Here is a 57671-nt window from a genome sequence, read left to right on the forward strand (position 1 = left end):
TCATTACCTCTTTTCCCTGACTGTTAAATTGTTCATCGTAAGAATTGCCCTGCCGGTTATCCTGCACATAATCCCTATCCGTTACGCTTCCCCTGGTGATATTATGATATCCGGCACCAAGCTCAATGCCCCATTTTTTATTCAACGCATATCGTACACCGGCATTCCAAACCGGCCCCTGTAACTCCTGCCATACCAATTCCGATAAGATGTTCGGATTCGTTCCATCGGTATTGCCCGCAATGGACCAATGCAAATCGGACCTGCCATAGCCGGCTGAAACATGGATCTCATTTTCCTGCGCCCTGAGGCAAAACGCATAACCGCATTGCAACATCAAAATGATAATAAAAACCCGGATGGAAAACATATAAAATAAATATACGGTTTTTGCTGTATCTATATAAAAATGAGCCGCCAAGAAATCCGTTTTATCATCACATTACGCAAAATAAAAAAGCTGTCTCCAACGTGTTGAAGACAGCCCTGTACCGGAAGACACTTCTATGTTTATGATCCCGTACCTGCGAGCATTAACTCAATAACGGGAACCTCGTATGGAGGTTTCTGAACCGGCAGTTTCAATTCCAGATCTTTATCCCCTGCAGGTTTATACTGTATTTCAGAAGCGTCATGAAGGAATTCGGCATACGTTATTTTGCCCTTAAAGCCGGGTAACACCAGCTTTCCGTTGGCCGGGTAGTCAAACAGGTGCAGGTACAGCCGTTTGGTTTGGGGGTTGCAGGTCACCCGCATATTTGAGGACGCCGGCAACGCATACGCATCGGTAGGATAAGTACAGTTGTAGATGGAACGCTGGTTGGCATCCATCCAGTATCCCAGGCTGTCCAATGCCCGGTTGGCCCGGTAATCGAACTGGCCTCTTGCTGTGGGGCCTACATTCAGGATCAGGTTACCGCCATTCGCCACCGAAGTAATCAGCAGGTCCAGCAACTGCCGTTGATTCTTCCAGGTATGTTCGTCCCGGTGGTATCCCCAGGAGCCGGAAAAGGTTTGACAGGTTTCCCAAAACTTACCCTTGTATTTAACCAGTTCTTCCGGCCCTACCTGTTCCGGGGTTTCAAAATCATATCCATCCGTGTAATCATTCAGGTCCATACGATTGTCCAGGATGATCTGCGGCTGTAATTTCCGGATGGTTTTGATCAGGTCCATGGAAGCCCAGTCGTTACGGCCCTTCCCAAAGGTTCCGGGATAGGAAAAATCCAGCCAGAGGATATCGATTTTCCCGTATTTCGTCAACAGTTCCGTGATCTGGTTTTTGAGGTATAACTGGTATTTTTTCATATCCTTGCCCTTGTTCACCGCAGCATAATCTGCTTCTGTTCCTTTATCAATACGTTGCGGATGCACTCCATCGATGGTAAAATCCGGGTGGTGCCAATCGATCAGCGAGTAGTAAAAACCGATCCGGATACCTTCTGCCCGGAAGGCATCTACAAACTCTTTTACCAGGTCGCGCCTGGCTGCTGTATTGGTGGACTTATAATCGGTATATTTTGAATCAAACAGACAAAATCCCTCATGATGTTTGGTCGTTAACACGGCATATTTCATACCCGCATTCTTTGCCTCCCGCGCCCATTTTTTGGGATCGAATTTATCCGGATCAAAATTGTCAAAATATTTCTGGTAATCGGCATTCGTGATCTGCTCATAATTCTTCACCCATTCATGTCTGGCCGGAAGCGCATAAAGGCCCCAGTGAATGAACATACCAAAACGGGCATCCTGCCACCATTGCATGCGATTTTTCTTTTGCTGAGCCGTTTCATTAAAGATGGATTTTTGCTGAGCACCTGCGTTCATAGCCAGCAGGCAGCAACAGCCCCATAAAATCAATACTGTTTTTTTCATTTTAAAATTTTAGATCTGTTAAACCCGAAGCAGGTATGAAATACGGACCGTTTCCTAAATCCGCGCTACCATGCTTCAGTGTTATTATTGGCTTTGTTTTTATCATTTATTCCGCAACACCGCAGTTATAGCATGCCGGCAATACTATAACCGGTACCAGAAACCAAGCTGGCTCAGGTTGACAAAATTAGAATTATTGACGGTTGCTTTAAACCGTATGCGAATGAACCGGACGGGGGGCGGATTATCGATAAATGAAAATTTCATAGCATTCACCCCATCATCAGTACGAACGGCATCTGTAAGAAGCGTCCATCCTCTGGCGCTCATTTGAGCCGCCCACTGCGGATCATTACCGGGCAATGCAGGAAAAGCACCCGTGGTATCGGCAATGCCCCATACTTCAAATTTAGCGGGATTGTTACAGCAATTTCTGCCGGTTTCTTCAATGGCAGAAAGATCACTATAACGTTTCCCCATGTCAAAACTGATGGTACCGGGCAAGGGTGGTGTGCCCGAATTATGATAAATATTCGGATAGTCCTGGGGACCAACGCTTCCGTTCCATAACCGCGAAACGCCGGTCTGGTCTTCATAATTTGCCATATCATAGGCATTTTTTACTACCGCAAACAGGTCTTTGGAAACCGGCATCTGAATGGTAACCGACAAAGTATCCGGTTGAGGAACCTGGAAGGTGTCGATGGCATTTGAGGAGGGTACAAAAAAGGACCGGATCCAAAGTTTCGTTCCGGGTTTGAACAATGGTATCGTTGTTACATCTCCTTTTAAAACGGTACTATCCAGTTTACCGCTTTGCTGGTTGTAGTACCACAGTCTTGAAAAGATATTCGTTGAATCTGTTTTGGTAAAAAATAACCGGATGGAATCTGTGCCTACCAATTCCAGCGGATTGGAGGCGTTCAGTTGCCGGTTGTACAATGAAGATTCATAGATGGGTCCGTATAATTTTACAACCGGTGTTTTTTGCCCGATAGACCGGTTACCGCGGTCATCATAGGTATACAGGATAAAGTTCTGAACATTGGATTCCTGCAGGTTAGCGCTGATAAGGGCGCGGATCGTGTCGGATGTATTACTGCTGGTAGCAGGCACTATCAAGGAGTCGTTGCCATTGTTCCAGTAAACCACATACTTCGAAATTGAAGGGTCGGGACTGGGGTTCCATTCCAGCCGTACACGCAGATTCCCCGGTTTGGCCCGGAAATTTGTAACCGTTCCTGTATACGTAATTTCCTTATTGTTCAGGTACTTTTTATAATCATCGGCCTGCCGGCTGCATCCCGTGTATACACTGCTGATCAATATACCGCAGAGCGTAAAAATTAAAATTGTTTTTATAGTATTCATAGCCCGTTCATACAATTAAAGTGATAAAAATTAGCTTATCTGGGATCGCCGTAAAAAGTAAGTTCCATAATATGCGCAAACGTATTATCCCCGCCCCAGTTCTCCGGAACCACTACCCGCATAAACCGGATCTTGGGAGCCGCAAAGGACACGTTAAACTCCGTTCCCTGGTTGGCCCATGCCCGGTCTGCATCAGTAGCTGCTGATGGCGGGTTTCCGGAAGGAGGATCCGGATAGCGGTAGTTGCCGATATTGACCCAATCCCCTATCCTGGTGCCTTCTGCGGCTGTCATAGGTGGTTTGAAATCGCCGGGCTGAACTTCATTAGAGCCCCAAAGGGTAAATGTTTTGGGATTTCCATGCCCCCACAGATAACCATCCCTGGGCCATAGTTTAAACCGGCTGAGTTTGGCAGACACTCCCAGTCCGAAGCTCGTAGTAGGTGGTAATACATAGGGTACCCGCTGGTTGGTATGCCATCCGGAGCCGGTGTTATTGTCCCACATATATTGCGTTAACCAGCCATACTGATCTGTTGGACTATCGCTGCCCAGGTGATACTCAAAGAACCTGCTTTTATCCAGCATGATCTCATAAAGGGGACTGATGGTTTTATAAATTGTATCGGAGTTATTGCCCCACTGGTCCGTAGTATATACCGCTACCGGTTTGGGCAGGGTATCAAACCCTCTTGCCGCAAAACTAATATCCCTGAAATTGGAGAATATCTGTTGCCGGATCGTATACTTTTTAAAATACGGATCATTGTACAAAAAGACAACTCCCACGTTTTGCTGCAACCGGTTTATTCCCGCCACCCGCACACCTGCAAAATCAGGCGTCATTGCCAGGGTTTGCGCTACCACCCGGTACACCGGTGTATCCGGATTTACTTTTACGGTTATGGGATCCGATGCTACATTGGCGCGGCTCACCACTCTTAAGGTAACATCGTATTGTTTTTTTTCTGCAAACCCGTTTACCGTAAGGGTGTCAGAATAATAACTGGACTTTGTTTCAAGCGTTGCACCGGTTTTGTCGTTGATGGTGTAATTGGCTTTTACATACAGGATGTTCTCCGAATGCGGAAGATCGTAGGTTATATAGGCGCCGCCGTTAAAATTGGTTACTTTAACATTGGTGATCGTTCCGGGTTTTGCGGTATCATTCGATAACGGGCCATTATAATCGGCCCGCTTCTGACAAGCCCCGATAAAGAGTAATAGAGTGGCTAAAGAGCAGGATAGAAATAGATAATGAAAGCGATGATTGCTCATATAAAAAAGTTTAAAGATTCTGCAATTATTTCCAGTAGGGACTTTGTACCAGGTTCTCATTATATTGGAGAGCCCCGTCAGATACCGGCCAGAAATAGTCCTTGACCGTAAGACTGGGTATGAACTGGGTTACCGGGATGTAAAAATCGGAAGGATCGTGCTGAAAAACCGACCAGCCCTGCACCGGCTGCGCCATTACTGTTGTCCATTCCTTCCAGCGCCGCAGGTCCCAGCCGGCCCTTGCTTCAAAACAAAGTTCCACCCGGCGCTCCCGGTGAATGATCTCCCTTAATCCATTTTTTGTAAGTGGTTTCCCGGGGTTATAGGAATAATTCGCCCATGATTCTACTACACCTTTCAGCCCGGCCCTGCCTCTTACACTGTCAACATATGCATATGCTTCGGCAGTAGGCCCGTTGCTTTCATTTAAACATTCTGCATAAAGCAGGTACAGGTCTGCCATCCGCATCCTGGGAATACGGAACGAGGTTTGAGAAAACCCGTTCTTATCAAAAACACTCAGGTAATGCGCCAGTTTTTTGGGCCAGATGCCGGTAACATTAAGCCTTGAATTATCTTTAGGAGCAGCCGGACCCGTTCTTGCCTGCACGTATATGGCGGCATCCGGATCCAGCACGCCATTGCCATACCATACACCCCCGTCAAATCCGATATTGGCATAATAACGCGGCTCGCGGTCAAAATTATTTTTAATGGTCTGATAGTCCTGCCCGATCAGGTATTTATTCGCTGCATCACCTGTTCTGAGCGAAAACCGGTTGGTATAATCCCAGGTTTTGTCTTCGTTGATCGGCACCCCGTTTTTAGTATAAAAGAGGTCGGTGGTTCCAATTGGCACAGCCAGGGTACCGGGAGCTGCACCCAGGTTAAAGTCGGGCACCAGGCGGGGAATGGAATTGGCCTGCTCATAGTAGTTCGTATTCAAATTCCAAACCACTTCGTTGTTGAGATCCCATTTTTCAGTAACCGCATTCTGAAGGGTTAGTACCTGGCGCAGCACGGCAGGAAGATTGGCCGGGAGATTGGCGGGCCGTATAAACTGGTACAGGCCCAGGTTCTGCTGCTGCGCTGCATCGATCGCTGCTTTGCAGGCCGCAGCCGCCGTGGTCCATTTGGCAGCGTCGAAAGTGGTAGAAAACAGCTGCTGCCCGTCTTTATTTTTGTAACCGGCATAGTCCGGATTACCGTTAAACAAGGGGCTCGCCTGGGTAGTACGGATCTCTGCTTTTACCGCCAGGGCAATCACTTTTGTGATCCGGCCCAGCTCCCGGTTAATGTCGGTAATTACTACCGGAAGGTTGGGTATGGCTTCATCGATCAATTGTACCGCATAATTAAATACCGAATCAACCGGCTGCCGCTTTACCCGCAGCTGCTCGATGGGTGTGGTAATATCCTGGTTTACTTTATAGATGGGTACCGGCCCATACATCTTTGCCAGGAAGTAATGATAATAGGCTTTCAGGAATTTTAATTCGGCGATCCATCTGCCTTTTTCAAAAGGAGTCAGGTCGATGGGTTTATTGATATTTTCCAGCATGATATTGCAGCGGCGGATGGCCTGGAAAACCGCAGATCCTCCATAGCTTCCATCCCAATAATTCAGCACAGGGTTCGATATATTCTGCGTACCGCGCATCAGCTGAAAGCCGGCATCAAAAACCTTTGGCCCCTCTCCAATGGTAGCAGGATACATGATCTCACCGGAAGTGGTAAAAGAAGGATCCGATGTTGCATTGCCAAAGGACTGCAGGGTACCATAACAGGCAAACAGGTAGTTTTCCGCTTCATTCCGGTTACGGAATGCATAGTCGATTGTACCCACATTCTCAGGCGTTACATCCAGGTATTTTTTACAGGAGGATGTGGTGCCCAATATCAACAGGAGCAGTAAAAACCAGGTGGTATATCTTGAATTGTTCATGAGTTTTTGCATTTGTTTTGTTACAGGGTGATGTTAAATCCAAGGTTAAACGCCTTTTGTAAAGGATATAAAAAGCCATTGCCCGTTCCATCGCTATTCTTTTGTTCCACATCCCACAATTTAAACCCGGAGAACAGGAACAGGTTGGATCCATTTACATAAATGCGGCAGCTTTTTAATCCCAGTCTCCTGGAGAGGTTATTGGGCATCGAGTAGCCCAGCTCTACCAGTTTCAGCCGGAGAAAATCGCCCTTACGCATCCACCAGGTGCTGGTTTGCAAATTGTTTACTACTGAGTTATAGTTCACTCCTAACCGCGGATAAAAGGCATACAGGTTCTGATTCGATTCCGACCAGTAGTCGTCGGCGATCGACTGCAATACCTGTGCATTCCCTGCTACAAAAGGACTGATATCGTAGGGGCGGATGAAAAGGGAAGTACGGGCGTTCCCCTGGAAGCGGAATCCCATGTCAAATGCCGCATACCGGATCGATGCGCCAAAACCATAAGAGATCTGCGGCGTTGATGGAAACCCGATGGGTACCATATCGGCCACCGTGATCTGACCATCGCCGTTAATATCGCGGTATTTGATATCGCCGCCGCGGGGCGCCAGTGTACCAAAATTCTGTGTGGGTGAAGAAGCGGCTTCCTTATCGTCTACAAAAAGCCGTTCGGCAATATAACCAAAGGGCTGACCTACAATGGAACCGGTGCGGCGGCGCCAGGGCTCTGTAAGATAGGCCGGCTCTTCATAATTGGTGTGGATGGCTTGCGAATAGGTCAGGTTCGACATAAACGAAATGGAAAGTTTATTAGAAAACACCTGGTTATAATTCGCCGTAAGATCCCACCCGTTGGCATCTACCACACCCACGTTCGCATACACGGCTGCCTCCAGCCCTGTAGAAGAGGGTATATTCCGCTGCATTAAGATATCCGATCGCCGCTCTTTCCAATACTCTGCAATCAGATCAATCTTTTTGAACAGGGTAATTTCTGCAGCTCCGTTAAATTTCAATCCCCGCTCCCAGGTTACGGCTTTGTTTTCATAATTATTGATCCTTACCCCCGGGCGGAAATATCCATTATCGATTCCGAAGGCCGCACCATTATTGGCAGCCAGGTTTACGTCCGACAGGTAAAAGAACCGCTGGCTTCCCACCTGGTCGTTACCCGTATAACCAAAGCTCGATCTTAGTCTAAACGTAGAGATTACATTGGCAAGCGCCTCGCTCCAGAACTTTTCTTTTGATACAACCCATGAGGCACCAATGGTTGGAAAAAATCCATACCGGTGACTTTCGTCGAACCGCTCAGAACCATTGTACCCAAAATTGAACCGCAGGAAATACCGGGACTTAAAGGCATAACTGGCTTCTCCTGCAAAATTGATATTCCGGTAGGGAAGCGCGTAGGGCAATGACGGCTGCCGGGTATTGGGGTCAATTCCATTGGCATTGAGTTGCTGCAAGCGAATGACGTTTACAGTAGCTCCCACTTCATGATCTCCCAGCCGTTTTGTATAATCCAGTCTTCCCTGGAAATGTACATATGCCGATGCATCTTTACCACCGGGATAATACACCAGGTATTCTGTAGCAGCGCCCGGGGTATTGTTGATCCACTGCAGCTTATACTGATTGGTACCAATATCATATCCACCATCCGGTATGGTATAATAAAAAGGATTATAAGCCATGGTATTATCGAAATAACCATACCGCTTAATGGTTACAAAGCCGTCGAAAACCAATCCCGGGGTAATAAAGTTGAGTTTTTGATTCAGCTTCATGGTCGCCGTCATGTTTGAGGTAGAAAACCGTTTGTAGCCCCGGAGCATTTGTGCATAAGGGTTACCATAGCCTACGCTGTTCATATTGGCCCCAAAGGCATTTCCAAAAAGGATATGCTGCGTAAGCAGGTTAGCGGAGTCCGGAGCATAGAAAGGCGGAAACAGCACCGGACTGGTATGCGTGGCCACATTATAAAGATCTACCGAATAGCTGGCATCATTGGTGAGCGGCCCGATATAGTCATTAAAGATCCCCCACAACTGTGTAGTAAGTACGGTTGTTTTGGAAAGATTAAAATCAATATTCGTACGCAATTGATAGGTGGTAAACCGCAGCCGGTTTTTAAAACTATTCGCTGCGTCCGATTTTAAACTCCCGTTATCATTGCTGTAAGAGCCGGAAATAAAGTAGTGTGCAAAATCGGTTCCCCCACTTACATTCAGATTGGCCCGTTGTGTATAGCTGGCTTTTTTAAACAGTAGATCCAGCCAGTTTACCGCAGGGTATACGTATTGATTGCTGCCCGGGGTATGGTCCATTGTCAGCTGGGTATTATGAATTTTGTCGGCGCTAAACGGCGGTGCCAGGGTAGGATCACGGGTAACCGTAGCTTCGTTATACATTTTCATATAGGTAACGGGATCCGCCAGTTTTATAGTACTGGTTGCGGTGGAAAGCGTGTTCTCCAGAACGAGATTGATTTGTGCTTTTCCGGTTTTACCGGATTTGGTTGTTACCAGTATTACCCCGTTTGCCCCCCTGGCTCCATACAGCGAAGTAGCGCTGGCATCTTTTAAAATGGTAAAACTTTCCAGGTCGTTTACCTGCAAACGCGCCAGGTCGTCCTTGCCCACCTCTATATTATCGATAAGAATCAGCGGGTCTGCCCGGTAACCAAATGTGGTAACCCCCCTGATAAAAAAGTTGGAGTTATCCAGTCCTGGCTGTCCGCTGCTTTGGAATCCAATGATCCCTGCAGCTTGTCCCACAAGGGCATTGGTAAGGTTACTGGCCGGGATCCGCAGGTTCTCTGGTTTTATAGTAACCACAGACCCTACTACCGATTCCCGTACCTGTTTACGTCCCAATGCGGTAACCACCACTTCATCCATTCCGGAGGTGATCTGTTGCATTGTAATCGAAACCGTGGCATTGCCGGGTGTAATCAATGCCTGTTCCGGCTGGTAGCCTACCAGGGTAAAATGAATGACCGTTCCGGAATCTACTTCCAGGATGAATTTCCCGTTCACATCGGTAGAGGTCATCTTTTTGTTATTGGCCGTGGAAACGGTTACTCCCGTTAAGATGCTCCCCGTTGAATCAACCACTGTACCCGTGGCATTGATTTTACCGGTTTGCGAATGAGAAAGCATGGGCAGGGCTATTAGTAAACCCAATATTGCCCAAAAAGACAATCGTTTGGCAGCAAGCATAGCATTTAAAGATTCGTTAAAAATTGTCTTACAAAATAAGTGGGGTTCCAACTGCAAGGCAATAGGCTTTTGGCCAAAAAAGATGGATTATTCGATATATTGTTTAAACATATCAATAAATAAACGTTTTAAAAAAGACTGTACATCACCCCCTTGTTTTTTGCTGAATCAGGTTACTTTTACCTAACTTTAACAGGTATTAAACCAAAAATGAGATGGATTATTCACCATATTTAATGGATAATTAAATACTTCTTGCCTATGTCTACCTTTAAACGAAGAGATGGGTTTGTGGGCGAAAAAATGCTCGAAATCCCCCATCAGCTCCTGCAAAAAACGCTGCAGCAAAACCCGTTTTTAAAACAACTCTACATTACCCAGATCGGCTATTTTCCAAAGGCTTTTTATCATTACCGCGAACGGAGGAACGGATGCCATGATAATATCCTCTTCTATTGTTTGAAAGGAAAGGGCTGGTATACGATTGATAAACATCATTTCGAGATACGTGCCAATGAATACGCCATCCTTCCGGCCACAGCAAAGTACATGCGCTACGGCGCAGACGAGGATGAGCCCTGGACCATTTACTGGGTACATTATACCGGCAATGAAATTGAAGATATGAACCGGTCGCTGGGTATTACGGCAGACCGCGGGCCGCGCCCTATTGCCTTTAACGACAGGGGCATTACCACCTGGGAGATGATGTATAATTGCCTGGAACGGGGTGTGAACAACGAAACTCTTTTCAACGCAAATTTCTGTTTATATAAATTTGTTGCGTCTTTTTTATTTGCCGAACAGTGGGAGCAGAAACCTGTTTCTCAAACCAGCCTGTTCCTGGATGCGGTAAAAGCACATATGCAGCAGCATATCAACAGCCGGCTAACCATTCCTGAAATGGCGGCTGCCCAGGGCATATCGGTTTCTTATTTTTCCCAGCAATTCCGGAAAGCAACGGGTATACCGCCACTGGATTATTTTATCCAGCTGAAGATCCGGCATTCCTGCCTGCTGTTGCTGAACAATTCCATCAAAATAAAAGACGTGGCCCAGCATGTGGGTATGGATGATCCCTATTATTTTTCCCGTATGTTTAAAAAATATATGGCCATGTCGCCCCAGCAATACCGCCTCCAGAAATGGAACGACGCCGATAATCCTAAACTTGGATGATTTAAAAGATGGTTGCCAATAATAGAAGGTCTTATTCATTGACCGTCAACGCTGTGACATTATTTTTGTGACAGAAAAAAATGGTCACAGATTTTTTGTCACAAAGATCCGGCAGGTTTTGCACGCCTGTTTCGACTGCAAGGTATTTGGTAAAAGCCGCTCAAAAACCTGTTTTTGAAGCATTTCCTAAAAGTTTTTTACTTTTACGTCTTATAAACTTCATTTCGGATTATGAAAGCAACAAATAAGTTCTGGGTTGTTACGTTAATGATATTGATTGCCGCCCTGAGCCGCATTCTTCCCCATCCTTATAATTTTACACCACTGGTGGCCATGGCGCTGTTTAGCGGTGCTACTTTTGATAAAAAATGGATGGCCTATATTATGCCGCTGCTGGCCTACCTGCTTTCGGATCTGGTGATCAGTCTTACCGGCGCCCGTGGTTTTTACGGTATCAGCCAGTTCTTTGTGTATGGGGCCATGCTGCTGGTAACGGCGCTGGGCACTACGCTCCGTCAGCCCAAAGCTGTAAAGGTGCTCGGCTATTCGCTCACCGGCTCCGCCATCTTCTGGATCATTTCCAACTTTGGAGTATGGGTGGCCAGTGGTATTTCCGGAAGCATCGAATACGAACCAGGACTTACATTAGGGATGACCTACCTGAGGGCCCTGCCTTTTTACAACCAGTTCAGCAACCAGTTGTTCCTGGGTGCCTTTGGAGGCGACCTGTTTTATAGTGCTGTATTGTTTGGCGTATATGCCCTGGCACAAAAAAGCCTTCCTTCACTCCGGTATTCAAAAGCCTGATATATAAAATTTAAAGCATGAAAGCATGAATTCTTCATTCATGCTTTTTTTATGCGCAATCGGTTGCAACAATTGCCAATAGCAGCAATAATTTCCCTATTTTTAGAGCCATTAATTCATTTTAAACGATTTGTAATGGCAGGAACCAATTCCAATTCCCAAAACATTTTGCTTCCATTGGCTACGATCTGCGGACTTTTTTTCATTTTCGGATTTGTAACATGGGCAAACGGAACGCTTATTCCCTTTTTTAAATTGTCTTTTGGCCTTTCGGATATACAGGCTTTTTTGGTTACTTTCTCTTCGTATATGGCCTACTTTGTACTGGCCCTTCCTTCCTCCTGGATCCTGAAAAAGACCGGCTTTAAAACGGGATTAGTACTGGGATTAATCGTACTGGCGCTGGGTTCTTTAATTTTTATTCCTGCCGCTAAATCCAGATCGTTTGAATTATTCCTTACCGGAATTTTTGTGCAGGGTGCTGCACTGGCATTGTTACAAACCGCCTCTAACCCCTACCTGTCAATTATCGGCCCCATTGAAAGCGCAGCCAAAAGGATTAGTATGGCGGGAATCTGTAACAAGTTTGCAGGTATGATTGTACCTTTTATTATGGGCGCAGTGTTCTTAAAAAACGCGGCCGAAACCGAGGCAAAAATTGCCGCAGCTACCGGTGTTGAAAAAGAGCAGCTGCTGAATGATGTATTGGGCCGGGTAAATACGCCTTATATTGTACTGGCCATCGTATTCATCCTCTTTGCGATACTGATTAAATTCTTACACCTTCCGGAGGTAAATCCAGAGGAGGACGTAGTGGACGAAACCAGCGGAGAAGTGGTGCATCATAAAAGCATCTTCCAGTTTCCCCACCTTTTCCTGGGCGCGCTTTGTATTTTCGTATATGTAGGTGCCGAAGTAATGGCGGGTGATATTATTGGTGTATATGGAAAGGAACTGGGTATTCATGCCGACCAGGCCAAATACTTCACATCCTTAACCTTGGGCGGTATGCTGGTGGGTTATGTGGTGGGGATTTTCACCATCCCCAAAATTCTTTCACAACAGGCGGCATTGCGGATTTGCGCCATACTGGGAATTGTATTCTCTGTTATTGCCTATTTCAGTTCCGGTTATGCATCGGTGATCTTTATTGCGCTGTTGGGACTGGCAAACTCATTAATGTGGCCAGCGATTTTCCCGTTAGGCATCAGTCACCTCGGTAAGTTTACCAAGATCGGTTCTGCCATCATGATCATGGGTATTGCCGGAGGAGCCATCTTACCGATTCTCTATGGATTTTTAAAGGATCGGCTCCACATCAATTTCCAGCTGTCTTACTTTCTTTTAGTAATGCCCTGCTATCTCTATATCCTGTATTTTGCTATCAGCGGCCACAAAGTAGGTCTTAGCAGATTGAAAAAATAATTATAGCGCATTGCGCAGGCCCTGTAAGGTTTTTCAAAAAACTTTACAGGGCTTTTTATTTAAAGTATGCTGAATAACTTAACGTGCGACAGTATAAAAAACGGAAGATTTCCATATCGTTTCGTATCGATCAGCAAAACGCCTGCCGCTACTTTGTAGTATCAATATATTCTATTGCAAAACGGGAGACCGCAAAAAGAAAAAATATTCGTGTATTCGTGGCAGTTAGACACCACCGGTCCTTATTTAGACGCAAATAAAAGTTCGCAGGGTTTTAAACCGGTAAGCCGTTTAAACGCCGTGCTGAAATGAGAAATGGAGGAATAGCCCAGCATCATCGATACATCGGTTACGCTCAGTCCTTTTTCATAAAGCAGGTATTTGGCATGTTCCATCCGCTGGTTCTGATAGAAATCAAAAATAGTGGTGCCATACATTTCCTTGAACCCTTTTTTCAGGTAACACTCATTCATTGCCACTTTCCGGCTCAGCTCCTTGATGGTGATGGGCTCCCCGATATGTTTGATCAGGATCTCCCGGGCTTTTTCCACCTTATCCTTGTCCGCTTCATTGGATAAGAACTTACAGCTGATCACTTCCAGCTGCTTGTCATCGGCCATGGAATCCATCGTTAGCAATAACAACATCTGCAGCTGGGCATTTACATAAATGTTTTCCAGTGTACCATCATAACTGTGCTCCAGCAGGCCTTCGATAACCGTTTTGGTTTTACAGCATAAAGGCAGCGTACGGGTAAAAGAAACTTTGTGTTTAAATTTGAGCAACGAGTCACTAAAACTGTTGCTGGTGCGATTTTTTATAAACCCCGATAAATGCGCCGGTGTAAACTGAACGCTTACCACATCCAGGCTTTCCTTGCTATCTTCACATTCACGGGCCTTTCCGACGGTACATTTTCCGCAATTCTCCCGGCTGCAATACATATTACCGGCAATGCAAAATTTCAGTTTCAGGTTATTTTCTTTGAGTTTCTGGCTGCTGTATTCATACGCCAGCATTCCCATATCTTCTGTTAAAATATTTGCCGGGCGGCTATACCGTTTGATCTCATACTGCACCGCACCGGGAATCTGATGGATCCGGTGTGCCATCAGATCCAGCGAAGAAGGCTGATCCAAGTCCTTGAAACTTAACCGTATAATTTCTTCAGTTTCACTCATAACCGGCAGCAAAGGTATCTTTAAACCGTTACAAAGCCAACAAACAATTGTCAATTAACGGTAATAATACCTGATTTGCAATCTATTATTAAAAAAATATGTACAATTAATTGGTGAATGTCTAAATTTGCGCCATTATTTATTATTGGTTTGACCCTGTAAGTACATGATCCATTTTAATTCATACATACATCCGGATGCCAAGGTAGCAAGGAATGTAAAAATAGACCCGTTTACTGTAATCCATCAGGATGTTGAAATTGGAGAAGGTACATGGATCGGTTCAAACGTAACCATACTGGAGGGCACCCGTATCGGAAAGAACTGTAAGATCTTCCCCGGAACCGTGATCGGTTCAGAGCCCCAGGATAAAAAATTCGATGGCGAAAAAACGAATGTAGAGATCGGAGACGACTGCGTGATCCGCGAATTTGTAACCATACACCGGGGTACCCGCGACCGCTGGAAGACCGTAGTGGGCAAAGGATGCTGGATCCTGGCCTATAGCCACATCGGCCACGACTGTGTTATTGGCGATTATTGTACCCTCAGCAACAGTACCCAGATTGCCGGGCATGTAGTGCTGGGAAGCCATGTAGGCTTTGGAGGCGTTTGCGCTGTACACCAGTTTGTAAAAATAGGATCCTATGCCTTTATCAGCGGCGGATCGCTGGTAAGCAAGGATGTGCCTCCATATATTAAGGCTGCCAGACAACCATTGAGCTATGCAGGCATCAATTCTGTTGGGCTGAAACGAAACGGTTATTCCGTAGAAAAGATCAACCACATCCTGGATATATACCGCACTATTTATAACCGCGGACTGAATGTTACCCAGGCCATGCAGCTCTTGGAAGAGGAATTTGCCGTTACGGATGAGCGCGATGAGATCCTCACCTTCATCCAGGAAAGCACAAGGGGTATTATTAAACGATATACCAAAGGGAATGGCGATGACGATAGCCTTGAATAAGGCTGGTAAACGGTTTAACCGCGACTGGATTTTCAGAAACCTCACCTTTCAGTTCGAATCCGGCAATAGCTATGCCATCATCGGATCTAACGGATCCGGAAAAAGTACCTTTTTACAAGTAATCAGCGGTGCGCTTCATTTAAATGAGGGTCAATGCACGTGGACAGACGGTGCAGTCCTGCCTCCTGAAAAAGTGTATCGCCGTATTGCCTATTGCGCCCCCTACCTGGAGCTGGTTGAAGAAATGACCCTCCTGGAATTTCTCGAATTTCATCAGCATTTTAAACCTTTCGTAGCCGGGATAACTCCCAGGAAGATTGTTGAAGAAATCGGGATGCAGGCCGCGGCACATAAACGGATCCAGCAGTTTTCAAGCGGGATGAAACAACGGGCCAAGCTGGCGCAATGTATTTATTCAGACGTGCCGGTGCTGTTGCTGGATGAGCCCTGTACCAATCTCGACCGGCAGGGGATCGATCTGTACTATGCACTCATTGACCAGTATGCCCAAAACCGGCTGGTGCTGGTGGGCAGCAATGATGAAGTGGAATACAAATTCTGCAGGCAGCGCCTCAGCATCATGGACTACAAGGTATTTTAATGCTATATGCTATGCGAAGCTTTAAGCTTCGCATAGCATATAGCATATTTTACACATACATTTGTAATATGAACAGACCTTTACGTGTTTTGATTGCCAAAATAGGCCTTGATGGCCATGACCGTGGCGCCAAAGTGATCGCTACCGCCCTGCGGGACGCCGGTATGGAAGTGATCTATACCGGTCTGCGACAAACACCGGAAATGGTCATTCAGGCAGCCATCCAGGAAGATGTCGATGTGATCGGCATCAGCATCCTGAGCGGTGCACATATGACCGTTTTTCCAAAAGTGCTGGAATTGATGAAAGCGCAGCAAATGCAGGATGTGCTGCTCATTGGCGGTGGTATTGTGCCGGATGACGATGCGGCGCAACTAACGGGCATGGGTGTGGGACGGATCTTTGCGCCCGGGAGCACCACCCAATCCATCGCCACCTATATTCAGGAAGAAGTAGCGAAAAGAAGAAATTTTTAAATGTTGTTTCAGTTTCACAGTTCCAGGTTTAAACGTGAAACCTGGAACCTGAAACTTGAAACAATTAATAAGCTCTTGCAAACAGCACCCGCTCTTTAGACGGTTTTCCGGACAGGATACAGGTTCCGTCTTCCTGCGGATTGTTAAGCGGAATACAGCGGATCGTGGCTTTTGTTTTCTCTTTAATAGCGGCTTCCGTTTCCGGCGTGCCATCCCAATGGGCGGCTACAAAACCACCTTTTTCATCCAGTGTTTTTACAAAATCGTCCCAGGTATCTACCCAGGTGGTCTTTTCTTCAGTAAACTTCCGCGCCCGCTGAAGCATTTCAAACTGTATTTTTACCAGCAGCCCATTCACATATTGTGAAATGCCATCCAGATTGATGGTTTCCTTCTCCTTCGTATCACGACGGGCCACTTCAATTTTATTGTTTTCAAGATCCCGCGCTCCCAGTACCAGCCGCACCGGCACTCCTTTCATTTCATACTCTGCAAATTTCCACCCCGGGCGGTTGTTATCATTATCATCATACTTTACCCGGATGCCCTTTCCTTTGAGGTCTTCCAGGATCTCCGTGGCCTTGGCATCAATCAGGGCTTTTTGCTCCTGCCCCTTGTAAATAGGGATGATCACCACCTGCAGCGGAGCAATCCGGGGCGGTAACACCAGTCCCTGGTCATCGCTATGCGCCATAATCAGCGCCCCTACCAACCGGGTGCTTACCCCCCAGCTGGTTGCCCAAACGTATTCCTGTTGGTTTTCCTTATTCAGGAATTTTACATCAAAGGCCTTCGCAAAGTTTTGTCCCAGGAAATGAGAGGTACCTGCCTGGAGTGCCTTTCCGTCCTGCATCAGCGCCTCAATACAGTAGGTATCTTCTGCACCGGCAAACCGTTCGCTGGCGGTTTTCACACCTTTGATCACCGGCATAGCCATAAATTCTTCTGCAAATGTGGCATATACATCCAGCATTTTGCGCGTTTCTTCCACCGCTTCGTCCTTTGTAGCATGTGCGGTATGCCCCTCCTGCCACAAAAATTCTGCAGTACGCAAAAACAGGCGGGTACGCATTTCCCAGCGAACCACGTTGGCCCACTGGTTTATGAGCAGGGGAAGATCGCGGTAAGATTGAATCCAATCTTTATACGTGCTCCAGATAATCGTTTCACTGGTAGGGCGTACGATCAGTTCCTCTTCCAGTTTCGCTTCCGGGTCTACCACTACACCTTTTCCATCCGGATCGTTCTTTAACCGGTAATGGGTTACCACCGCACACTCTTTCGCAAATCCTTCCACATGAGCGGCTTCTTTACTCAAAAAGCTTTTAGGGATAAAAAGCGGGAAATAGGCGTTCACATGCCCGGTATCCTTAAACATTTTATCCAGCGCATCGCGCATATATTCCCAAAGGGTAAAACCATAAGGCTTGATAACCATACATCCCCTTACGGCGGAATAGTCGGCCAGGCCTCCTTTTATAACCAGGTCATTATACCATTGCGCATAATCTTCCGCTCTCGAAGTAACTTCCTTGCTCATATAATAGTTAATAATTAATTATTCACAGTTCCTGGTTCATTTGTGCCGGGGAAGGTCAAACCATAAATTTCAACCGCTTCCTTTCCTGTTGCATTCTGAACCTTTTGTACGTTAACTATGTTGTGAATTAACAACATATTATGCATCTTTTTTAACAAAAGAACGTCATTATTAACGTAACTTTATCAGCAATTGCAAATGTATATTTAAAAGGGTAACAATTAGCTGCAATTGGTGATTAATTATAACAATCTGATTCATAAACTATTTAATATCGCCAAAAATGAACATCAGAACATTGATACTACTGCTTGGCTGCGCTTTCTTTATAGGGGGGTGTACCACGGCATACAAAACCGGACAAACACCAGACGATGTTTACAATTCTCCCGCACCACCGCAGGATGAATATGCCAACGTTAAAAAGTCGGGCGAAAAACGGTATCGTGATTACGAATCATATGATGAGGACGAATATGCCGATTACGATGACCGCTATTTGCGCATGAAAGTGCGGAACCGCTATCGCTGGTCAGATCTTGACGACTGGTATTATTATGGGAACCGTTACAATTTCAGCTATTACAATAACTGGTACTACTGGAACGATCCTTTTTACTGGAACAGTCCCTGGAGCCCGGTAAGCTACTGGAATATGTATTACAACCCCTACTATTCCGGCTGGTACGGTGGCATGGGCTGGGGTGGCGGCTGGTATAATCCCTGGTATTCCGGTTATTACGGTGGATGGGGTTTTTATAGCTTTAACGGCTGGTACGATCCCTGGTACACCGGCTGGTATGGTAATCCTTACTATTATGGATATGGACCCGGGGTAATTGTGGGTTCAAGAGTTAACTATACTCAACGACGTACCAATCTGAACACCTATAACCCATCCATCCTTAACGGAAACAGAGCGCTTCCAGACAGAAGCACCGGCATTACACGCGAATATGGCAATGGCACCACCGTAACAAGAAGAAGTTCCAGCGATTATGGAACTTATGGAGTACGGTCAGAAAGAAGCGTAAATACCAATACGTCAAACTCCAGTGCCCAGGGACGTGCCAACTCAATCCGCGAACGGTATTCAGGAAGTAACTACAACAACAGCCGATCTTCGTCTTCTTCTGAACGTTACACACCTTCTTCAAGCCGCACAGAAACTTATAGCCGGCCAAGCGTAGACACCCGTTCGTCTACGCCATCCTATTCACCACCTGCATCTTCTGGTGGCGGCGGGGGCGGCGGCGGAAGCAGCCGTGGCAGTACTGGTGGTGGTAGTGGCAGAAGATTTTAACTTGTTCAACTAAACTTATCCAATGAAGAAAATAGTATTTGCGGCAATCGCCTTAGCATCTGCCGGCAGCCTGTTTGCCCAAACACCCGAAGATGCGTTACGCTACTCTTGGCTTACATCGTCTGGTACTGCACGGGTACAGGCATTGGGAGGCGCAAGCGGATCACTGGGCGGCGAAATTTCCACGCTTTTTACCAACCCCGGTAACCTGGGATTTTACAAAACGGGAGACCTTGTAATTTCAGGCGGCGTTAATATCCTCAATAACAAGGCAGGTTATTTCGGCTCATCTAACAACACGAACAAGAGTACCGGTTTTTTTGGTACCTCAGGTGTTGTTTTTGGAAATCAAAGCCGGGGCAATGGCGCTGTAAAAAGCTCTGCCCTCAGCATTGGCGTATCCAGGATTGCCGATTTTAATAATAACATCCGGTTCGGGGGGCTCAACACAAAAAGTTCCATGGCCGATATGTTTATGGAATTTACAAATGCCGACAATGGTCGCCTGGATCCCTATAGCTCCCAAATGGCATATGATGTGCACTGGATTGCGGATGATGCCAATAAAAAATTATTTTCACCTGCCAGCGCACTAGCCCGTAACGGGGGCGTACTCCAGGAGGGCTCCTTAAGAACCAATGGAGGCATTACGGAATTTTCGGTTGGTGGTGGACTTAATTTAAATAATACAGTATACCTGGGAGGTGCTGTTGGGCTTCCAACCCTGCGTTATGGTGCCACAAGAACCTTTGATGAAGTAGATCCTTCTACAAATCCTAATAATAATTTTGATAACGCTTATTTTGACGACGACCTGGTAACCAAGGGAATGGGCGTAAATGTAAAACTGGGTGCGGTATTTACGCCTTCACAAAATTTAAGGCTTGGCCTGGCAGTACATACGCCTACCTGGTATAGTTTGACAGATCACTATGATGCCGAAGCCTATGCCAATACAGAAAATCTTCCCCAAAATGAAGGTAAAAATGAAGCATGGTCTCGCCCCAACCAGCCGGCAGTTTATGATTATTCACTACAAACGCCTTATAAATTACTGGGAAGCCTTACCTATCTTTTTGGAGATGTAAACAATGTTTCCAGCCAGAAGGGGCTTATTACTGCAGATGTGGAGTATGTAAATCATATGGCATCTAAATTTAAAGCATACGATGAAAACGGTGTAGCCGATCAAAATAGCTACCGAAGACTTAATTCGGCCATAGATGATTCGTACAAAGGCGCCGTAAATGCACGGTTAGGAGCTGAGTTAAAATTCAACACCATTATGGCCCGGTTTGGCGGTGCCTATTATGGCAACCCCTATAAGAACCTGGCGGGCGAAAAGGGAAATATCTACCAGGGTTCTGCCGGCGTAGGTTACCGCAACCATGGTTTCTTTGTAGACCTGGGTTATATTTACACAGCAAAGGATGATGTCTATTATCCTTACCGGTTAGAAAATAAAAGCGCTTTTGATCCGGCAACGATCAAATCCAATGGGTCAAGAGTGGTGCTTACACTGGGTTTCAAGATTTAATACATATCGCTTTCTGATGATTTAGTTATTGGCCTCCGGAGTGATCCGGGGGCTTTTTTTTTCAGGATCGGGGTAATAATAGACCAATAGCTGTTTCATTAAAATGGCTGTTGCGGAGACTCAAACCATGACCTGCGCCCCGGGCAGTGTTTATAATATAACCCGCCAGCAGTAAGCCTTAACAACCAGTTGATTTTTCTTATCGTCCAAACATCTTCTCGATCTGATCCTGTTTAAATTCGAGGTAGGTAGGATTGCCATCAGGGGCTGAATTAAACGACTCGCACTGGAACAGGTCGGTTACCAGTTGCCGCATTTCCCGTTCGGTTAATCGGTTACCGTTCTTTACGGCCCGCTGCCGCGCCAGGGAGCGGATGAGCTTCTCCCGGTTAGAAACACGGATATCACTGCTGAAGTGTTTATACTGCTCCAGTGTAAAATCGATGAGGTGTTTTTCATCCGTATCTTCCAGGTCGGCCGGTGTGCCCTGCACCACAAAACTGTTCTTGCCGAATGGCTCAATTTCATAGCCCAGCATCAACAGATCGGGCAATAATTCACCCAGCAATACCGCATCTGAAGGTGAAAGTTCCAGGGTTACCGGGAACATGCTTTTTTGAATGGTTACCGGGGCCCCGGCTGCCGCCTGTTTCATTTGCGTGTACAATACCCGCTCATGCGCCGCCTGCTGGTTAATCAGCAAAAAACTTTTATCCGCCGGCATAATGATATAGGTATTCAGTACCTGGGTAAGTTCCGTATCTCCATCTATTTCAAACCGGCTTTTTTTATTTTGAATCACCAGGTTTTGTTGCTGTGCGGTTTTTTCGTAATCAAAAAGCGCCTCTTCCCGGGGCAGGGGTTCATAAAATTCCTTCCAGCTTTTCAATTCCTGCCCGGAGGGCTTTTCAATAAAATGCGCCTGGTGCTTTTGAGTAAATCCCTGGTACAAGGTAGAACCCGATGCCTTCTCCTGTTGATCGCTGGTAAAAGGCTGGCTTACGGACGGCAATTGCTGAATGGAAAGGTCCAGATCAAAATCCAGCGTGGGCGTAATACTAAACTGGGCCAGGGCGTGCTTTACAGCCGCTTGCACAAATGCATAGATGATCTTTTCATCTTCAAACTTGATCTCCTGTTTGGTAGGGTGCACATTTACATCCACCTGTGCAGGATCCAGGTCTATAAACAGTACATACATCGGGAAACTGTCACCGGGCAGCAGCTCCTGGTAGGCATTCATAACCGCATGGTTCAGATAGGCGCTTTTAATAAAGCGGTTGTTTACAAAAAAATACTGGTCGCCCCGGGTCTTTTTTGCTGTTTCCGGCTTGCCCGTAAACCCGTGAATGTTCATATAATCCGTTTGCTCCGTTACAGCAACCATTTTAGCATTATAGCTGTTGCCCAGCAACTGCACGATCCGTTGTTTCAGGCTTCCCGGTTCCAGGTGCATCAGCTGCTGACCATTACTGGTAAGGGTAAACAGGATATGCGGAAAAGCCATTGTTACCCGCGTAAACTCCTCTACAATATGCCGCATTTCTGCTGCATTACTCTTTAAAAAGTTCCGTCTTGCAGGCACATTAAAAAACAGGTTTTTCATGGCAATGCTGGTACCATCCGGAACAGCCACCGGTTCCTGGGTTACCACCGTGCTGTTTTCTACTTCGATATAAGTGCCGGTTTCATCCTCCGGCCGTTTGGTCTTTAGCTCTACCTGGGCCACGGCGGCAATAGAAGCCAGCGCCTCTCCCCTGAATCCCATGGTATGAATATGAAAAAGATCGTCAATATTCCGGATCTTGGAAGTAGCATGCCGTTCAAAACACATGCGTGCATCGGTTTCACTCATCCCGCTTCCGTTATCAATGACCTGTAATAAGGTTTTTCCGGCATCCACAACAATTAGCTGAACAGCAGTTGCTCCTGCATCCACAGCGTTTTCCAGCAGTTCTTTTACGGCACTGGCCGGACGTTGAATAACCTCACCGGCGGCGATCTGGTTAGCAATATTATCAGGCAATAAAAGAATCTTATCAGGCACGGTATCTTCTGTTTTGAACGTGTAAAGGTACGTTTTAGCGCCTAAATCCTCCGGAATGACAGCGGGAATTTCAACAGTTTTCGTTTACTCCTTCGGAGTTAATGGTTATTATTAAAGCAGCTGGGATTTAGAAAGAAATTGTTTTACGTAGTAATTTTGATTTTATCCGGCCTTTTTTACTTTCCTGCAAGACAAATTTTTTCCCGTCCAAATAATAGGAAATCACCTCCTTATCGGCAGGATTCACTATAAAATATTCCTTTACGCCAAAGGTTTCATAAAGCTGTTTCTTTAGTTGCAGATCGTGTTTTTTATTGCCGGATAATGCTTCCACTATAAGATCGGGCGGTCCTTTTACTTTTCCGTCCCTGATGATCGAAAGATTCTCTTTTGCAATAAAAACAATATCCGGCTGCACGGCATTGTTGCTACCGAGGTAAACATCTACAGGAGAAAACACACATTCCCCCAGATCGTTTTCCATAACATAGGTATTCATAAAGGTAAGCAGCCGGCTCAACAGGCGCTGGTGTTCAAAGGTTGGTGCGGGTGACATATAGAGTACGTTATTGATAACCTCCGCCAGGGTACCTTCCGGAAGCGTTTCATATACTTCCATAGCGGTTCTTGGCGGACGCTGGTATTTTTCTTTTGCCATTGTAAGTCCCATACAGCAAGTTACAAAATAATACCATCATAAAGATTTCACACGGCCATTTTCACCAAATCTTTATTTTTGTCCCTCGCAATGTCTCACCTTATTGTGATCTGAAGGCGGAGTAAAATTCAAAAAAATCATGAGTAAAGGACCTGTTTCTCAATTTATTGAACATCATTACCGGCATTTCAATGCAGCGGCACTGATTGATGCGGCCAAAGGTTATGAAACCCATATGAACGCGGGTGGTAAGATGATGATTACCCTTGCCGGTGCTATGAGCACGGCCGAACTGGGTATTTCGCTGGCCGAAATGATCCGTCAGGACAAGGTACAGATCATTTCCTGTACGGGTGCCAACCTGGAGGAAGATGTAATGAACCTGGTAGCACATTCGCATTACAAACGAGTGCCCAATTACCGCGACCTTACCCCTCAGGAAGAATGGGACCTGCTGGAAAATCATTACAACCGGGTAACAGATACCTGCATTCCGGAAGAAGAGGCTTTTCGCCGCCTTCAGAAACATCTTGTAAAACAATGGAAAGAGGCGGAAGAAAAAGATGAACGTTATTTCCCGCATGAATTCCTGTATAAAACTGTTTTGAGCGGAGAGCTGGAGCAATACTATGAAATTGATCCTAAAGACAGCTGGATCATTGCCGCAGCGGAAAAGAACATCCCGATCGTAGTTCCGGGATGGGAAGACAGCACCACCGGAAATATTTTTGCCAGCTATGTGATCAAAGGTGAATTAAAAGCCAGCACCGTAAAAAGCGGGATCGAATATATGACCTGGCTGGCCGATTGGTACCGCCATAACAGCGAAGGTAAAGGCGTTGGCTTTTTCCAGATCGGCGGCGGTATTGCCGGAGATTTCCCCATCTGCGTGGTGCCCATGATGTACCAGGACCTGGAGTGGCACGATGTTCCGTTCTGGAGTTATTTTTGCCAGATCAGCGACAGCACCACCTCCTTCGGTTCTTATTCCGGTGCCGTTCCTAATGAAAAGATCACCTGGGGCAAGCTGGATATTGATACGCCTAAATTTATTGTGGAAAGTGATGCTACCATCGTAGCGCCCCTGATATTTGCCTGGATCCTGGGCTGGTAAACGGGTTAAGATAAAGATCAAAATCAAAAAGGGCCTTAGGCCCTTTTTTAATACCTGTAACATTTAAAAGAGGGCTCCCATCCCCTGCTGCCGTTGCTCAAAAAGCGATATTGCGGATGGCCCCATGTTGCTGCTATAACACTAAACGGGCACAGGGAGCACCTCTTTTAATCATACGAAAGAACTACTATTTTGCCGTAAAACTGGCAGAAGCTCCAGCCGAAGCAACTACCAGTACGTTGGATGTAAGTTGATTAACAGCCCAGGTAACCTTACTGGAAGAAGCTCCTTTTACCGTGAGGTTGCCCGAAGCATCCACCTGTAACAAATTACAATAAGCCTGTATAAACGTATTAAAGGCCACCAATCCCCCGGCATAGGCATTTACCACCGCCTGCAAATTGGCAGCAGCAGCACCGTTTACCTTATAACTGATGCTTACATTCGAAATTTCAATATTCGTTCCGTCATAACTCCATGTACCCGTAACCACGGCCCCAACACTGCTATAACTTCCGGCACCTGTTACAGCGCTGTTCAGGATTAAACTAAAATCATGGTTGGCACTAAACGTAGCCGCGGGTTTTTGTTCATTGGAAGCAGCCGCCGTATTGGTTTGCTGCCAGGAGTGAGCTGTAAGTTTTTCCTCGTTGGAGTAACTGGTATCATCGTTTTTTTTACTACAGGCCAAACATAATACGGCCATTAATGTGGATAGAAGAAGGTTTACGCGCATAATAAGGTTTAATTGAATAAATAATAAAACAGGCACAAGATAACAACCGATTATGAAGAAAAGGTGATGTCCTCTCAAAGGGAGGCACCAAAAAAAAGAGCTCCCTGGGAACTCTTTAAAAAAATCAGTTTAATGCGCCTGTTCAGGTAGTTTCAGATCCCGCTTCAGCATTTCATTCCGGTTGGCCATCTCCCAGGCGGTATAAAAGATCATTTGAGCTCTTTTAGCCATCAGCGGAAAGTTGATCTTATCAATTGTATCAGTAGGTTTATGATAATCGGCTTTTAACATTCCATCATAGAAAAAAAGGATGGGAACGCCTTTCCGGGCAAAATTATAATGGTCGCTGCGGTAATAGATCCGCTCCTTGTCATTGGGATCATCAAATTTATAATCCAGCACCAGCCTGGTGTATTTATTATTCATGCCTTCATTGATCACCGGAAGATCTGTACTCAGCTTATCGTGCCCGATCACATATACATAGTTCAGGGTATCGGCGCTCATCCGTTCCGTATCAATACGGCCGATCATATCAATGTTCAGATCGGCAGTCGTTTTATCCATCGGGAATACCGGGTTCTCCGAATAGTATTCAGATCCCCAAAGGCCTTTCTCTTCCCCGCTTACCGTCATAAACACAATGGTTCGGCGCGGGCCCTTGCCGGCTTTTTTTGCCAGGGCAAAAGCTTCAGCCATTTCAAGAACACTCACCGTTCCTGAACCATCATCATCCGCACCATAATAAATATTTCCTTCCGCGTCTTTGCCAACATGATCATAATGCGCGGTAATAAACAGGTACTCGTCTTTTTTGTCCGTTCCCTCGATTACACCCAGTACATTGGAGGCTGTTGCCCGGTCTTTTTGCAGCAGGTAGTTCAGGGCAATAGCGCCTTCGTTAATCCCCGGACTGGTCTGTCCATTGTTAAGGGCTTCTTCTATTTCCTCAAACCCATGACCACTTACTTTTTCTACCACATGCGCGCTGATATAAAAGGTTGGCGTAGCCTTTTCCCCATCCGCTTCCCGTTCCCAGGTGGGTTTGTAACGCACTTTTACTTTTGCCCGGGGCGGAATTTCTTTAGTAGCAATAAGAATAGCGCCAGCACCCTTTGCCAGTGCATTGCTGATCTTACTACCCAGCGTGGTGGAAGCGGCTCTTCCCGGCGAAGATGGCGTAAATCCTTTAGGGCTACCGGCAAAGATCACCACCAGCTTTCCTTTTACATCCAGGCCGGCATAGTCATCCCTGTTCTGATCTACAATCCCGTATCCTGCAAGTGCATATTCCTTATAATTGAGGTCGATCTTGTCATCATCGGTCCATATCGGCGCTATGTCCTTATCTCCTTCAAAATGCATCCCGTTAATGGTCAGCTTCAATACGGCCAGCGAATCTTTTGACAATTGATAGGTTTGCCGGAAGCTTCCGTTATTACCGGGTTTCAGCCCCAGCTTTTCAAAATGCGCAGTAATATAGTCCGCTGCTTTTTCCAAACCCGGTGAGGGTGTGTCCCGGCCCTCCATCTCAGCACTGGCAATTACGCTCAAATGATTTTTCAGATCGGTGGTGGTAATGGATCGTCCAAAAATTTGGGGATCCGCTTTTTTTTGAGCCGCTCCGGTCAGGGCTGCACATACACCTGCCACGGCAAAAAGATGCTTTATCATATTTCTCATTTTCTGTATTAGGGTCTGTTGGCCGAAACCGGATCCGGGTTGCTTAACCGCAGCAGATCTTATTTACCCGGTCTTCATGGCGGCCACCTTCAAATGCGGTGCTGATGAATGCTTCCACCATCACTTCTGCTACATCTTCCGGGATAAACCGGGCCGGTATGCACAATACATTTGCATTATTATGCTTGCGGGCCAGTTCGGCGATCTCTTTATCCCAGCAAAGCGCTGCCCTTACACCCTGGTGCTTATTGGCCGTAATGGCTACACCATTTCCACTACCGCAAAGCAGGATCCCAAATGCATATTCCCCGCTTTCAACCGCAGCAGCAACGGGATGGGCAAAATCCGGATAGTCGACCGATTCCGAAGAATGCGCTCCAAAATCTTTAAACGCCAGTCCCTTTCCTTCCAGGAAAGAAATCACATACTGTTTATACTCAAAGCCGGCATGATCGCTGCCAATGGCAACGGGTTTTTGAGTATCAAATATTGCTTCCATAACAAGTATTTTTAACTCCACTCTTGTGGGTTCTCTAATTTATTCTTCCGCTCAATCTTTGACGCCAGCGCCACGCTGATCTCAAAAAGGATGTACAGTGGAGCAGTAACCACCGCCAGGCTAAACGGATCGGTGGTAGGAGTGATGATGGCCGCAGCAATAAGGATCACTACAAACGCATGCCGGCGGTATTTTTTAAGCACGGTTCCGGTAAGAATTCCGGCCTTTGCCAGCAGCAATACCAGTAAAGGCAACTGGAACAGCACTCCGATCCCCACGGTAGTATAAATCACATTCTCCAGGTAGTCTGAAAAAGTAGGAATGATCTGGATCTGTGCACTCAGCTTATAGTTAAAATAAAAGCTCACCATCAGGGGTGTAAGAATAAAATAACCAAAAGCCACTCCCAGGAAGAACAATATGGATACCCAGAGTATAATTCCGGTGGTGCCCTTCCGCTCTTTATCGGACAAGGCGGGCTTGATAAAACGCCAGATCTCCCAGAAAATATAGGGGAAGGCCAGGATAAATCCACCCACAAAGGCTACGGTAAACGAAGCAATGAACTGCCCGGTCATTGTGGTTTCCTGGAACTTGGGCTCAATCTTAAGACAAAGCCCTTCGATTCCCATTTTCTGTCCCATGCTGCAAAGCCACTGTACTGAGATAAAGTCTGTTCTTGTAGGCCCGAAAATGATATCGTCCACAAAAAAATTAGAAAACATAAACACAATAATGGCACAAATCACCACTGCTATTACGCTGCGTATCAAATGCCATCTTAAAACTTCCAGGTGATCTATAAAGGACATCTCATCCTCGCCACCACTCCTTTTCTTTAAAAAATCCAGTAAAGCCATCGTATTTCAAAAATGGGAACAAAGATGCGTATAAAATGCTCAAAACTCAGGCTTTTACTACATCTATTTTAATTTTTTCATTTTCACCATCTCTATCCGGGTATCATTTACCCCAAGAATATCAAATTCGAAATCCCCGATAATGATCCGCTCTTTCTGGGCAGGAATGGTTTCGTAAAAATTGATAATGTATCCGGATAAGGTTTCGGAGTCTGTTTTGTCTTCAAATTCAAAATCGTATTTTTTTTCCAGGTAGTCCAGCTCCATCCTTCCGGAAAAAATATATTCGTCTTCTGATATCCGTTTTTCCACAAACAGCTGGGTATCATACTCATCCCATATTTCACCAAAGAGTTCTTCCAGCACGTCTTCCATGGTAATGATACCGGCGGTGCCGCCAAATTCGTCGACTACCCAGGCAATACTTTTTGACTCTTTACTGAATTTATTGATCAGGCCTACTGCTGTCATACTTTCCGGCACCGCGATGATCGGGATCAGGATCGATTCAATATCTGCCGGTTTTTTAAAAAGATCCAGTTCATGTGCAAACCCCAGGATATTATCAATATTCGATTCATAAATGATGATCCGGCTCTTCTTTGTTTCCACAAATTTCTGGATCAGGGTTTCAACCGGCGCATTTACTTCCACAGCGATGATCTCCTTGCGGGGAACCATGCTCTGCCGGATTTTGATATTGGCCAGCTCCTGTGCATTTTCCAGGAGATGGGTACTGGTTTCTTCACGGAGGGTCCTTTTACTGTCGCGGAACATGAACTGCAGGTCGTTCCGGGCAAAAGGCGATTTGCCCTTATCTAACCGTACATTAAACACATACTTCAGGATCCAGTTGGCCAACCGGAAAAGCGCCGCAGTAATGGGATACAGCAGCCATAAAAAGAAATTGATGATCACCGCTAACCGGCTGAGCAGGGTATTGCTGTTCGCCCTGAAAACCGCCCTGGGTATGAATTCTACAAATATCAGGATGATCAGTGTATTGAAAGTGATCTCCAGCAGGATCTGCGCGGTACGGGAATTGATGCCGCTTTTTTGCCAGAAGGGAATCAGCACTTCGCTGGTCTGTAACACAAAAATAGTAAGGGCCGTAATATAGCCGATTACGGTTGTTCCCCAGAAGATTGCGGGCATATCCACAAACTTACCCAACAACCGTCCTGTTAAGGTGCCTTGTTTTCTTTTCAGCTCAATGTTCAGCCTGCTGGCGCCAAAGAAAGCCATTTCCACGCCGGCAAAAAAGATCATGAACAGCAAAGAAACGATCCACATTAATAGCTGCCATTCCATAAGATAAAGATAAATAAAATGCTACATGAAACGCTTTTGTTCAGGCGGGTATATTCAGGAATTTTCGCACCAGGTCCTCTGTCTCCGCACAGGCCTCCTCCAGGTCATCGTTTACCACCACTTTATTAAAATGGCTTATAAATGACAGCTCATACTCTGCCTTATTCAAACGGGTTTGCAGGGATTCCTCGCTTTCGCTTCCCCTGGAAATCAGGCGCCTTCTCAGTTCTTTTACCGAAGGCGGCTCAATAAAAATGGACAGGCTTTCTTTTGGATATTGCTGCTGCACATGAATGGCGCCTTTTACATCAATATCCAGCAACGGATACTGGTCCTTTTTCCACAGGCGTTGTAATTCGCTCTTCAGCGTTCCATAGTATTTGCCTTCGTACACCATTTCCCACTCTACAAACTCATTTGCTTTGATCTTTTTTGTAAAATCCGCTTCGCTGATGAAATAATAATCCCTTCCGTTTACTTCCCCGGTCCTGGCTTGCCGTGTAGCTGCAGAAATGGAAAACGACAACTGGGGAATCTTTTTTAATAAATGATGTGTAATGGACGTTTTTCCGGCACCTGACGGCGCAGTAAGAATAATGATTTTATGATTTGCTTTTGAGCCGGTAGCCACCGGGAAATATAAAAACGGACGATTGGTAAATATCATGCCCCCGCAAAATACTAAATATTAACGACCAGACAAATAATATCCCGTTCCCGGGAAACGGGATCAAAACACCGGCTTGCTTCCGGTAAAATTGCCTGGAGAGCACACCCGCTACTGCAAATATGGGTAATTAGAATCCCCTGCTTTCCGTAGTCTGGTATTTCAAAAGACTGGGACATCCGCCAGCGGCATCCTTATCTACCAGGATATAAAATGTGGGGATCTTTTTCTGCAACCATTTGTCCAGCTCTTCATTCTTTTTCTGGTTCAACGCCATGTCTGCAATCTTCGCATAGTCGTCGTTCAGGTTCAAACGATGCGGTTCTGAGCGGGATTTCAGGTAAACCAGCCGCACACCTTTTTTACCTTGCTCATTGGTAAAGCTTACCGGTTTCGACAGGTCACCTACTTTCATATCTTTGATGGTATTCACCATGTCTTTGTCTAACGCATCAATATTTACGTATGTAGAGCCATCCCTGTTTAAAACATAGGGACCGTAATTTTTCACATTTTCATCATCACTGTATTTATAGGCTGCATCTTTAAAGCTGATCTTTTTAGCCTCGATTTCAGCACGAACAGAATCTAATTTTAAACGGGCATCCTTTAGCTCATTATCTGTAACAGGCGGAATGCGAAGGATCATTTTGATCTTGGCATTATCTCCGCGACGGCTTACCTGCTGGATCAGGAAAAAGCCAAAACGGTTAGATTTAACCGGCAACGATATTTCACCCGCTTTTAAGCGAAAAGCGGTCGAAAGAAAGACCGGGTCCCAGGTAGATTTATCGGAGCGGTTCACCTCGTAAAGCCCGCCACGCTCGCGGCTTCCCGGATCTTCCGAAACCCGTTTGGCCAGTGCTTCAAACGTAGTGGCACCCGATTCGATCTGCTTTTTATACCCCAGCATTTCATTATAGATATAGTCTTCCACATCCTTGGATGCCGGAGGCAGGATGGAGATCTGTCCTACTTCGAGCTCAGATTCCAGGAACGGTAAACTATCTGTAGGAACTCTTTCGAAAAATGTTTTTACCTCTGTTGGAGTAATATGAATGCCATTAACCACTTTTTTCTTCATGGCTTCGGCCAGCATCTGTTCTTTAATCATCGGGCGCTGGTCGTCTTTTAGCTGGTACACGGTTTTACCGGCAACTGCTTCCAGTTCTGCCTGGCTGCCAAATTGCTGAATATAATAACGGATTTTCATATCCAGCTGCGCTTCTACTTCCTCATCCGTCAGCGGAATCGAATCCCTTTCTGCCTGCAAGGCCAGGATCTTCGACAGCATGATCTGCTCCATTATGATACAATTGGCATTGGGCGGGAGGGTTTCACCACGGCGCGGTGCATCATTCAGCTCATTCTGAACATCTGAATTCAGGATGATCCGGTCTCCCACAACACCGATAATTTTGTCAACTACCTGCTTACTCGCCTGTCCCTGTGCAGAAACAACCATTGAAAACAATACCCCCAAAACAGCCAGCATGCCTTTTACAGAAAAAAGACCTGTTCTTTTACTCATAATAAACATAAATCAAAATTAGCCTTGCCCGGGGCATCCCGCTCCAAACAGGGCCGTATTTAACAAAAGTTTGTTGCCCGTTCTGCTGCAACGAAAAACACCAGCCGGCTTTCCGGCTGATGTTTACCTGTGTATTTTACGACAGGGGAGGGTTTACAAGGTACGTTTTACTTCTTCCAGTTCGTACGCTTCCACCACATCTCCCACTTTAATATCGTTATAATTCTTAATGGTTAAACCACATTCCATGCCGGTCAGCACCTCTTTGGCATCGTCTTTAAACCGTTTCAGCGAGCCCAGTTCCGCTACTGCATTTTCACCGGTGGGGTAAATTACAATACCATCGCGGATTACCCGAACCTTGTTATCGCGTTTGATGCGGCCATCCAGAACAAAACATCCTGCAACCACCGCCTTATCAAATTTGAATACTTCACGGATTTCTACGTTACCCACAATTTTTTCTTTCATAGTGGGCTCCAGCATACCTTCCATCGCGCTCTTCACCTCATCGATCGCTGTGTAAATGATGGAGTACATCTTGATCTCGATGCCCGCATTTTCAGCGATGCGGGATGCCTGCTGCGACGGACGCACATTAAAGGCGATCACAATCGCATCGGAAGCTTCCGCCAGTACGATATCACTTTCATTGATCTGTCCTACACCTTTATGGATCACATTTACAAGGATCTCTTCTGTAGAAAGTTTTTGTAAAGAGTCACTCAGCGCTTCCACAGAACCGTCCACATCCCCTTTAATGATCACATTGAGTTCCTTAAAGTTACCCAATGCCAGACGACGGCCGATCTCATCCAGCGTAATATGCTTCTTCGTACGCATACCCTGTTCGCGCAGGATCTGGGAGCGACGGTTGGCAATGCTCTTGGCTTCTGATTCTTCTTCGTACACTTTGAATTTCTCACCGGCCTGGGGTGCACCGTTCAGACCCAGCACCACGGCAGGGGCTGATGGTCCTGCGGCGTCTTCGCGTTTGTTCCGTTCGTTAAACATGGCTTTAACACGACCATAGTACTGACCGCTCACGATCAGATCGCCCGGACGCAGTGTTCCGTTTTCTACCAGCAAGGTAGCTACATAACCCCTACCCTTATCCAGGGTTGCTTCAATGATGGTACCCGTTGCTTCCCTGTCGGGGTTGGCTTTCAGATCCAGCAGTTCTGCTTCCAGTAATATTTTTTCCAGCAGCTTATCTACATTCAGGCCTTGTTTGGCACTCAGTTCCTGGCTTTGGAATTTTCCGCCCCATTCTTCCACCAGGATATTCATTTGCGATAACTGCTCATAAATCTTCTGAGGATTGGCGCCGTCTTTATCGATCTTGTTAACGGCAAAGATCATTGGTACACCAGCTGCCTGTGCGTGGCTGATGGCCTCCCTTGTTTGCGGCATCACGGCATCATCGGCCGCCACCACAATCACCGCAATATCGGTAACCTTGGCACCACGGGCACGCATTGCGGTAAACGCTTCGTGACCCGGTGTATCCAGGAAGGTGATCTCTTTTCCTTCAGCTACCTGCACACGGTATGCACCAATATGCTGGGTAATACCTCCGGCCTCACCGGCTACTACATTGGCATTCCGGATATAATCCAGCAACGAGGTTTTACCGTGGTCAACGTGTCCCATGATGGTAACGATCGGACTTCTTGGAACGCGTTCTGCTTCGTCGTCGTCCTCATCTGCTTCCTCTTCCATTTCCATCTGCTGTTCCATATCGATGAAGGAAACGTCGTACCCGAACTCACTGGCCACCAGTTCAATTACCTCAGCATCCAGGCGCTGGTTGATAGACACCATGATGCCCAGGCTCATACACTTGCTGATGACATCTGCAAAACTTACATCCATCAGGCTTGCCAGTTCGCTTACACTGATGAATTCCGTTACCCGCAATGTTTTATCAACCCCTTCTTCCTCCATGGCCTCCGCCGCTTCATTGCGTTTATCCCTCCGCGCTTTGGCACGCATGCTTTTCTGCTTGTTACCGCCGCCGCCACTCAGTTTTGCCTGGGTTTCGCGGATCTTCTCCTGGATCTCTTTTTCATCGATCTGCTTCTCCTCACGATGCGGCCGGTGACGGTCTCTGAAATTACCTTTTCCATGATGTCCGCCGCCGCCGCCATGATGCTGGCCACCGCTGCGGCCGCCCTGGCCCTGCTGTCCGCCACCAGCACCATGCGGTCTGCGCTGATCCGGATCGGCTTTCACTTCTTTCTTTTCAATTGGGATACGTTTCCGTTTCCGTTTTTCATCCCGTTTCGGGCGGGTATCATTATCTACCGGCAGTTCGATCTTACCCAGGATCTTTGGACCCTCGATCTTTTCTGCCTGGATATTGCTGATCTGTACTTCTGCCGGCTTTTCTTCTTCAACCGGAGCCGGTGTTTCTTTAACAGGCGCCTTTTCCTCTACAGGAGGAGGCGCTACTGCTACCGGTTGTTCCTTAGGCACTTCAACCGGTGCTTCCTCCTTCTGCGGTGGTGTTTCCACAGCAGGAGTTTCTTTTTTTGCCACCTTTTTCGGGCGGGTTGAAAAATCGATCGCAGACAGATCGATCTTGCTGATGATCTTCGGTCCGCCAATATCCCGTGTAGGTGTTTTGGCTACCGGCGCCTCTTCTTCGGCGGGAGCTTCCGCTGGTGCTTTTTCCTCTGGTTGCGGAGCAGGTTCCGGCTCCGCCACAGGAGCCTCTGCTTCCTTAACCGGAATTTCGGGCACTACTTCAGGAGCGGGCTCTGCAACCGGCGGCGTTTCTGCAACCGGTTCTTCTTTTGCCACCGGACGAACAGCCGGTTTTGGCAATTCTTCCTCCTCACGACGCTTTTTATTCTCGCCACCCAATCCTTTTGGTAAGTCAACCTGGTCGCTGATGATCTTTGCGGCCTTGTCTCCATGAAATCCCTGTTGCAGGGCCGTATACATGGCATCGGTCAGTTTTGTGGAAGGCTTTAAATCATCCCGTTCAAAACCTTTACCTACTAAGAATTCAACAAGGGTATCCTGACCAATGTTAAATTCCTTAGCCGCTTGTAATAATCTTGGAAGTTTCTTTTCTACCATAAAATTTTTTATCCCTTATTCCGCTTTCAGCGGAACGTTTTGTTTATCATTCACACCAATTCTTATAACGAAGCCCGGGTAGCTTCATTATTCCCGCTCCAGCTCTTCTTGTAAAATTTTCCGAACATCGTCAACCGTTTCCTTTTCAAGGTCGGCCCTTTTTTCAAGTTCGCTGGGCGACATACGCAATACGCTGCGTGCGGTATCACAACCAATTTTCTTTAACGCATCAATCACCCACTCATCAATCTCATCTGCAAATTCTTCCAGGTCCACATCAAACTCTTCTTCCTCATCCTCTGTATCCCGGTACACATCCAGCTCATAGCCGGTTAAATCAGAAGCCAGCTTAATGTTCACCCCTCTTTTACCAATGGCCAGGGATACCTGGTCGGGCTTCAAAAAGATGCTGGCGTGCTTACCTTCCTGGTCCAGGCTCATACTGGTGATTTTTGCAGGGGTCAGCGAGCGCTGAATCAGCAGTTGTGTATTTGTGGTAAAGTTGATAACGTCGATATTTTCATTTTTCAATTCCCGAACGATGCCATGGATCCGGCTTCCCTTCATACCTACACAGGCACCCACCGGATCAATACGGTCGTCATAAGATTCTACCGCCACTTTTGCTCTTTCACCCGGTTCACGAACGATCTTTTTAATCGTAATCAAACCATCAAAGATCTCCGGTACTTCAATTTCCAGCAGCTTTGCAAGGAAATCGGGCGAGGTACGGGAAAGGATGATCACCGGGTTGTTGTTCTTCAGATCTACCCGGATCACCACCGCGCGGATATTCTCTCCCTTTTTAAAATAGTCCTGTGGGATCTGTTCGCTTTTGGGAAGAATCAGCTCATTGCCTTCTTCATCCAGCAACAGGATTTCTTTTTTCCATACCTGGTATACTTCAGCGCTGATAATTTCACCAATGCGGTCTTCATACTTCTTTGCCAAAACATTTTTCTTCAGATCGCTGATCCGGCCGGCCAGGGTTTGCTTGGCGGCCAAAATGGCCCTCCGGCCAAAATCGATCAGGTCAATTTCTTCGTACAGGTCTTCCCCTACTTCATAATCCGGCTCCAGCTTAACGGCCTCCGAATACGCCACCTGGGCCAACGGATCTTCTACCTCCCCGTCTTCCACGATGGTACGGTGCCTTACAATTTCCAGGTCTCCCTTCTCTGCGTTCACGATCACATCAAAGTTGTCATCGCTGCCGTATTTTTTACGGAGCAATGTTTTAAATACATCCTCAACAACTTTCATCATTGTAGGACGATCTATATTTTCTGCATCTTTAAAATCCTGGAATGCCTCAATTAAATTAATACTTGCCATAGTGAAGTACGATTTACCTTAGTGAAATCACAGCCCCTGAGCTGTTACTTTTAAAATTTAATTTGAATTTTTGTTGTTTTAATTGTTTCCAATAAAATAGTGTGCGCCGTCTTCTCTATCTTTTTTCCGCGCCCGCTTGTGGTTTCCACCACAATGGCATCATCGTTTACAGATAGCAGCGTTCCTTCTGTTTTTTGGCCATCCAGCTGCAGCACCTCCACATTACGGCCGGTATTCTTTACATACTGCCGGTGCAGTTTTAACGGCTCATCCAGTCCGGGAGAAGAAATCTCCAGGGAAAAATCGCCGTCGGGGAACAAACCTTCTTCTTCAATCTGTTTATACAATGCCCGGTTGTATCGTACCAGGTCATCGATCCCCACACCGTTATCACCGTCAATAAATATCTTAAAGTTATTGGTAGGCTTTATGCGGATGTCTACTAAAAAATGAGACGGGTTTCCCACCAGCAACGCAACTACTTTTTCCTGTAAATTTTGAATTATTGCCTCCTTATCCATATTTCTGAAAAAAGAAGAAGGGAACGCCTCCGTTCCCTCTGTCTCCTTTTCTGCCGCAAAATTAAGACAATTACAGCAAAAAGCGAAGTTTTTGCAGGTATTTTCTCAATAAAGAACCGGGAGCGCCTGCCATTGGCCCAAAACCGCCTAAAATAGCGCCAGCCCACAACAATTTTCCGGTTACAGCGTTATTTCTGTGTATTTTAGTACCATTATTTTAGCGCATGTCATTTATCTTATACGCCTTATTGTTCTTTTTTCTGTACAACCTTATTGTAAAGGTTGTTTTGCCGGTGTACCGTACCACCCGTCAGATCAAAAAACAGTTCTCCCAGATGAAACAACAGTTTCAGCAGCCGGAAGCTGCTACACAGCAAGCTGCCACCGCTTCTCAAACACCACCACCTTCCCAAAAGAAACCATCGAAACTGGGTGAATATATCGACTTTGAAGAGGTGAAATAATTAGCTGCTATGATCCTGGATAATTTTCCAGCCTCCGCCTATTTTCTTGAAAATCAAAGTAAAATGACCATTCAGGTCGCCCATTTTCCGGGAAAGCTGCCATTTCCCTACCACATTATAAAAACCCGTTCCCAGGGGTTGTATTTTTAGCAGGGTAAATTGCAGCTGCCCCATTTCATCCTTTGAGGGATACGATTTCCGGTAATTATCCAGCGTTTGCTGCCAGCCATAGGCAGCGCCCTTCTTGCCCACAAATAACAAAGAATCACTTTTCCAGTAGGTATCCATGAATGCCTCCAGGTTTCCCTGGTTCCAGGCGGTGGTTTGCTGCCCCATTACAGCCCGTATCTTTTGTACATCGCTTTGCGCATGGCCGGTTATCACCACTATACAAAACAAAAGAAGCATGCTATATTTTTTCATAATCCGGAAATTCATTAACAGGAAAAGATAATCCAAAATTATTATTTCCTGGAATGATTCTTATATGCTGAAGGCTTCCTAATAATGATCGTGGTCACAATCATCCGCATGGGCGTGATTGTGATTCCGGCAGTACCGGTAGTTCACCATATGTGCTGATATGATAAAAATAACCGCAGGTACCAGTAATAAGGCATGATATTGAAGATAAACCTGCTTCAGCACCAAAAAAAGGATTCCGGTTGCAAACAGCAACAACGGCAGTTTTTTATGATGGTGAAATCGATAGCCATGGCGGAGGGAATACACACCAATGATAAAGGCAAGAACGATCATTCCCAACTCAAAAGCCACATTTTCAATGATATTGACCCCAAAAAGCGGAAGACTTGCCATAAAAAGCGGTAAAACCGCACAATGAATGGCACAAATTACTGAAGCCGAAATCCCCAAAGCATCCCAATTAATTTTTGACCGCATGTTGCAAAATTATAAAAAAAGAAACATCGTTGCAAATATTTGCACAACTATTACAGGAATAAACGTTTTCGGGCATTAATTGTTAAACTGTTGGAATAACTTTGCACTTCAATTTTCAATATGTCAAAAAAAGCTATTTTTTATACCTCCTTTTTTGTGCTGCTGTCGATAGCGTTCTATTTCATAGCGGTTTACTTTATCCCGGGTTTTAACGACCGCAAGCTGGAGCCGGTGAGCAAGGTGGGGCAATTTACCTTTACCGACCAGGATGGAAACCCGTTTTCGAATAAAGATGTGGAGGGTAAGATCTATGTAGCTGAATACTTTTATACAACCTGTCCGGGCATTTGTCCCATGATGAACGATAACATGAAGCAGGTATATCAAAAATATAAGGGTACGCCGGGCTTTTTAATCGTATCACATACCTGCGACCCCGAACGGGATTCCGCAGCTCAATTGAAACATTATGCCGATTCGATGAAAGTAGATACCCGGCAATGGGTGTTTTTAACCGGGCGCAAGGATAGTCTTTATAAAATGGCGCGACTGAGTTACACCATCGATGACCCCAAAAACTATTTTAACTCGAACGAAGATGATTTTTTGCATACCCAATTCTGGGCACTGGTAGACCGGAGGGGAAATGTGTTGAAGATTTATGATGGCTTGAAACAAAAAGAGATCGACCGGCTGATTGCTGATATTGGGGACGAGCTAAAAACAACATCAAAAAATTAATTAATTTTAGATATGGATAGCATTGTTCAGATCTTAAAGCAAAATAATTTAAGTGTAACGGATGGCCGCCGTAAAATACTGTCCTTATTCCTGAACAGTAACGGCGCCCTGGCGCACGCGGATATTGAAAAAAATACCCATAGTCATTTTGACCGGGTAACGGTTTACCGGACCTTACAATCCTTTGTGGACAAAGGCATCATCCACACCATTCCAACATCGGATAACAGCATTAAATATGCATTGTGTAAAGACGAATGCGGAGAGGGGCATCATCATGATCATCATGTACACCTGGTATGTACGCACTGTGGCAATACATTCTGTTTGGACAATGTGGTTACCCCAAGCATTAAGCTGCCCAAAGATTACATCATGCAACAGGTTGAAGTAGTGGTAAAAGGCGTTTGTAAATCCTGTAACAACAAATAAAAAAAAGCCCTGATGTAGACACATCAGGACTTTTGATTAATGTTTTGACTAGCTGCTAATTTACAGCCCTAATTCATTTTTTCCAAATAAAATATCTTAATTTTTACCTCCTCCAACCAGTGAATATAACACGGAAGAACCAAGAGAAAGCAAAATACTGAATATCAACGCCCACCAAAAACCGTTCACTTCTACCCCTTTAAAAAAGTTGGCTGCAATCAATACCATAAAGGCATTAATGACCAGCAGAAAAAGTCCCAGCGTTATTAAAGTTACCGGAATCGTAAGTATGACCAACACCGGTTTTACAATGGCATTCAGCAGGGCCAGCACAAGTGCAAATAAGGTTGCGGTCTTTATATCTGCCACCTTAACTCCTGGCAGAATTTGAGGAAGTAAATAAGCGATGAGCCCGGTTATAAGTACTTTTAGCAAAAAATTCATTGATCTGAAATCTATATTAAAAGTTAAAGGTAGCTAAAATTGAAAGATTCTGCATGGAAACCAATGATCTTTTAGGCTATGCTTGCTTTTCCCGGGAAAATATTTCACTATTTTTTGGTAACTTGTAGTAGTAAAATTATCCTCAAAAATGAATCCGCAAGAACAACATAATGAAAACAAAAAAGAGGATTTAAAAGAGCATCCTAAACATGAAGGAGATCCTCAGGAAGACATGGAAGGTCCGGTATCGTCCCTGTTACAACGGGGAAAAGAAACCATCGATAAAATCGGCGATAAAAAAGGACATGTAGAGCATCCTGAAGAGGGTGAAAAAAAATAGCGGCTCTTCCATTGTATTCTTACGCCTTGCTTTTTGTTTGCAGTAACTATTGCAGCGGGTGTATATTGAATCCTTCTGATAACGGAAATATCTGCCTAGAATTTCCTTTCCGGTGGTCGTTGTTGCACTGCCGGATGTTGTATACGCCGGCGACCACCCCGTTAAAATCTTTCTTATATTTACAGGAACACGTAACATCAAAACTCAAACGTATGGAAGATTTTAACCAACCGTTTCCGCAACGGGAAGAAAGCGGGCTTTTCAGAAACCTTGAGATCAACGAACAAGGCAATATATATATTGAGGAAACTTCTAAATGGGCCCGGTTCCTGAGCATTATTGGTTTTATTGTACTCTTTTTTGCCCTGATTGGCGGACTGGGTGTTATGATGGCAAGTTCTGCAGCAGTACGGAGCACCGGCATGCCTTTTTCCGGCGCCATTCTTGGGCTATTTTACATCATCATGGCCTTGCTGTATTTCTTTCCTTCTTTTTATCTCTACAAGTTCGGAAGTTTGGCCCGGAAAGGGATCCAGACAGAAAACATCTCCGATTTAAATGAGGGACTGCGTTACCTGAAAAACTTTTTCCGGTTTACAGGTATTTTGGTCATTGTGATCATTGGCTTTTACATTATTGTCTTACTGGCTTTTGGCATGGGAGCTATGACATCACGGTTCTGAGTGCCCCGCTGATCCCGTAAACACTCCATACCTGATCACAGGTTTGCAGCTGTCGTTTTTTACAATTTCAAAACGGCGGATATTGCCTATATTTAGTCCGTATGAAACCGTTATGGCGTTTTTACCTCCTTATGCTGGCATGCACGATCTGTACTGAGGAGGCAGCAGCACAGCAATCCGTTTCTGTTAGTCCGGTTAAGATCGGCGTGTTGCCGCATGGAACCTATAACGCCATCACCGATGTGGCAGGTGTAAGGGTTGGTCATAAAACCCTGATCAGAGATACCCTGGTAAGAACCGGAGCCACCGTTATATTGCCACATGGCGGTAACCTCTTCCAGGAAAAAGTACCTGCAGCCGTTTATGTGGGCAATGGGTTTGGCAAGCTAACCGGCGTTACACAGGTTCGGGAACTGGGAACGCTGGAAAGCCCGGTAATCCTTACCAATACACTGAATGTGGCAGCAGGCATCAATGCTGGCATCAGTTATACACTTGGGCAGAAAGAAAACGAACAGGTGCAAAGCGTAAATGTAGTAGTAGGAGAAACCAATGATGGATTCTTAAACGATATCCGGGGCCGGCATGTTACGGAAAAAGACATCCTGGAAGCCATTCAAAATGCCACTTCCGGAAGGGTGGAGCAAGGTAATGTTGGGGCGGGAACCGGTACCGTTTGTTTCGGATTCAAGGGCGGTATCGGCACAGCTTCCAGGGTACTTCCCAAAGCATCCGGAGGATATACAGTGGGCGTGCTGGTACAAACCAATTTTGGTGGAGTGCTCGAAATTGCGGGTGTGCCTGTTGGCAAAGAATTGGGCAACTATTTTTTGAAGGACCAGCTCAACAATCCGGTTGATGGAAGCTGCATGATAGTAGTAGCAACCGACGCGCCGCTGGACGCACGCAACCTGGAGCGGCTGGCCAAGCGGGCCTTTATGGGACTGGCCAAAACGGGAGGCATTGCCAGCAATGGCAGCGGTGATTATGTAATAGCCTTCTCTACCCATCCGGGAGTACGGGTACCGCATACGCCGAAAGAGCCATTATATGCTACAAAAACCCTTTTCAACGACGACCTGTCGCCGCTTTTCATGGCCGCCATTGAAGCTACGGAAGAAGCGATCCTTAATGCCTTATTTGCAGCCGCAACAACAACCGGCTACAGGCATCATATGGTGGAAGCACTACCCAGGGAAACCGTTATTTCAATATTAAAAAAATATAACCGATACCAGCCATGATATGGACTTTTGTAAATAATGCATTTGCAGAGGAAGGAAAAGCAATGATTCAAACAGGAGATCTGGCCATACAACGGGGTTATGCCGTTTTTGATTATTTCAGAACCGTCGATCATAAACCTCTTTTCCTTGAAGATTACCTGGACCGGTTCTTTAATTCTGCACAAGCGCTTTCTATTTCCATTCCGCATACCCGTTCCCGGGTCACCGAAATTATTTTTGAACTGATCCAAAAAAACAACCTGCCGGAAAGTGGCATCCGCATGATTGCCACCGGCGGTTATTCGCCCGACAGTTACACGCCTGTGCAGGGCAATTTTATCCTGCAACAGCAGCCGCTGCAATTACCGGATGCCGCAACCGTTGAAAACGGCATCCGCATTATGACCCATGCTTATCAGCGGGATCTGCCAACGGTAAAATCCATTAACTACCTGATGGGGATCTGGCTGCAAAAACAGCTAAAGGAAAAGGGCCTGACCGATGTGTTGTATATTCAGAACGACATCATTTCCGAATTTCCCCGGGCCAATATTTTTATTATAACCCCGGAAGGAATATTGGTTACTCCCGGGCGGAATGTACTGGCCGGTATTACCCGGAAAAAAATACTGGAGTTTGCCAGCACATTGCTTCCGGTAGAAACCCGCGATATATCCGTTAACGAGTTAATAAGCGCCGCAGAGGTTTTTATGACCAGCACCACCAAGCGCATTTTGCCGGTAACGGAAATTGATGGCATCCGGATCGGGAACGGAAAGGCCGGTCCCTTAACCAGGCAGTTACTGGAACAGTTCATTCGCTTGCAGCAATCTGCTACGGCACCCGCACATAGCCCGTCTTAACACCGCCATCAGCGGGGAAAAAACCCTGAAGCAGGTAAAGTGTGTCATTAGAAAACTGGTAAAATTGTTTTTGTTCCGGGTTCGTATCAAATACGATCCGGGCAGCAAACTGTCCTTCAGGAATTCTTAAGCCCACAACCGACTCGGCAGTATTATCTTTTACAATTGAAAAGTTGCCGGTGGCTTTAACCGTATTGTTCTCCTGGCGTACAAAATGGTTCCCGCTAAAATGAAGCTGGGTTCCGTTTGCTTCCGGATAAGACGTGAGGTGGCTATCGCCCCATGTAGTACGCATTTCCCATTTTCCCTCAAGCCGCGCATCACCGGTTGATTTATCAGCGGATTTTTTGCAGGCAACAGTTAGCAGCATCATACCAATGATTGGCAGCAATTGTGTAGATTTCATAATTATTATGCTTTTTTGATAAGAAACGTCTGTTTCTTCAAAAACGCAACAGGCCATTGTTATCTATTTTTCCCAGACATATATATAGCAGCTACATGCTCAACCGCTTGCCTTCGTTTTAGTTCCCCTTATTGGCCAACTGTCCGCAGGCTGCATCAATATCCTTTCCCCGGCTGCGCCTCAAGCGGGCATTGACCCTGTTTTTTTCCAGGTATTGCATAAAAGCGTCTACTTTTTCTTCAGAAGGTTTCGTAAAGCGTGCGAATGCAATGGGATTGTATTCGATCAGGTTGACAAGATCTGCCGGTACCTGCCGGTAAATTTTGATCAGCTCATCGGCATCCTCCAGTGAATCATTAAAATTATTGAACAGGATATATTCAAAGGTGATTTCGTTCTTTGTTTGCTTGTAAAAATAATTAAGTGCTTCAATCAACGACTGGATGTTATTACTATCGTTGATCGGCATGATCTCATGGCGTTTTTTATCATTGGCTGCGTGCAGTGACAGCGCCAGTTTAAATTTAACCTGGTCATCGCCCAGCTGCCGGATCTGTTTGGCAACGCCGGCTGTGGAAACCGTGATCCTGCGGGGACTCATCCCCAATGCATCCGGTGAAGTAATTTTTTCGATCGCTTTCAACACATTACGGTAATTCAGCAATGGCTCTCCCATACCCATAAACACAATATTGGTGAGCTTTTTATCATATACTTCCAGTGATTGCTGGTTGATCAGGGCCACTTCGTCGAAGATTTCATCAAAACTCAGGTTCCGTTTCCGCTCGATATACCCTGTAGCACAGAACTTACAGCTCAAACTGCAGCCGATCTGGGAACTGACGCAGGCCGTCTTGCGTTCATCCGTAGGGATCAGCACCCCTTCCGTAAGATGCCCCTCAATGGTTTTAAAGCGGGTTTTTATGGTTCCATCCTCCGAATGTTGCGTCATGTCGATCCCCAATGCCGGGAATTGGAAAGTGGTCTGTAATTTCTGACGCAGCTCTTTGCTGATATTGCTCATGGCCTCAAAGCTTTGTACCGGCTTCAGCCACAGCCAGTCATATACCTGCCGGGCCCGGAACTTCTTTTCTCCGATGGATAAAAAATAATCCTCCAGTTCGGTAAGACTGAGGGTACGGATATTCTGCTGCTTTGTGTTCATCCGGCAAAGATACGCCAGGTTTCAGGTTTTATGGTTTAAAGTTCCGCAAAAGCCTGCTCAAACCTTAAATATGAAACACCGAACCTGATTATCTTTGCGGCATGAGGATTTTAATGGTTTGCCTGGGCAATATTTGCAGAAGCCCGCTGGCAGAGGGGATTTTACAAAAAAAGGCTGCGGACCGGGGATTAAACTGGGAGGTCGACAGCGCCGGAACAAACGGGTACCATACCGGGGAAACACCGCACCGGCTGTCGCAAAAAGTAGCCGCGCTGCATGGAATTGACATTTCCGGCCAACGGGCCCGGGATTTTGTAGCCGCTGATTTTAACCGGTTCGATAAAATATATGCCATGGCGGAAGACGTGATCGACGAAATCAAATATATTGCCCGGAGCCGGTTTGATGCTTCCAAGGTAACACTCATCATGAATGAAGTTGAGCCAGGTAGCAACAAGGATGTTCCCGATCCCTGGTACGGGCCCGAACCGGGCTATCATGAAGTGTATGATATGCTGGATAAAGCCAGCGATGCCATCCTCGATAAATACCAGATAACAAATTTCAAATAACAAATTTCAATTTTCAAGAGTGAGCAAACCAACCCTGCCACAAGGAACGAGAGACTTTGACGCCGCAACGGTACGCAAACGCAACTATATTTTCAATACTATAAAAGAAGTTTTTGAGCTGTATGGCTTTCAGCCGCTGGAAACACCGGCCATGGAAAACCTGGAAACCCTGATGGGCAAATACGGCGAGGAAGGCGATAAACTGATCTTTAAGATCCTGAATAACGGACTCGATAATGCAGCCAAGGCCGATAAAATAAAGGCGGGTTTTGAAAACGTGATGAAGGGACGCTCCAGCAAGGATATTACCGAACGGGCGCTACGCTATGATCTTACCATTCCGTTTGCCCGCTATGTGGCCATGAATTATAACCAGCTGACACTGCCGTTTAAACGCTACCAGCTGCAGCCGGTATGGCGGGCAGACCGGCCCCAGAAAGGCCGGTACCGCGAGTTTTACCAGTGTGATGCCGATGTGGTGGGCAGTCGCTCGCTCATCAACGAACTGGAACTGACCGCTATCTATGCTACTGTTTTTCACAAACTGGGGCTCCCTGTGGAAATACGGATCAATAACCGGAAAATTCTTGCTGCGCTGGCAGCACAATGCGGGGGCGCCGAAAAAATGATCGATATCGCTATCGCCATTGACAAGCTGGACAAGATCGGTGTTGAGAAAGTAAAGGAAGAGCTGGCGGAACGGGGTCTTTTAAATGACCAGGTCAACCTCATTCAGCAGTTCCTTGAAATCAGCGGTACCAACGAAGAGAAGCTGGCCCGGCTGAAATTGATCTTTGCCGGCAACAGCACCGGGGAGGAGGGTATCCGGGAGCTGGAATACATTATTGAGCGGTCGGCTATGAGTTATCAGTCGTCAGCAGTTAGTCATCAGTCATCAGTTATCAGTCATCAGCCATCAGAAATCAGCCATCAGAAATCAGAAATAAAAATCGATGTTACCCTGGCCCGCGGTTTGAATTATTATACCGGAACCATTTTTGAGGTAAAGGCACTGGGCGTGCAAATAGGCAGTATTGGTGGCGGTGGACGTTATGATGACCTTACCGGCCTGTTTGGCGTACCCAATGTACCCGGCGTGGGTATTTCCTTTGGTGTTGACCGTATTTATGATGTGCTTACCGAGTTAAACCGATTTCCTGCCGATGTGTACAGCGGTACAAAGCTCCTGTTCTTTAACTTAGGCGCCGCGGAAGCAGCAAAGGCATTTGAACTGATGCAGGAACTCCGCACAGCGGGTATCGCGTGCGAACTGTTTCATGAAACTGTAAAATTTGATAAACAGTTCAAATACGCAGAAAAAAAAGACATCCCGTATGTGGCCATATTGGGCAGCCAGGAGTTGGAGGCCCAAACGATCGTAATAAAAAATTTGCGATCCGGCCTGCAGGAACAGGTGACCTTTGCCGATTTGGCGAATTATAATTTTGACGGAAAGTGAAAAGGAAATGGGGATAGTGAACAGCGACAGTTGAAAAGACCTTTTACCCATTCGGATATAAAATACAAACAAAAAAACCAACATAACATGACAAACGTGAAAAACAAAGGCTTGCTCATTCTGGGCTTTTGCCTTGCGCTTATTTTTACTGCCTGTAACAAAGGAGGCAAAACCGGGCTGCTGATACCAGACGATGCAGCCATGGTGCTTCATGTGGACCTGGCGTCTCTTTCCTCCAAGCTGACCTGGGCAGAAATCAAACAAACGACCTGGTTTACGGAAGCCCTTAATCAAACAACAGATTCCCTGGGAAAACAATTGCTCAACGATCCGGAAACCTCCGGCCTTGATCCTAAAGGCAGCCTGGTGGTGTTTCTAAAACGCACCGGCAGCAACGGATATGTAGCATTTGAAGGCAAGCTGAAAGATGCTGCCAAATTTTCCAAAGTAATTGAAGAAGGCGGAAAAGGAAATATCAAGATCGAAAAAGACGGCGAATACAGCTTTGTAAAATCACCGGACAATGACAATGCCGTGGTGTACTTTAATGATAAATTATTCGTTGCCATTATCGATGCATCCGGTATGAGCAAAGGATTTCCCGGCAACCGGAGCAGTTTTGGCGGAAGTGCTGAAAAATACCCGCTGGATAGCCTGAAGGTACTTGCCAAAAACACCTTCCAGCTAAAAGGTAGCAAGCTACTGGATAGCGACAAACGTTTCGCAGACCTGGTTGCGGACAAGGCCGACATGCATTTCTGGGTTAACAGCGGCAACCTTTATAACGGATTGGCCGGCGGCATTATGTCGATGATGAAATTCAATGCGTTGCTGGACGGCGCCATTACCGCAGGTAAGGCCGATTTTGATAACGGTAAAATTACTGCTAACGTAAAAAATTTCTATGGCAAGGAAATGACCGACCTGCTGAAGAAAAACAGTGGCAGCAATATCACGGATGAAACCATCAGTCATCTTCCTGATCAGGATGTACTGGCGGCCTTTAGTATGAGCTATGCGCCCTCCTACATAAAAGACCTGATCAAACTCTTAGGGTTTGATGGCATTGCAAACGCGGGACTGGCTCAGCTTGGAATTACCATCGATGATTTTACCAAGGCGAACGGAGGTACACAATCCTTTGCATTAACAGATGTTACCGTTACCGGCAAGCCCGCCGCCGTTACATTAGATAATGGCGAAACCATTCCTTACGAAAAAGATGATACCAAATTTAATTTTGTATTTGGATCTTCTGTAGGCGATAAATCCAGTTTTCAGAAACTGATCGACGCATTCAGGAAAACCATCGATAAAGAAATGCCGGTAAAGGATAGCGCCCTGGAGCGCATCAAAAGCAAGCTTACCGATAAATGGTTTGCGCTCGGAGGCTCTGATGCCGAAGTGGACGGTTTTCTTTCAGGTGGCAAAAAACCAGCCTATGCCCAGCCATTTACCGGTCATAATATGGGCGGATATGTGAACCTACAGAAAATCTTCAACACCGTCATCGCCAATAGTAAAAAGGATTCGACCTATAAAAAGAACCTTGAAGTTTCTGCTAATTTCTGGAAAACAATCACCATGCATTCTGATATCAAAGGTGGTGAAGCATTCAGCAAAGTAGAGATTAACCTGGCCGATAACCAGACCAATGCGCTGAAACAACTGAACCAGTACATTGATAAAATGTACCAGGCAAGACCCAAAAAAGAGGTGATCGACGTGGAAGAAATGGCCCCGATTGTAGATTCAGCAGCAGTGGCAGCACCGCCGACATCCGTTCATTAATCAAAGGCATTCATGAAGCTTGAGATAAAGAATTTACTACCGGTATATTTTGAAGAGGAGCGCAAATCCACCTCAGAGATCTGGGGAAAGGAGCGCTCCTTTTCCAATGGCGACCTGGTGAATATTGTAGCACCTTCCGGCACCGGCAAAACATCCCTGGTCCATTTCCTGTATAAAATGCGGGAATCTTACAGCGGCACTATTTTATATGATGACCAGCCGCTGAACCAGTTCAACAGGGAAGCCATCGCGGCCCTGCGCAAGGATCAGGTAAGCATCATCCTCCAGGACATGCGGCTTTTTGAGGAACAAACCATCCTGGAAAACCTGGAGGTTAAACGGCAGCTTAGCCCCTATCATCCGCAGGAACGGATCATTGAAATGGCCCGGCGGCTTGGGGTAGACCACCGGCTGAACGCCCTGGCTAAAAACTGCTCCTATGGCGAGCAGCAGCGGGCCGTGATCATCCGGGCCATGCTGCAGCCTTTCGGTGTATTGCTGATGGATGAACCCTTCAGTCACCTGGATCATGCCAACTCCAAGAAAGCCATTGACCTGATACTGGAGGAAACAGCCGCCCGCAAGGCCCTTGTACTGTTTGCCGAACTTGAAAAAGCTACCGGTTTTCCGGCAACCCATTTGTATCATTTATAAAACCTTCCTGTGGCACTATCATTTAAGCCCATAAAACCTTTATTGTATACCGGAACCAATGCCTCTTCCCGCTGGTTCTCTTATATCGGGCTGGGCATCGGGGTATTATTGCTGCTGTGCTCGGTGCAGATGTTCATCAATATCCAGCATTTGCTTAAAGAAGGCAGCATCCGCAAAGACGGTTTTGATTTTGTGTCCATCACCAAAAATATTACCAATGAAACCATGGGGCAGCCGGAAAAAAACCTGTTTCATACGGAGGAGATCGATGAAGTAAAAAAGCAACCCTTCATTGCAGGCGTATCGCCCCTGCTGGCCAATGATTTCCGGGTACAGCTCAGTGCAGGCAATGTATTGCCCTTTAGTACCGATATGTTCCTGGAAGCCCTGGACAATGATTTTATTGATACGCTTCCGCCCAATTTTACCTGGAAAGAAGGCGATCAAAACATCCCGATCATCCTGTCTTCCGATTTTTTTGAGATCTACAACATCTTTGCACCCGGTCAGGGCCTGCCCCAGTTATCAAAGGAAACAGCAATGGGCATCCCCGTACAGATCGCCTGCTACGGAAAAGACAATGCCTTTACTTTCTCCGGAAGGATCGTGGCGTTCAGCGACCGGGTGAACTCCGTACTGGTACCCAAGAACTTTCTGCAGTGGGCCAATAAAACCTTTGCCCATAAAGACCGTCAGGATGCCAGCCGGCTGTTTTTAAAATTAAAGGACGTTAATGATCCGCAGCTGATCCAATACCTCGATGCCCGGCATTATGTGATCAGTCGTGATAAAACCCTGCTGGGGCGTAATAAGATTGTGTTACAGGGCATTTTCAGCGGACTGGGCATTTTTGGATTACTGGTAGTGATCCTGGCGCTCATGTTGTTTTCATTTTACCTGCAGCTGGTTGTTGCCCGCAGCCGTCAGAACCTCGAATTACTATTAACCCTGGGGTATTCGCCGGCGTGGCTGGGCAGGAATGTCTCCAACCAGTTTGTACCGGTTTATATTTTCATTGTTTTAACCGCGTTGATCTGCACCCAGATCATGCAATGGGCCTTTCATCATTTCATCATGTTCAACCGTCCGGAACTATCCTCGCTGGTAAACTGGATCGTGCTCCTGCTGGCAGCCGTATTAGTGCTGCTGGCCATTGTTACCAATGCCCGGCTGGTAAAAAAACTCTTGTACCGGCTGGGGTAAACAGAAGGATAAAACGGCATCCCTGGCAAACTTTAAGACACTAAACAATTCAGTGCAGCTGTGCCTTAGTGGCCTATTTCAGAAATCGCTTACCTTTACGGATATGATCCAGAAAGCTACTTTAAAATTCCTAGAAGACCTTAGACTCAATAATAACAAACCCTGGTTTGATGCCAACCGGAAGGCCTATGAAGCCGCCCGGGATAATTTTGCGGCCTTTATCGACAGCCTGATTGCTGCCTTTGGAAAAACGGAACCCGCCATCCTGCACCTGAAGGCAAAGGATTGTATGTTCCGGATCAACCGGGATGTGCGTTTTTCCAAAAACAAGGAGCCTTATAAAACCAATTTTGGCGCTTATATAAATGCCGAAGGAAAAAAATCGGTAAAAGCCGGGTATTATTTTCACCTCGAGCCCGGTGGCAGCTTTACAGGAGGCGGGCTCTGGCAACCCATGCCTGGCGAACTGGCCAAGGTAAGACAGGAAATCGATTATAATCTGCCGGAATTTGACAAAATACTGGGATCCAAAAAGTTCCGGGATGTATATGGCGGACTTTCCGTGGAAGAGGGACAAATCCTGTCAAGAGTTCCCAAGGGATATGAGCCGGATAATCCCGCTGCTATGTATCTTAAATACAAAAGTTTTACAGCACTGGCCAACCTGCAGGACACGCTATTAACAGGCTCCGCATTGCTGACAACAACAGTAAAAGCATTCCAGACCCTACAACCCCTGACCGCCTTCCTAAACAGGGGCATTGACGAATAACAAACAACCGTTTTTATACTGATAAATCATGACATACAGCCGGTTAACTGCCGGGTATATAAAGCATTTCCGTAATACTACCGTGGCGGGCAAAAAATACATCCGCCTTAACCTATATTAAGCAATCTTTAAACTTCAAAATCGTAACTTTGCATTTCTTTTTTATAAAGTTATGAGTGATCCCATAAAGCACGAGTGCGGCTTGGCCTTTATCCGGCTCCGCAAACCCTTCTCCCACTACTTAAAACAGCATGGAACCGTTATGTGGGGGCTGAATAAACTCTACCTCCTGATGGAGAAGCAGCATAACCGCGGGCAGGATGGCGCCGGTATTGCCGCTGTAAAACTGAATGTGGAACCCGGTTACCCGTTTTTGCACCGGATGCGCAATGCAGAGCCCCAGGCCATCTCCGGTTTGTTTAAAAATATTGCGGATGAAGTGGATGAGGTTTGCCGTTATAACCCCGATGCGCTCAAGCACCCGGGCCTGATGAAAGGACATATCAAGTTCCTGGGCGAATTGTTGCTGGGGCACCTGCGTTATGGCACACAGGGCAAGAATAATTCGGATTTTTGTCACCCCTTTATCAAAAGAAATACCGTTCCGGGGCGCAACCTCGCCCTTGCGGGTAACTTTAACCTGGTAAATACACAGGAGCTTTTTGAACAGCTTAATATCGTTCCGGGCAATTTCCAAAAACAGAGCGATCTGGCGGCCATGATGGAGATCATTCATCATTACCTGATCGAGGCCGATAAAAAAAATCCGGGCAATGTAGCTATCAAAAGCGTACTGCAGGAAGTAATCCCCATGTTTGACGGAGGGTTTGCCGTAGGCGGATTAACAGGAGAAGGATTGGGATTTGTTTTCAGGGACCGGAACGGCATCCGCCCCTGTTATTATTATATCGATGATGAAGTGATTGTGGCTGCCTCCGAACGTGCTGCCATCCGTACCACTTTTAATGTGGGAGAAAACGAGGTAAAAGAACTGATGCCGGGCAATGCTCTTATGGTGAACGCAAACGGGGAGTATGAAATTGCAGAAGTGGTAACCCCGGGCGAACGCAAGGCCTGCAGTTTCGAACGCATTTATTTTTCGAGGGGCAGTGATGAAAAGATCTATAAAGAACGGAAAGCGCTGGGTTTGAACCTGAGCGAACAGGTATTAAAAGCCATCGATTTCGACCTGAAGAATACCATCTTCTCTTATATTCCCAATACGGCAGAAGTAGCCTTCCTGGGCCTTCACAAAGGCATGCAGCTGTACCTGAATAAGATCAAAATAGAACGCATCTTAAGCTGGGGTAAAGACTTTGATGAGGAAAAGCTTAGCGAAATGGTGAACCGCCGCATCCGGATCGATAAAATAGCGATCAAGGATGTAAAGATGCGCACGTTTATTACGGAAGATGCCAGCCGGAACGAAATGGTGCAGCACGTATATGATATTACCTATGGCACCGTGCGCCCCGGTATCGATACCATTGTGGTGATCGACGACTCTATCGTAAGAGGCACCACACTGAAAGAAAGCATTATCAAAATGCTCTCCCGTCTGAAACCCAAAAAGATCATTGTGGTTTCTTCCTGTCCGCAGATCCGTTACCCGGATTGCTACGGGATCGACATGAGCAAAATGGGCGACTTTATCGCATTCAGTGCTGCGGTAGCGGTGTTAAAAGACAAAGGAAAAGAATCGTTGCTGGATGAGTTACTGCAACGCTGCAAGGAGCTGAAAGAACAGAACCTGTTACACACCGAAAATGTGGTAAAACAACTTTATAAGAGCAGCACGGTGGATGAGATCACGGAAAAAATTGCGGAAATGATTACCCCGGCCGGTTTAAACATCCCGGTTCAGGTGATCTTCCAGAGCATTGAAGACCTGCATAAAGCCTGTCCCAATAACCTGGGCGACTGGTACTTTACAGGCGATTACCCCACACCGGGCGGTAACCGCGTGGTAAACCAGGCCTTTATGAATTATATGGAAGGAAAGAATGAAAGAGGATATTAATAGGAGGCTACTGTAGTAATGTAAATTATAACTTTTATATGTGTAAAAAGGTAGTAAATACAAATCATTGCCTTTGCCACCTTTTTTTTAAGCTGTCTGGGATAGGTCTATCATATCTTTCAAATGCCTTTGGAGTAGTAAGTAGTTGAAATATCTTGGTATTGGGAACATACAGTGCAGGAAAAGACATTCCAATTAAATTCCACGCTCCTGAAATGCCACGTCCCGAACTTACAGCCTTTGTCAACTTTCCTTTGTATATGAATTCACATTGATAGCTATCATCAGCCCTTCCGCCTAAACTATAACCAGTGACCTTAGCATTGACCAAGATTGCATTATACTTCAATTTGTTTTGATTTACAAAAGCTTCGCCCAGTCCCCAAAGTATGACACTCAAAAAGCAAACAAAAAGGATATTATAAATATATTTTTTACTCATCATACTAACTATCTTCACTGGCATAACCATGGTGAAGATACTGTCCTGTATTTCCAAAAACCTGCTCCAAAGCATCCCCCTACCAAGTTAACGACTCCTGAGAACAATCGCTGCTGAATTGACTTAGCAGCTGTTATTCTAAGCAAGATACCAGGAGCCGCAGCTATTAATAGTAACTGTTATTGGAGATGCAGCCAATCCTCCGTCTGATTCATGCTGAATCCGGTCTTCAATCATAATGCCACCAACTCCCTGCAGCCCCCGATCGGTCATTCCGCCATAAGCAGCACAAAAAAAATTATCATAGCAGGTCCTTCAGCATATAAATTTCAATTCTCAAGATTGTCACTTGCCCACTTTGCTAGGCTATCCGGATAAGGTATATTAAATTCCTCGAAGTCTTCAGCTGAAATTAAAATTTTGAGCAATCCCGATTCAGGGGAATATATTCCAGGAAAAAAATGCCCCTTTAATCGCTCCCATTTTGTAGCTGATATCGAAGTATTTGCGTTGGTTACTAACAACTGGCCATCAAATTTAAATTCACATTTCATAAAATTCATTCCTTTAGGCATAAACTTGTAGTCGACCACCTGTACAGTAACGAGAGTACCTGTTTCTTTTAATCTTTCCCTGTTAATACATCCTCGAATTATGACAATAAACAGTAGGGTTAAAGAAAATCCTATAATAACATTACGGCCTCTGTTCATTTTCATAACTACATCTTTATAGCCCAAATACTCTTTACGGGTTAATACATCAAACTATCCCTCACCCAAACAGGTATATTATCGGGTTTAATGTTATACTTTTTAAAATCATCCGGGAACACCAGCAGCATGATCACATCTTCCTTTTCTGAATATAATGCAGGGAAACTGCGGCCAACGAGCCGGGGCCAATAATCGCTTCTTACTGAAGTCCTTGCTGATTTCCTGTAAATCTCCTTGCCATACTTAAAAGTCACAGTCAGATGATTCACTCTGCCAAAACTATAGTCTACCACCTTAGTCTCAATCAATCTGCCATCAGTTTTCAAACGTTCCAGCCTTATATAATTCCAACCAAAGATCAAACCAAAAGAAAGTAAGATCCCGATAATTGCTTTCCTGCCCACCCCTCCTCCATCTGATTCATCCTGGATCCGGCCTTCATTCATAACTTTTTTATTTTGTAGATTCAAACCTAATGCTGCCCACTCCCCGCAGCTCCCGACCGGTCATTCCGCCATAAGCAGCACCAAAAAAATTATCAGTCTCTCGACCCACTACTCCGCCTACCAAATTCCAAGGCTCCATCCATTCCCCGAAATATTGCTGATGCAATCCTGCTATTGTTTGCCAGGGCTAATCCCAAACAAGGCTTGCTATTTCCCCTCTGATGCCGGATAGACGGCAATCCGGTGGGTTCGCAGGCGATAGCTCGTTTGATTGCGTTCTGCACTGTTATTAAAATCTAAACTTTTGGATGCTTCCAGCGGCATATGACAATTCACACAATAGTTGTTTGCGCTGCGCATCGCAACGGCATGCTCCGATTTTGAATGACAAGACATGCAGCGCTGTACAAATACATCCTGCATATTGCTTTCGTTTTTATGCACATCATGACAGCTGACACAGGTAAGGTTGCTTTGCAAAAAACACTGGCTCTGCATCAGCGACTGCATCTGCATACCATGCGCATCCGGATTGGTGGCGGCGCCGGGGTAATACATATAGAAGTTTGACAAAGTATCGCCCGGTACAAATGCAAAAATCGATTTGAGGGATACAGGATCACCGGAATGGCAGGTAGCACAAAGATCCAGCTGCTGCTGCCGGCTTAGTGATTTTACAGCGGTCATAAACTGCGGGCGCTTTTCCTGCGGGTGCTCCTGGTGAAAGGCTACATGTTGGGCTGCCGGTCCGTGGCAGCGCTCACAATCGATACCATAGATAATAGACCCTGCATCGATCTTTTCGGCATAATGCATGCCCTGCTCCAGGGTTCGTTCCACAGCAGCATACGAACTATGGCACTCCATACAACGGCCTACGATCAACCGGGAATAATCCGGATGATCTGCGGGGAAACCCGGGCTGTTTGTCCAGCGCTTTAATTCCGACAGGTAGGTAAGTGGCAACTGGTACAGTTTATCATCCTTCCAGTAACCAAAGGTCCATGCCTTTTCGCCGGAGCCAAATGCAAGGTCCATCTGCTCCCGGGCCACTTGTGTTCCGTTCTGTATGTAGGTTTGCATAATGCCCTTATCTGCGGCCTCCAGGCGCACCAGCTGGTCACCGGGGAAACGAACCGTATCATTTAACGAGGTGATGATTTTTTTAACCGCATCCACATCTGTTTTGGAAGATGTTTTAAAGTGATGGGCATGTGCATAGCTGCCCGCTATTTCCTTGTGACATTGCACACAACTGGCCGCTCCCGCGTATTGTTCGCCCCTGGAATCACTACCGGCACTATACCGGTTGGTACAGGTAAACATGCAGATCGAAAAGCCCAGCAGGAAGAGGATTGCGGTAATTATTTTCAAATGGAATATTTTATCGTTGTCGTAAACGAAAATAACATTTTATTTCCGGCAGACCTGTATTCCGGTACAGAAAACCAGGTTTGGTTTTCCCCCATTATCCGGTATTGCTGTACCAGATATATGAACCCCCATCAATACCAGATTGATGGGGGTTTATATAGTAGCCGGTTAACGGCAGTAATGCACGATTATTTATTCTGTAAAAGTACACCCTGCGCCCGGTCAATTTGTTCCTGCGGAATGGGCATACCCTTATCCCAGTCGGCATAGGTAAAGGCCGCCGGCTGAGATGCAGACACGTATTGCTTTTCAAAATCCATATACGATCTCAGCACCGTTTCCGCCATGCCCCATCGTATCAGGTCAAAGTACCGGTGTCCTTCCAGCGCCAGTTCCAGCCTTCGTTCAAACCGGACGGCATTCCGCCCATACTCCTGGCTGGGGAAATTGGTATAGTTCTTTATCTGGTATTTTGCGGCCGGGTTATTATAGACCGTTAAGATGGGACCCAATTGAGAAGCACGCGTCCGCACCGCATTCACCCAGTCCTTCGCCTGGCCAAGGGCATTGGTTTCCACTGCGCATTCCGCAGCCATCAGGTATACATCAGATAGCCGGATGATATTAATGTTCTGCGCATTCAGATAATTGGCTCCGTTAGCCACATTACCACTAAAATCGGCCTGATTGATCGATTGTTTTACGGCTACAAAAGGCCCGCCAAATGGCTGATCACGTATCCAGCCGGGCACCACCGCGCCCCAGTCGCGATACTTTACAAGCCTGCGGCCTACGGTGTAGTCGAGGCGGGGATCAAAGGCGAGAGTAGTATCGAGCGTATAGTTATCCACAGCAGTACCGCTCAGACCCTGGTCCGATTTGTAGGGATTGGTCCGGTAGCTGCCATCCAGGTAAGGCAACCCATCCGCACCTACCTTAAAGGCATTGACAAGGTCTACAGAAGGCTGATAAAAACCGCAGCATCCTCCGGGCGAATTTCCATAAAGGCCGGCCAGCATATCGCCCACGTTGGCATTATCGCCGCTTCCGTCCGGGTTAATAATACTTTGCGAAACCAGGATGCCTTCTGCACCATTCTTGGTTTTAATATTAAAATTGGCATCAAATGCCAGGCTTGTTAAGGCCGGCTTACGTTGGATAACATCCTGGAACAAGGTGAGCGCATCTCCATATTTTTTCTGATAGAGGTACAGCTTTCCCAGGTAGGATTCTGCAGCATATTTATCTACGCGGCCAACATCGCCCAAAGGTTTTGAATAATCCTGGGGCAGGCCAGCTATCGCTGCCTTAAAATCAGCTTCGATCATCGGGAAAACATCCTTGTCATTTTTTACCTGTGCTGCCTGCTGCACCGTCATTGTTTCATCAATATAGGGTATGTTCTTAAACACCCTGGCCAGGAAAAAATAATAATGCCCCCGCAGCATTTTCGCTTCTGCAGCTATTTGCGTAGCACGCGCATCACTGAATTTATCAGTACCACTGCTTTGCACGGCGCTGAGCAGCCGGAGCGTGGTATTACAACGGGTGATCCCTTCGTAATACACCCGCCACATGGTAGGCAGGTTATCATTAGACGGGTTTACCTTATGCAACTCAATATCATTCATTGGCGACTGGTCCGTACTGTTACTGCCTTTATGCGCATTGTCCGCAGCCACTTCTCCAAACAGCCACTGGCTGGGCCCGCTGGAATAGTTGCCCCAGGTACCATTGATGTTTCCATTCATAATACCATAAGCGCCGATGAGGGCCGATTCCA

54 protein-coding genes (2 of these 54 cut by a window edge) are annotated in these 57671 nt (G+C 46.1%); 24 read left to right on the plus strand and 30 right to left on the minus strand.

Annotation, left to right across the window (positions count from 1 at the left end; genetic code table 11):
• The 6 genes from Q1V85_RS23920 to Q1V85_RS23945 all read right to left on the minus strand — a co-directional run.
• Window positions 1–370: the 5' end (the start) of a hypothetical protein gene (locus tag Q1V85_RS23920; RefSeq protein WP_300604318.1), read on the minus strand. The gene continues 512 nt to the left of window position 1, outside the view; 370 of the gene's 882 nt are visible here — the first part of the coding sequence; the start codon lies at window positions 368–370; its stop codon lies off the left edge, out of view.
• A gap of 140 nt (window positions 371–510) precedes the next feature.
• Complete coding sequence (locus Q1V85_RS23925) at window positions 511–1878, minus strand: alpha-L-fucosidase (protein ID WP_300604321.1); 1368 nt, start codon at window positions 1876–1878, stop codon at window positions 511–513.
• 144 nt (window positions 1879–2022) lie between these two features.
• A complete protein-coding gene (locus tag Q1V85_RS23930) occupies window positions 2023–3249 on the minus strand; it encodes a DUF4998 domain-containing protein (RefSeq protein ID WP_300604324.1) in 1227 nt (408 codons plus the stop codon).
• A 35-nt stretch (window positions 3250–3284) separates the two neighbouring features.
• The gene (locus tag Q1V85_RS23935; RefSeq protein ID WP_300604326.1) at window positions 3285–4526 is read right to left on the minus strand and encodes a DUF4959 domain-containing protein; all 1242 of its coding nucleotides are present in this window, start codon (window positions 4524–4526) and stop codon (window positions 3285–3287) included.
• A gap of 25 nt (window positions 4527–4551) precedes the next feature.
• The gene (locus Q1V85_RS23940) at window positions 4552–6471 is read right to left on the minus strand and encodes a RagB/SusD family nutrient uptake outer membrane protein (RefSeq protein WP_300604329.1); all 1920 of its coding nucleotides are present in this window, start codon (window positions 6469–6471) and stop codon (window positions 4552–4554) included.
• A 20-nt stretch (window positions 6472–6491) separates the two neighbouring features.
• On the minus strand, window positions 6492–9641 hold the full coding sequence (locus tag Q1V85_RS23945) for a TonB-dependent receptor (protein WP_300604332.1): 3150 nt from the start codon (window positions 9639–9641) through the stop codon (window positions 6492–6494).
• Window positions 9642–9962: 321 nt separating this feature from the next.
• On the opposite strand from Q1V85_RS23945, the gene Q1V85_RS23950 reads away from it, so the two are divergent.
• The 3 genes from Q1V85_RS23950 (at window position 9963) to Q1V85_RS23960 (ending at window position 13112) form a co-directional block, all read left to right on the plus strand.
• Window positions 9963–10880 (plus strand): AraC family transcriptional regulator, encoded by a 918-nt coding sequence (locus tag Q1V85_RS23950; protein WP_300604335.1) that lies wholly within the window; start codon window positions 9963–9965, stop codon window positions 10878–10880.
• A 231-nt stretch (window positions 10881–11111) separates the two neighbouring features.
• On the plus strand, window positions 11112–11687 hold the full coding sequence (locus Q1V85_RS23955; RefSeq protein WP_300604338.1) for a DUF6580 family putative transport protein: 576 nt from the start codon (window positions 11112–11114) through the stop codon (window positions 11685–11687).
• Between the two features lie 135 nt (window positions 11688–11822).
• Entirely contained in the window at window positions 11823–13112 is a 1290-nt protein-coding gene (locus Q1V85_RS23960) for a sugar MFS transporter (protein ID WP_300604341.1), read from the plus strand.
• Between the two features lie 242 nt (window positions 13113–13354).
• On the opposite strand, the gene Q1V85_RS23965 is transcribed toward Q1V85_RS23960, so the two are convergent.
• Window positions 13355–14293 (minus strand): AraC family transcriptional regulator, encoded by a 939-nt coding sequence (locus tag Q1V85_RS23965; RefSeq protein ID WP_300604344.1) that lies wholly within the window; start codon window positions 14291–14293, stop codon window positions 13355–13357.
• Window positions 14294–14459: 166 nt separating this feature from the next.
• Here Q1V85_RS23965 and lpxA point away from each other — a divergent pair, with 166 nt between their 5' ends.
• From lpxA to Q1V85_RS23980, 3 genes are all read left to right on the plus strand, one after another.
• Window positions 14460–15266 (plus strand): acyl-ACP--UDP-N-acetylglucosamine O-acyltransferase, encoded by an 807-nt coding sequence (gene lpxA / locus Q1V85_RS23970; protein WP_300604347.1) that lies wholly within the window; start codon window positions 14460–14462, stop codon window positions 15264–15266.
• Window positions 15241–15867 carry an ATP-binding cassette domain-containing protein gene (locus Q1V85_RS23975; protein ID WP_300604349.1) on the plus strand — a complete coding sequence of 209 codons (627 nt, stop codon included), beginning with the start codon at window positions 15241–15243 and terminating at the stop codon, window positions 15865–15867. Before lpxA ends, Q1V85_RS23975 begins: the two co-directional genes overlap by 26 nt.
• A 68-nt stretch (window positions 15868–15935) precedes the next feature.
• Window positions 15936–16343: a cobalamin B12-binding domain-containing protein gene (locus tag Q1V85_RS23980; RefSeq protein WP_300604352.1), complete on the plus strand. Its 408-nt coding sequence runs from the start codon at window positions 15936–15938 to the stop codon at window positions 16341–16343.
• A gap of 64 nt (window positions 16344–16407) precedes the next feature.
• Here the strand turns inward: Q1V85_RS23980 and proS are convergent, their stop codons facing one another.
• Entirely contained in the window at window positions 16408–17883 is a 1476-nt protein-coding gene (proS, locus tag Q1V85_RS23985) for a proline--tRNA ligase (protein WP_300604354.1), read from the minus strand.
• Between the two features lie 283 nt (window positions 17884–18166).
• Here proS and Q1V85_RS23990 point away from each other — a divergent pair, with 283 nt between their 5' ends.
• Window positions 18167–19186, plus strand: coding sequence for a hypothetical protein (locus tag Q1V85_RS23990; protein WP_300604357.1), 1020 nt, complete (start codon window positions 18167–18169; stop codon window positions 19184–19186).
• A gap of 22 nt (window positions 19187–19208) precedes the next feature.
• On the plus strand, window positions 19209–20723 hold the full coding sequence (locus tag Q1V85_RS23995) for an aromatic hydrocarbon degradation protein (protein ID WP_300604359.1): 1515 nt from the start codon (window positions 19209–19211) through the stop codon (window positions 20721–20723).
• A gap of 199 nt (window positions 20724–20922) precedes the next feature.
• Here Q1V85_RS23995 and mutL read toward each other — a convergent pair whose 3' ends face one another.
• Window positions 20923–22770 (minus strand): DNA mismatch repair endonuclease MutL, encoded by a 1848-nt coding sequence (mutL, locus tag Q1V85_RS24000; RefSeq protein ID WP_300604362.1) that lies wholly within the window; start codon window positions 22768–22770, stop codon window positions 20923–20925.
• 127 nt (window positions 22771–22897) lie between these two features.
• Window positions 22898–23440 carry a Uma2 family endonuclease gene (locus Q1V85_RS24005; RefSeq protein ID WP_300604365.1) on the minus strand — a complete coding sequence of 181 codons (543 nt, stop codon included), beginning with the start codon at window positions 23438–23440 and terminating at the stop codon, window positions 22898–22900.
• 127 nt (window positions 23441–23567) lie between these two features.
• Here Q1V85_RS24005 and Q1V85_RS24010 point away from each other — a divergent pair, with 127 nt between their 5' ends.
• On the plus strand, window positions 23568–24542 hold the full coding sequence (locus Q1V85_RS24010) for a deoxyhypusine synthase family protein (protein ID WP_300604368.1): 975 nt from the start codon (window positions 23568–23570) through the stop codon (window positions 24540–24542).
• 187 nt (window positions 24543–24729) lie between these two features.
• Here the strand turns inward: Q1V85_RS24010 and Q1V85_RS24015 are convergent, their stop codons facing one another.
• From Q1V85_RS24015 to Q1V85_RS24060, 10 genes are all read right to left on the minus strand, one after another.
• Complete coding sequence (locus tag Q1V85_RS24015) at window positions 24730–25278, minus strand: hypothetical protein (RefSeq protein WP_300604371.1); 549 nt, start codon at window positions 25276–25278, stop codon at window positions 24730–24732.
• A 129-nt stretch (window positions 25279–25407) separates the two neighbouring features.
• Entirely contained in the window at window positions 25408–26952 is a 1545-nt protein-coding gene (locus tag Q1V85_RS24020) for a M28 family peptidase (protein WP_300604373.1), read from the minus strand.
• Window positions 26953–27004: 52 nt separating this feature from the next.
• Window positions 27005–27460: a ribose 5-phosphate isomerase B gene (rpiB, locus tag Q1V85_RS24025; RefSeq protein WP_300604376.1), complete on the minus strand. Its 456-nt coding sequence runs from the start codon at window positions 27458–27460 to the stop codon at window positions 27005–27007.
• 11 nt (window positions 27461–27471) lie between these two features.
• A complete protein-coding gene (tatC, locus tag Q1V85_RS24030; RefSeq protein WP_300604379.1) occupies window positions 27472–28320 on the minus strand; it encodes a twin-arginine translocase subunit TatC in 849 nt (282 codons plus the stop codon).
• 63 nt (window positions 28321–28383) lie between these two features.
• Entirely contained in the window at window positions 28384–29631 is a 1248-nt protein-coding gene (locus tag Q1V85_RS24035) for a hemolysin family protein (protein ID WP_300604382.1), read from the minus strand.
• A 40-nt stretch (window positions 29632–29671) separates the two neighbouring features.
• Entirely contained in the window at window positions 29672–30298 is a 627-nt protein-coding gene (gene gmk / locus Q1V85_RS24040) for a guanylate kinase (protein ID WP_300604385.1), read from the minus strand.
• Between the two features lie 130 nt (window positions 30299–30428).
• Window positions 30429–31829, minus strand: a complete 1401-nt coding sequence (locus Q1V85_RS24045) for a peptidylprolyl isomerase (RefSeq protein WP_300604387.1) — start codon at window positions 31827–31829, stop codon at window positions 30429–30431.
• Between the two features lie 153 nt (window positions 31830–31982).
• Window positions 31983–34916, minus strand: a complete 2934-nt coding sequence (gene infB / locus Q1V85_RS24050; RefSeq protein WP_300604390.1) for a translation initiation factor IF-2 — start codon at window positions 34914–34916, stop codon at window positions 31983–31985.
• Window positions 34917–35003: 87 nt separating this feature from the next.
• A complete protein-coding gene (nusA, locus tag Q1V85_RS24055) occupies window positions 35004–36251 on the minus strand; it encodes a transcription termination factor NusA (RefSeq protein WP_300604393.1) in 1248 nt (415 codons plus the stop codon).
• A gap of 50 nt (window positions 36252–36301) precedes the next feature.
• The gene (locus tag Q1V85_RS24060) at window positions 36302–36772 is read right to left on the minus strand and encodes a ribosome maturation factor (RefSeq protein WP_300604396.1); all 471 of its coding nucleotides are present in this window, start codon (window positions 36770–36772) and stop codon (window positions 36302–36304) included.
• 224 nt (window positions 36773–36996) lie between these two features.
• Here Q1V85_RS24060 and Q1V85_RS24065 point away from each other — a divergent pair, with 224 nt between their 5' ends.
• Window positions 36997–37236, plus strand: coding sequence for a hypothetical protein (locus Q1V85_RS24065; protein WP_300604398.1), 240 nt, complete (start codon window positions 36997–36999; stop codon window positions 37234–37236).
• Here Q1V85_RS24065 and Q1V85_RS24070 read toward each other — a convergent pair whose 3' ends face one another.
• Complete coding sequence (locus tag Q1V85_RS24070; protein ID WP_300604400.1) at window positions 37237–37659, minus strand: nuclear transport factor 2 family protein; 423 nt, start codon at window positions 37657–37659, stop codon at window positions 37237–37239. It lies immediately after the preceding gene.
• 78 nt (window positions 37660–37737) lie between these two features.
• Window positions 37738–38139 (minus strand): MerC domain-containing protein, encoded by a 402-nt coding sequence (locus Q1V85_RS24075; RefSeq protein ID WP_300604403.1) that lies wholly within the window; start codon window positions 38137–38139, stop codon window positions 37738–37740.
• Here Q1V85_RS24075 and Q1V85_RS24080 point away from each other — a divergent pair.
• Genes Q1V85_RS24080 through Q1V85_RS24090 form a run of 3 tightly spaced genes read left to right on the plus strand, consistent with a single transcriptional unit; the run spans window position 38081 to window position 39312 of the window.
• Window positions 38081–38218 (plus strand): hypothetical protein, encoded by a 138-nt coding sequence (locus Q1V85_RS24080; protein ID WP_300604478.1) that lies wholly within the window; start codon window positions 38081–38083, stop codon window positions 38216–38218. The two genes, Q1V85_RS24075 and Q1V85_RS24080, sit on opposite strands and share 59 nt — an antisense overlap.
• A 41-nt stretch (window positions 38219–38259) precedes the next feature.
• Complete coding sequence (locus Q1V85_RS24085) at window positions 38260–38880, plus strand: SCO family protein (RefSeq protein ID WP_300604405.1); 621 nt, start codon at window positions 38260–38262, stop codon at window positions 38878–38880.
• A 12-nt stretch (window positions 38881–38892) separates the two neighbouring features.
• Entirely contained in the window at window positions 38893–39312 is a 420-nt protein-coding gene (locus Q1V85_RS24090; protein WP_300604408.1) for a transcriptional repressor, read from the plus strand.
• 96 nt (window positions 39313–39408) lie between these two features.
• Here Q1V85_RS24090 and Q1V85_RS24095 read toward each other — a convergent pair whose 3' ends face one another.
• Window positions 39409–39756 (minus strand): phage holin family protein, encoded by a 348-nt coding sequence (locus Q1V85_RS24095; RefSeq protein WP_300604411.1) that lies wholly within the window; start codon window positions 39754–39756, stop codon window positions 39409–39411.
• A 148-nt stretch (window positions 39757–39904) separates the two neighbouring features.
• Between Q1V85_RS24095 and Q1V85_RS24100 the strand changes: the two genes are divergently transcribed.
• From Q1V85_RS24100 to Q1V85_RS24115, 4 genes are all read left to right on the plus strand, one after another.
• Window positions 39905–40096: a hypothetical protein gene (locus Q1V85_RS24100; protein WP_300604414.1), complete on the plus strand. Its 192-nt coding sequence runs from the start codon at window positions 39905–39907 to the stop codon at window positions 40094–40096.
• Between the two features lie 212 nt (window positions 40097–40308).
• Window positions 40309–40779, plus strand: a complete 471-nt coding sequence (locus Q1V85_RS24105) for a DUF5362 family protein (protein ID WP_300604417.1) — start codon at window positions 40309–40311, stop codon at window positions 40777–40779.
• A 101-nt stretch (window positions 40780–40880) separates the two neighbouring features.
• On the plus strand, window positions 40881–42023 hold the full coding sequence (locus tag Q1V85_RS24110; protein ID WP_300604419.1) for a P1 family peptidase: 1143 nt from the start codon (window positions 40881–40883) through the stop codon (window positions 42021–42023).
• On the plus strand, window positions 42020–42868 hold the full coding sequence (locus tag Q1V85_RS24115) for an aminotransferase class IV (protein WP_300604422.1): 849 nt from the start codon (window positions 42020–42022) through the stop codon (window positions 42866–42868). The genes Q1V85_RS24110 and Q1V85_RS24115 overlap by 4 nt, the downstream gene beginning before the upstream one ends.
• Here the strand turns inward: Q1V85_RS24115 and Q1V85_RS24120 are convergent.
• The gene (locus Q1V85_RS24120) at window positions 42840–43274 is read right to left on the minus strand and encodes a hypothetical protein (protein ID WP_300604425.1); all 435 of its coding nucleotides are present in this window, start codon (window positions 43272–43274) and stop codon (window positions 42840–42842) included. The genes Q1V85_RS24115 and Q1V85_RS24120 overlap by 29 nt on opposite strands.
• Before the next feature lie 118 nt (window positions 43275–43392).
• Complete coding sequence (gene rlmN, locus Q1V85_RS24125) at window positions 43393–44439, minus strand: 23S rRNA (adenine(2503)-C(2))-methyltransferase RlmN (protein WP_300604428.1); 1047 nt, start codon at window positions 44437–44439, stop codon at window positions 43393–43395.
• A gap of 101 nt (window positions 44440–44540) precedes the next feature.
• On the opposite strand from rlmN, the gene Q1V85_RS24130 reads away from it, so the two are divergent.
• The 7 genes from Q1V85_RS24130 (at window position 44541) to Q1V85_RS24160 (ending at window position 52910) form a co-directional block, all read left to right on the plus strand.
• Window positions 44541–45011 (plus strand): low molecular weight protein-tyrosine-phosphatase, encoded by a 471-nt coding sequence (locus tag Q1V85_RS24130; RefSeq protein ID WP_300604431.1) that lies wholly within the window; start codon window positions 44541–44543, stop codon window positions 45009–45011.
• Between the two features lie 19 nt (window positions 45012–45030).
• A complete protein-coding gene (gene hisS, locus Q1V85_RS24135; protein WP_300604434.1) occupies window positions 45031–46470 on the plus strand; it encodes a histidine--tRNA ligase in 1440 nt (479 codons plus the stop codon).
• Between the two features lie 87 nt (window positions 46471–46557).
• The gene (locus Q1V85_RS24140) at window positions 46558–48261 is read left to right on the plus strand and encodes a DUF4836 family protein (protein ID WP_300604436.1); all 1704 of its coding nucleotides are present in this window, start codon (window positions 46558–46560) and stop codon (window positions 48259–48261) included.
• Between the two features lie 12 nt (window positions 48262–48273).
• Complete coding sequence (locus Q1V85_RS24145) at window positions 48274–48915, plus strand: ATP-binding cassette domain-containing protein (RefSeq protein WP_300604438.1); 642 nt, start codon at window positions 48274–48276, stop codon at window positions 48913–48915.
• A 9-nt stretch (window positions 48916–48924) separates the two neighbouring features.
• Entirely contained in the window at window positions 48925–50118 is a 1194-nt protein-coding gene (locus Q1V85_RS24150; protein WP_300604441.1) for a hypothetical protein, read from the plus strand.
• A 103-nt stretch (window positions 50119–50221) separates the two neighbouring features.
• Window positions 50222–50890, plus strand: a complete 669-nt coding sequence (locus Q1V85_RS24155; protein ID WP_300604444.1) for a DUF2461 domain-containing protein — start codon at window positions 50222–50224, stop codon at window positions 50888–50890.
• 172 nt (window positions 50891–51062) lie between these two features.
• On the plus strand, window positions 51063–52910 hold the full coding sequence (locus Q1V85_RS24160) for an amidophosphoribosyltransferase (protein WP_300604447.1): 1848 nt from the start codon (window positions 51063–51065) through the stop codon (window positions 52908–52910).
• 64 nt (window positions 52911–52974) lie between these two features.
• Here Q1V85_RS24160 and Q1V85_RS24165 read toward each other — a convergent pair whose 3' ends face one another.
• The 5 genes from Q1V85_RS24165 to Q1V85_RS24185 form a co-directional block, all read right to left on the minus strand.
• Complete coding sequence (locus Q1V85_RS24165; RefSeq protein ID WP_300604449.1) at window positions 52975–53355, minus strand: hypothetical protein; 381 nt, start codon at window positions 53353–53355, stop codon at window positions 52975–52977.
• Window positions 53356–53681: 326 nt separating this feature from the next.
• A complete protein-coding gene (locus Q1V85_RS24170; protein WP_300604452.1) occupies window positions 53682–54071 on the minus strand; it encodes a hypothetical protein in 390 nt (129 codons plus the stop codon).
• Window positions 54072–54106: 35 nt separating this feature from the next.
• Complete coding sequence (locus tag Q1V85_RS24175; RefSeq protein WP_300604455.1) at window positions 54107–54514, minus strand: hypothetical protein; 408 nt, start codon at window positions 54512–54514, stop codon at window positions 54107–54109.
• Between the two features lie 207 nt (window positions 54515–54721).
• Window positions 54722–55888 carry a hypothetical protein gene (locus tag Q1V85_RS24180; RefSeq protein WP_300604458.1) on the minus strand — a complete coding sequence of 389 codons (1167 nt, stop codon included), beginning with the start codon at window positions 55886–55888 and terminating at the stop codon, window positions 54722–54724.
• Window positions 55889–56076: 188 nt separating this feature from the next.
• Window positions 56077–57671: the 3' portion of a RagB/SusD family nutrient uptake outer membrane protein gene (locus Q1V85_RS24185; protein ID WP_300604461.1), read on the minus strand. It continues 133 nt past the right edge of the window; the window shows 1595 of its 1728 coding nt (coding positions 134–1728); the start codon falls outside the window, past its right edge; its stop codon occupies window positions 56077–56079.

The sequence above is a fragment of the Niabella sp. genome (assembly GCF_030150205.1).
In the GTDB taxonomy this organism is placed as follows: domain Bacteria; phylum Bacteroidota; class Bacteroidia; order Chitinophagales; family Chitinophagaceae; genus Niabella.

Excerpts from the sequence above, each read along its gene's own strand:
- Q1V85_RS24010 (WP_300604368.1), top strand. The coding sequence starts at position 23,568 with ATGAGTAAAGGACCTGTTTCTCAATTTATTGAACATCATTACCGGCAT.
- Q1V85_RS24020 (WP_300604373.1), bottom strand. The coding sequence starts at position 26,952 with ATGATAAAGCATCTTTTTGCCGTGGCAGGTGTATGTGCAGCCCTGACC.
- Q1V85_RS24090 (WP_300604408.1), top strand. The coding sequence starts at position 38,893 with ATGGATAGCATTGTTCAGATCTTAAAGCAAAATAATTTAAGTGTAACG.
- Q1V85_RS23955 (WP_300604338.1), top strand. The coding sequence starts at position 11,112 with ATGAAAGCAACAAATAAGTTCTGGGTTGTTACGTTAATGATATTGATT.
- rlmN (WP_300604428.1), bottom strand. The coding sequence starts at position 44,439 with ATGAACACAAAGCAGCAGAATATCCGTACCCTCAGTCTTACCGAACTG.
- Q1V85_RS23935 (WP_300604326.1), bottom strand. The coding sequence starts at position 4,526 with ATGAGCAATCATCGCTTTCATTATCTATTTCTATCCTGCTCTTTAGCC.
- Q1V85_RS24155 (WP_300604444.1), top strand. The coding sequence starts at position 50,222 with ATGATCCAGAAAGCTACTTTAAAATTCCTAGAAGACCTTAGACTCAAT.
- Q1V85_RS24160 (WP_300604447.1), top strand. The coding sequence starts at position 51,063 with ATGAGTGATCCCATAAAGCACGAGTGCGGCTTGGCCTTTATCCGGCTC.
- Q1V85_RS24015 (WP_300604371.1), bottom strand. The coding sequence starts at position 25,278 with ATGCGCGTAAACCTTCTTCTATCCACATTAATGGCCGTATTATGTTTG.
- gmk (WP_300604385.1), bottom strand. The coding sequence starts at position 30,298 with ATGATATTTACCAATCGTCCGTTTTTATATTTCCCGGTGGCTACCGGC.
- Q1V85_RS24005 (WP_300604365.1), bottom strand. The coding sequence starts at position 23,440 with ATGGGACTTACAATGGCAAAAGAAAAATACCAGCGTCCGCCAAGAACC.
- Q1V85_RS24060 (WP_300604396.1), bottom strand. The coding sequence starts at position 36,772 with ATGGATAAGGAGGCAATAATTCAAAATTTACAGGAAAAAGTAGTTGCG.
- infB (WP_300604390.1), bottom strand. The coding sequence starts at position 34,916 with ATGGTAGAAAAGAAACTTCCAAGATTATTACAAGCGGCTAAGGAATTT.
- Q1V85_RS24120 (WP_300604425.1), bottom strand. The coding sequence starts at position 43,274 with ATGAAATCTACACAATTGCTGCCAATCATTGGTATGATGCTGCTAACT.
- Q1V85_RS23965 (WP_300604344.1), bottom strand. The coding sequence starts at position 14,293 with ATGAGTGAAACTGAAGAAATTATACGGTTAAGTTTCAAGGACTTGGAT.
- Q1V85_RS23975 (WP_300604349.1), top strand. The coding sequence starts at position 15,241 with ATGGCGATGACGATAGCCTTGAATAAGGCTGGTAAACGGTTTAACCGC.
- rpiB (WP_300604376.1), bottom strand. The coding sequence starts at position 27,460 with ATGGAAGCAATATTTGATACTCAAAAACCCGTTGCCATTGGCAGCGAT.
- Q1V85_RS23945 (WP_300604332.1), bottom strand. The coding sequence starts at position 9,641 with ATGCTTTCTCATTCGCAAACCGGTAAAATCAATGCCACGGGTACAGTG.
- Q1V85_RS24045 (WP_300604387.1), bottom strand. The coding sequence starts at position 31,829 with ATGAGTAAAAGAACAGGTCTTTTTTCTGTAAAAGGCATGCTGGCTGTT.
- Q1V85_RS24110 (WP_300604419.1), top strand. The coding sequence starts at position 40,881 with ATGAAACCGTTATGGCGTTTTTACCTCCTTATGCTGGCATGCACGATC.
- tatC (WP_300604379.1), bottom strand. The coding sequence starts at position 28,320 with ATGGCTTTACTGGATTTTTTAAAGAAAAGGAGTGGTGGCGAGGATGAG.
- Q1V85_RS24100 (WP_300604414.1), top strand. The coding sequence starts at position 39,905 with ATGAATCCGCAAGAACAACATAATGAAAACAAAAAAGAGGATTTAAAA.
- lpxA (WP_300604347.1), top strand. The coding sequence starts at position 14,460 with ATGATCCATTTTAATTCATACATACATCCGGATGCCAAGGTAGCAAGG.
- Q1V85_RS23950 (WP_300604335.1), top strand. The coding sequence starts at position 9,963 with ATGTCTACCTTTAAACGAAGAGATGGGTTTGTGGGCGAAAAAATGCTC.
- Q1V85_RS23980 (WP_300604352.1), top strand. The coding sequence starts at position 15,936 with ATGAACAGACCTTTACGTGTTTTGATTGCCAAAATAGGCCTTGATGGC.
- Q1V85_RS23930 (WP_300604324.1), bottom strand. The coding sequence starts at position 3,249 with ATGAATACTATAAAAACAATTTTAATTTTTACGCTCTGCGGTATATTG.
- Q1V85_RS23995 (WP_300604359.1), top strand. The coding sequence starts at position 19,209 with ATGAAGAAAATAGTATTTGCGGCAATCGCCTTAGCATCTGCCGGCAGC.
- Q1V85_RS24080 (WP_300604478.1), top strand. The coding sequence starts at position 38,081 with ATGGCACAAATTACTGAAGCCGAAATCCCCAAAGCATCCCAATTAATT.
- Q1V85_RS24070 (WP_300604400.1), bottom strand. The coding sequence starts at position 37,659 with ATGAAAAAATATAGCATGCTTCTTTTGTTTTGTATAGTGGTGATAACC.
- Q1V85_RS24115 (WP_300604422.1), top strand. The coding sequence starts at position 42,020 with ATGATATGGACTTTTGTAAATAATGCATTTGCAGAGGAAGGAAAAGCA.
- Q1V85_RS24085 (WP_300604405.1), top strand. The coding sequence starts at position 38,260 with ATGTCAAAAAAAGCTATTTTTTATACCTCCTTTTTTGTGCTGCTGTCG.
- Q1V85_RS24145 (WP_300604438.1), top strand. The coding sequence starts at position 48,274 with ATGAAGCTTGAGATAAAGAATTTACTACCGGTATATTTTGAAGAGGAG.
- Q1V85_RS23940 (WP_300604329.1), bottom strand. The coding sequence starts at position 6,471 with ATGAACAATTCAAGATATACCACCTGGTTTTTACTGCTCCTGTTGATA.
- Q1V85_RS24165 (WP_300604449.1), bottom strand. The coding sequence starts at position 53,355 with ATGATGAGTAAAAAATATATTTATAATATCCTTTTTGTTTGCTTTTTG.
- Q1V85_RS23990 (WP_300604357.1), top strand. The coding sequence starts at position 18,167 with ATGAACATCAGAACATTGATACTACTGCTTGGCTGCGCTTTCTTTATA.
- Q1V85_RS24035 (WP_300604382.1), bottom strand. The coding sequence starts at position 29,631 with ATGGAATGGCAGCTATTAATGTGGATCGTTTCTTTGCTGTTCATGATC.
- Q1V85_RS24105 (WP_300604417.1), top strand. The coding sequence starts at position 40,309 with ATGGAAGATTTTAACCAACCGTTTCCGCAACGGGAAGAAAGCGGGCTT.
- Q1V85_RS24095 (WP_300604411.1), bottom strand. The coding sequence starts at position 39,756 with ATGAATTTTTTGCTAAAAGTACTTATAACCGGGCTCATCGCTTATTTA.
- Q1V85_RS24075 (WP_300604403.1), bottom strand. The coding sequence starts at position 38,139 with ATGCGGTCAAAAATTAATTGGGATGCTTTGGGGATTTCGGCTTCAGTA.
- Q1V85_RS24065 (WP_300604398.1), top strand. The coding sequence starts at position 36,997 with ATGTCATTTATCTTATACGCCTTATTGTTCTTTTTTCTGTACAACCTT.
- Q1V85_RS23925 (WP_300604321.1), bottom strand. The coding sequence starts at position 1,878 with ATGAAAAAAACAGTATTGATTTTATGGGGCTGTTGCTGCCTGCTGGCT.
- Q1V85_RS24130 (WP_300604431.1), top strand. The coding sequence starts at position 44,541 with ATGAGGATTTTAATGGTTTGCCTGGGCAATATTTGCAGAAGCCCGCTG.
- Q1V85_RS23960 (WP_300604341.1), top strand. The coding sequence starts at position 11,823 with ATGGCAGGAACCAATTCCAATTCCCAAAACATTTTGCTTCCATTGGCT.
- proS (WP_300604354.1), bottom strand. The coding sequence starts at position 17,883 with ATGAGCAAGGAAGTTACTTCGAGAGCGGAAGATTATGCGCAATGGTAT.
- nusA (WP_300604393.1), bottom strand. The coding sequence starts at position 36,251 with ATGGCAAGTATTAATTTAATTGAGGCATTCCAGGATTTTAAAGATGCA.
- Q1V85_RS24175 (WP_300604455.1), bottom strand. The coding sequence starts at position 54,514 with ATGAATGAAGGCCGGATCCAGGATGAATCAGATGGAGGAGGGGTGGGC.
- Q1V85_RS24170 (WP_300604452.1), bottom strand. The coding sequence starts at position 54,071 with ATGAAAATGAACAGAGGCCGTAATGTTATTATAGGATTTTCTTTAACC.
- Q1V85_RS24140 (WP_300604436.1), top strand. The coding sequence starts at position 46,558 with ATGACAAACGTGAAAAACAAAGGCTTGCTCATTCTGGGCTTTTGCCTT.